Annotated in this window: 40 protein-coding genes, 1 tRNA gene and 3 pseudogenes (2 of these 44 only partly in view); 25 read left to right on the top strand and 19 right to left on the bottom strand. The window is 73.0% G+C overall.

The genetic code is table 11. The features are described from left to right. A protein-coding gene (gene pepN, locus ACFYY7_RS00955) for an aminopeptidase N (protein ID WP_388655522.1) crosses the window boundary here: on the top strand, nucleotides 1-1,233 show its final stretch. It extends 1,341 nt beyond the left edge of the window; 1,233 of the gene's 2,574 nt are visible here — the last part of the coding sequence; its start codon lies off the left edge, out of view; it ends in the stop codon at nucleotides 1,231-1,233. A 219-nt stretch (nucleotides 1,234-1,452) separates the two neighbouring features. On the opposite strand, the gene alc is transcribed toward pepN, so the two are convergent. The 5 genes from alc to ACFYY7_RS00930 form a co-directional block, all read right to left on the bottom strand. Further along, the gene (gene alc / locus ACFYY7_RS00950) at nucleotides 1,453-2,592 is read right to left on the bottom strand and encodes an allantoicase (protein WP_351251078.1); all 1,140 of its coding nucleotides are present in this window, start codon (nucleotides 2,590-2,592) and stop codon (nucleotides 1,453-1,455) included. 55 nt (nucleotides 2,593-2,647) lie between these two features. After that, nucleotides 2,648-3,571 (bottom strand): LysR family transcriptional regulator, encoded by a 924-nt coding sequence (locus ACFYY7_RS00945; protein ID WP_388655520.1) that lies wholly within the window; start codon nucleotides 3,569-3,571, stop codon nucleotides 2,648-2,650. A gap of 161 nt (nucleotides 3,572-3,732) precedes the next feature. After that, entirely contained in the window at nucleotides 3,733-3,963 is a 231-nt protein-coding gene (locus ACFYY7_RS00940) for a hypothetical protein (protein ID WP_124717671.1), read from the bottom strand. Nucleotides 3,964-4,077: 114 nt separating this feature from the next. After that, nucleotides 4,078-6,285: a 4-alpha-glucanotransferase gene (gene malQ, locus ACFYY7_RS00935; protein WP_388655518.1), complete on the bottom strand. Its 2,208-nt coding sequence runs from the start codon at nucleotides 6,283-6,285 to the stop codon at nucleotides 4,078-4,080. Beyond that, nucleotides 6,286-6,579, bottom strand: coding sequence for a hypothetical protein (locus ACFYY7_RS00930; protein ID WP_388655516.1), 294 nt, complete (start codon nucleotides 6,577-6,579; stop codon nucleotides 6,286-6,288). Nucleotides 6,580-6,938: 359 nt separating this feature from the next. On the opposite strand from ACFYY7_RS00930, the gene ACFYY7_RS00925 reads away from it, so the two are divergent. Next, nucleotides 6,939-9,953: a beta-N-acetylglucosaminidase domain-containing protein gene (locus ACFYY7_RS00925; RefSeq protein WP_388655514.1), complete on the top strand. Its 3,015-nt coding sequence runs from the start codon at nucleotides 6,939-6,941 to the stop codon at nucleotides 9,951-9,953. Nucleotides 9,954-10,009: 56 nt separating this feature from the next. On the opposite strand, the gene ACFYY7_RS00920 is transcribed toward ACFYY7_RS00925, so the two are convergent. Further along, a complete protein-coding gene (locus ACFYY7_RS00920) occupies nucleotides 10,010-10,546 on the bottom strand; it encodes an HNH endonuclease (protein ID WP_351251068.1) in 537 nt (178 codons plus the stop codon). 320 nt (nucleotides 10,547-10,866) lie between these two features. Here ACFYY7_RS00920 and ACFYY7_RS00915 point away from each other — a divergent pair, with 320 nt between their 5' ends. The 14 genes from ACFYY7_RS00915 to ACFYY7_RS00850 all read left to right on the top strand — a co-directional run bounded on the left by ACFYY7_RS00915 (nucleotide 10,867) and on the right by ACFYY7_RS00850 (nucleotide 30,426). After that, nucleotides 10,867-11,931 (top strand): mechanosensitive ion channel family protein, encoded by a 1,065-nt coding sequence (locus tag ACFYY7_RS00915; protein WP_388655512.1) that lies wholly within the window; start codon nucleotides 10,867-10,869, stop codon nucleotides 11,929-11,931. Between the two features lie 527 nt (nucleotides 11,932-12,458). Continuing rightward, nucleotides 12,459-13,682 carry an ROK family transcriptional regulator gene (locus tag ACFYY7_RS00910; protein ID WP_388655511.1) on the top strand — a complete coding sequence of 408 codons (1,224 nt, stop codon included), beginning with the start codon at nucleotides 12,459-12,461 and terminating at the stop codon, nucleotides 13,680-13,682. A gap of 74 nt (nucleotides 13,683-13,756) precedes the next feature. Next, nucleotides 13,757-15,097, top strand: coding sequence for an ABC transporter substrate-binding protein (locus ACFYY7_RS00905; RefSeq protein ID WP_388655510.1), 1,341 nt, complete (start codon nucleotides 13,757-13,759; stop codon nucleotides 15,095-15,097). Further along, on the top strand, nucleotides 15,094-16,035 hold the full coding sequence (locus ACFYY7_RS00900) for a carbohydrate ABC transporter permease (RefSeq protein ID WP_388655509.1): 942 nt from the start codon (nucleotides 15,094-15,096) through the stop codon (nucleotides 16,033-16,035). The genes ACFYY7_RS00905 and ACFYY7_RS00900 overlap by 4 nt, the downstream gene beginning before the upstream one ends. 1 nt (nucleotide 16,036) lies before the next feature. Then, nucleotides 16,037-16,939 (top strand): carbohydrate ABC transporter permease, encoded by a 903-nt coding sequence (locus ACFYY7_RS00895; RefSeq protein WP_388655508.1) that lies wholly within the window; start codon nucleotides 16,037-16,039, stop codon nucleotides 16,937-16,939. Between the two features lie 3 nt (nucleotides 16,940-16,942). Further along, nucleotides 16,943-18,232 (top strand): 6-phospho-beta-glucosidase, encoded by a 1,290-nt coding sequence (locus ACFYY7_RS00890; protein ID WP_388655506.1) that lies wholly within the window; start codon nucleotides 16,943-16,945, stop codon nucleotides 18,230-18,232. Next, nucleotides 18,223-19,206 (top strand): N-acetylglucosamine kinase, encoded by a 984-nt coding sequence (locus tag ACFYY7_RS00885; RefSeq protein WP_388655504.1) that lies wholly within the window; start codon nucleotides 18,223-18,225, stop codon nucleotides 19,204-19,206. The genes ACFYY7_RS00890 and ACFYY7_RS00885 overlap by 10 nt, the downstream gene beginning before the upstream one ends. A 342-nt stretch (nucleotides 19,207-19,548) precedes the next feature. Beyond that, nucleotides 19,549-20,940 carry a hypothetical protein gene (locus tag ACFYY7_RS00880; protein WP_388655502.1) on the top strand — a complete coding sequence of 464 codons (1,392 nt, stop codon included), beginning with the start codon at nucleotides 19,549-19,551 and terminating at the stop codon, nucleotides 20,938-20,940. Between the two features lie 26 nt (nucleotides 20,941-20,966). Then, nucleotides 20,967-22,010, top strand: a complete 1,044-nt coding sequence (locus tag ACFYY7_RS00875) for a glutamate ABC transporter substrate-binding protein (RefSeq protein ID WP_388655500.1) — start codon at nucleotides 20,967-20,969, stop codon at nucleotides 22,008-22,010. Nucleotides 22,011-22,115: 105 nt separating this feature from the next. Further along, complete coding sequence (locus ACFYY7_RS00870) at nucleotides 22,116-23,438, top strand: hypothetical protein (RefSeq protein ID WP_388655498.1); 1,323 nt, start codon at nucleotides 22,116-22,118, stop codon at nucleotides 23,436-23,438. Nucleotides 23,439-23,499: 61 nt separating this feature from the next. Next, nucleotides 23,500-26,220 carry a tetratricopeptide repeat protein gene (locus tag ACFYY7_RS00865; RefSeq protein ID WP_388655496.1) on the top strand — a complete coding sequence of 907 codons (2,721 nt, stop codon included), beginning with the start codon at nucleotides 23,500-23,502 and terminating at the stop codon, nucleotides 26,218-26,220. 2 nt (nucleotides 26,221-26,222) lie between these two features. Then, nucleotides 26,223-27,539 carry a protein phosphatase 2C domain-containing protein gene (locus ACFYY7_RS00860; protein WP_388655494.1) on the top strand — a complete coding sequence of 439 codons (1,317 nt, stop codon included), beginning with the start codon at nucleotides 26,223-26,225 and terminating at the stop codon, nucleotides 27,537-27,539. 121 nt (nucleotides 27,540-27,660) lie between these two features. Beyond that, nucleotides 27,661-29,019, top strand: a complete 1,359-nt coding sequence (locus tag ACFYY7_RS00855; RefSeq protein ID WP_388655492.1) for a VWA domain-containing protein — start codon at nucleotides 27,661-27,663, stop codon at nucleotides 29,017-29,019. 138 nt (nucleotides 29,020-29,157) lie between these two features. Then, nucleotides 29,158-30,426: an FHA domain-containing protein gene (locus ACFYY7_RS00850; RefSeq protein ID WP_388655490.1), complete on the top strand. Its 1,269-nt coding sequence runs from the start codon at nucleotides 29,158-29,160 to the stop codon at nucleotides 30,424-30,426. Nucleotides 30,427-30,521: 95 nt separating this feature from the next. Here ACFYY7_RS00850 and ACFYY7_RS00845 read toward each other — a convergent pair whose 3' ends face one another. Continuing rightward, nucleotides 30,522-31,502 carry a methyltransferase domain-containing protein gene (locus ACFYY7_RS00845; RefSeq protein WP_388655488.1) on the bottom strand — a complete coding sequence of 327 codons (981 nt, stop codon included), beginning with the start codon at nucleotides 31,500-31,502 and terminating at the stop codon, nucleotides 30,522-30,524. A 117-nt stretch (nucleotides 31,503-31,619) separates the two neighbouring features. Here ACFYY7_RS00845 and ACFYY7_RS00840 point away from each other — a divergent pair, with 117 nt between their 5' ends. From ACFYY7_RS00840 to ACFYY7_RS00815, 6 genes and pseudogenes are all read left to right on the top strand, one after another. Continuing rightward, nucleotides 31,620-32,024, top strand: a complete 405-nt coding sequence (locus ACFYY7_RS00840) for a globin (protein WP_358952618.1) — start codon at nucleotides 31,620-31,622, stop codon at nucleotides 32,022-32,024. A 177-nt stretch (nucleotides 32,025-32,201) separates the two neighbouring features. Next, nucleotides 32,202-35,501 carry an FtsX-like permease family protein gene (locus tag ACFYY7_RS00835; protein WP_388655486.1) on the top strand — a complete coding sequence of 1,100 codons (3,300 nt, stop codon included), beginning with the start codon at nucleotides 32,202-32,204 and terminating at the stop codon, nucleotides 35,499-35,501. 1 nt (nucleotide 35,502) lies between these two features. Then, complete coding sequence (locus ACFYY7_RS00830) at nucleotides 35,503-38,394, top strand: FtsX-like permease family protein (RefSeq protein WP_388655484.1); 2,892 nt, start codon at nucleotides 35,503-35,505, stop codon at nucleotides 38,392-38,394. Continuing rightward, a complete protein-coding gene (locus ACFYY7_RS00825) occupies nucleotides 38,391-39,359 on the top strand; it encodes an ABC transporter ATP-binding protein (protein ID WP_356078176.1) in 969 nt (322 codons plus the stop codon). The genes ACFYY7_RS00830 and ACFYY7_RS00825 overlap by 4 nt, the downstream gene beginning before the upstream one ends. Nucleotides 39,360-39,472: 113 nt before the next feature. Further along, nucleotides 39,473-41,014 (top strand): alpha/beta hydrolase, encoded by a 1,542-nt coding sequence (locus ACFYY7_RS00820; RefSeq protein WP_388655482.1) that lies wholly within the window; start codon nucleotides 39,473-39,475, stop codon nucleotides 41,012-41,014. Next, nucleotides 41,011-42,204 (top strand): annotated as a pseudogene (locus ACFYY7_RS00815) (serine hydrolase domain-containing protein). The gene ACFYY7_RS00820 and the pseudogene ACFYY7_RS00815 overlap by 4 nt, the downstream one beginning before the upstream one ends. Nucleotides 42,205-42,214: 10 nt before the next feature. Here ACFYY7_RS00815 and ACFYY7_RS00810 read toward each other — a convergent pair. The 7 genes from ACFYY7_RS00810 to ACFYY7_RS00780 all read right to left on the bottom strand — a co-directional run bounded on the left by ACFYY7_RS00810 (nucleotide 42,215) and on the right by ACFYY7_RS00780 (nucleotide 51,146). Beyond that, complete coding sequence (locus ACFYY7_RS00810) at nucleotides 42,215-42,898, bottom strand: hypothetical protein (protein WP_388655480.1); 684 nt, start codon at nucleotides 42,896-42,898, stop codon at nucleotides 42,215-42,217. Then, nucleotides 42,895-43,317 (bottom strand): acyl-CoA thioesterase, encoded by a 423-nt coding sequence (locus ACFYY7_RS00805; protein ID WP_388655479.1) that lies wholly within the window; start codon nucleotides 43,315-43,317, stop codon nucleotides 42,895-42,897. Before ACFYY7_RS00805 ends, ACFYY7_RS00810 begins: the two co-directional genes overlap by 4 nt. A gap of 5 nt (nucleotides 43,318-43,322) precedes the next feature. Further along, nucleotides 43,323-44,987, bottom strand: a complete 1,665-nt coding sequence (gene ettA / locus ACFYY7_RS00800; protein ID WP_388655477.1) for an energy-dependent translational throttle protein EttA — start codon at nucleotides 44,985-44,987, stop codon at nucleotides 43,323-43,325. Between the two features lie 245 nt (nucleotides 44,988-45,232). After that, nucleotides 45,233-46,684 carry an LAETG motif-containing sortase-dependent surface protein gene (locus tag ACFYY7_RS00795; RefSeq protein ID WP_388655475.1) on the bottom strand — a complete coding sequence of 484 codons (1,452 nt, stop codon included), beginning with the start codon at nucleotides 46,682-46,684 and terminating at the stop codon, nucleotides 45,233-45,235. Nucleotides 46,685-46,935: 251 nt separating this feature from the next. After that, entirely contained in the window at nucleotides 46,936-47,487 is a 552-nt protein-coding gene (locus ACFYY7_RS00790; RefSeq protein ID WP_388655473.1) for a single-stranded DNA-binding protein, read from the bottom strand. Between the two features lie 99 nt (nucleotides 47,488-47,586). Next, nucleotides 47,587-49,506, bottom strand: coding sequence for a YfjP family GTPase (locus ACFYY7_RS00785; protein WP_388655471.1), 1,920 nt, complete (start codon nucleotides 49,504-49,506; stop codon nucleotides 47,587-47,589). Further along, nucleotides 49,503-51,146, bottom strand: a complete 1,644-nt coding sequence (locus tag ACFYY7_RS00780; protein ID WP_388657054.1) for an ATP-binding protein — start codon at nucleotides 51,144-51,146, stop codon at nucleotides 49,503-49,505. Before ACFYY7_RS00780 ends, ACFYY7_RS00785 begins: the two co-directional genes overlap by 4 nt. A gap of 328 nt (nucleotides 51,147-51,474) precedes the next feature. Here ACFYY7_RS00780 and ACFYY7_RS00775 point away from each other — a divergent pair. Further along, nucleotides 51,475-51,547, top strand: a tRNA-Arg gene (locus tag ACFYY7_RS00775). Between the two features lie 67 nt (nucleotides 51,548-51,614). Here the strand turns inward: ACFYY7_RS00775 and ACFYY7_RS00770 are convergent. The 3 genes from ACFYY7_RS00770 to ACFYY7_RS00760 form a co-directional block, all read right to left on the bottom strand. After that, entirely contained in the window at nucleotides 51,615-52,274 is a 660-nt protein-coding gene (locus ACFYY7_RS00770) for a response regulator (protein WP_388655469.1), read from the bottom strand. After that, nucleotides 52,247-53,512: a sensor domain-containing protein gene (locus ACFYY7_RS00765; RefSeq protein WP_388657051.1), complete on the bottom strand. Its 1,266-nt coding sequence runs from the start codon at nucleotides 53,510-53,512 to the stop codon at nucleotides 52,247-52,249. Before ACFYY7_RS00765 ends, ACFYY7_RS00770 begins: the two co-directional genes overlap by 28 nt. Before the next feature lie 195 nt (nucleotides 53,513-53,707). Continuing rightward, on the bottom strand, nucleotides 53,708-55,219 hold the full coding sequence (locus tag ACFYY7_RS00760) for an FG-GAP and VCBS repeat-containing protein (RefSeq protein WP_388655467.1): 1,512 nt from the start codon (nucleotides 55,217-55,219) through the stop codon (nucleotides 53,708-53,710). Between the two features lie 377 nt (nucleotides 55,220-55,596). Between ACFYY7_RS00760 and ACFYY7_RS00755 the strand changes: the two are divergent. Further along, a pseudogene (locus ACFYY7_RS00755) lies at nucleotides 55,597-56,049 on the top strand (ATP-binding cassette domain-containing protein); the annotation flags it as partial. Nucleotides 56,050-56,051: 2 nt separating this feature from the next. Continuing rightward, nucleotides 56,052-56,219, top strand: a pseudogene (locus ACFYY7_RS00750) (rhamnose ABC transporter substrate-binding protein); the annotation flags it as partial. A 45-nt stretch (nucleotides 56,220-56,264) separates the two neighbouring features. Here ACFYY7_RS00750 and ACFYY7_RS00745 read toward each other — a convergent pair. Beyond that, on the bottom strand, nucleotides 56,265-56,732 hold the full coding sequence (locus ACFYY7_RS00745; protein WP_388655465.1) for a DUF1772 domain-containing protein: 468 nt from the start codon (nucleotides 56,730-56,732) through the stop codon (nucleotides 56,265-56,267). A 96-nt stretch (nucleotides 56,733-56,828) separates the two neighbouring features. Beyond that, on the bottom strand, nucleotides 56,829-57,671 hold the 3' portion of the coding sequence (locus ACFYY7_RS00740; RefSeq protein ID WP_388655463.1) for a VWA domain-containing protein. 756 nt of this gene lie beyond the right edge of the window; 843 of the gene's 1,599 nt are visible here — the last part of the coding sequence; the start codon falls outside the window, past its right edge; its stop codon occupies nucleotides 56,829-56,831.

Genomic DNA, 57,671 nt, shown 5'->3' with positions numbered 1-57,671 from the left:
ACGGCTGGCATCAACGTCCTGCGCCCCGAGCTCACCACGGACGAGAACGGCCACGTCACCTCGTTCACCGTGCTCCAGGAGGCCCCGGCCCTGCCCGCCGGCGCGAAGGGCGAGCCGACGCTGCGGCCGCACCGCATCGCCATCGGCTGCTACGAACTCGACGGCTCCGGCAAGCTGGTCCGCACGAACCGGATCGAGCTGGACGTCGACGGCGCGCGCACGACCGTGCCGTTCCCGGCCGGTACCGCCCGCCCCGCCGTGATCCTGCTCAACGACGACGACCTCTCGTACGCGAAGGTCCGGCTCGACGAGGAGTCGCTGCGCGTCGTCACCGAGCACCTCGGCGACTTCACCGAGTCGCTCCCCCGCGCCCTGTGCTGGGCCTCCGCCTGGGACATGACCCGCGACGGCGAGCTGGCGACCCGCGACTACCTGGCCCTGGTGCTCTCCGGCATCGGCAAGGAGTCGGACATCGGCGTCGTCCAGTCGCTGCACCGCCAGGTGAAGCTGGCGCTGGACCTGTACGCGGCGCCGGAGTGGCGCGAGGCCGGGCTGACGCAGTGGACCGAGGCCACCCTCGCGCACCTGCGCGCGGCGGAGCCGGGCAGCGACCACCAGCTGGCCTGGGCGCGCGCCTTCGCGGCGACGGCCCGCACCCCGCAGCAGACGGACCTGCTCCAGTCGCTGCTCGACGGCAGGGAGGTGATCGAGGGCCTGGCCGTCGACACCGAGCTGCGCTGGGCGTTCGTCGAGCGGCTCGCCGCGACCGGTCTCCTCGATGAGGACGAGATCGCCGCCGAGTACGAGCGGGACAAGACGGCGGCGGGCGAGCGCCACGCGGCGACCGCCCGCGCGGCGCGTCCCACCGAGGAGGCGAAGGCGGAGGCGTGGGCCTCGGTCGTCGAGTCCGACAAGCTGCCGAACTCCCTCCAGGAGGCGGTCATCGCCGGCTTCGTCCAGACCGACCAGCGCGAACTGCTGGCCCCGTACACGGAGAAGTTCTTCGCCTCGGTCAAGGACGTCTGGGACTCGCGCAGCCACGAGATGGCCCAGCAGGTCGCGGTCGGCCTCTACCCGGCCCTCCAGGTCTCGCAGGACACCCTGGACGCCACGGACGCCTGGCTCTCCTCGGCGGACCCGAGCGCGGCCCTGCGCCGGCTGATGTCGGAGTCCCGTTCGGGCGTCGAGCGCGCCCTGAAGGCCCGCGCCGCGGACGCGGCGGCGGCGGCGTAACGCGCCGGACGGCCGAGCAGTGAGGGGCGCCTCCCGCTGGTACCGCCACGGCGGGGGGCGCCCCTTCTTCGTGTTCGACGTGCTCCGGGCCGGGTGACGTGGAAACCGCCCGTCGGACGGGCGCGGTCGCGCAGCCGTCCGACGGGCGGGAGCAGGGAGGTACCGGGGGTCCGGGTGCCGGTCAGGACCTGGCCGAGGCCCTGACCCGCCGGACAGGCCTTACGCGCCGGACTCCTCGTAGCGGCGGGCCAGTTCGGCCGTGCCGGACTCCGTCAGGCTGCCGTGCAGGCGCATGCGGGCGACGCCGCCGTCCGGGAAGGCGTCGAGGCGGACGTGGGTGACGATCGCCTGGGCGCGGAGCGGGAAGCGGTGCAGGGCGTCGGGCTGGAGCCGGGTGCGGGGGATGATCTCGAACCACTCGCCGGTCTCGCCGTTGCGGCCCTGGAGGGCGATCCAGCCGGCCGAGTTGCCCTTGAGGTAGGCCGTGTCGATCTCGACCGCGCGGACCGCGCCCTGGGCGGGGAGGCGGAAGCGGACCCAGTCGTTCGTGTCGCGGACCCGGCGGCGGCGGTTCTCCCAGCCATCGTCCATCTTGCGGGAGGTGCCCGGCAGGATGATCTGGGTCGGCGAGGAGTAGAAGCGGTCGGAGGCGTCCTCGTAGCTGCCGCCGTTCAGGACCGAGATCAGGTCGAACGTGCCGAGCGTGGCGAGCCAGGACGGGTCGGGGAGGACCTCGCCGTGGACGCGGAGGCGGGCGATGCCCCCGTCGGGGTGCTGGCACAGGCGGATGTGGGTGTAGCGGCGGCCGCCGGTGATCTCGAAGCCGTTGGCTGCGTGGCCGAGCACGGGGGTCGGCGGGACGATCTCCTCCCACTTCACGTCGTCGGCGAGGAGGTCCTCGGGGCTGGGCGTGCCCTCGACCGCGGTGGCCTGGATCGATACGCGCTGCGGGTAGTTGCCGCGGAAGTGGGCCGTGTCGACGACGATGCCGCGGATGATGCCGGGCGCGCCGAGGCGGATCAGGGCCCAGTCGTGCTCGCCGGGGGCCGGGAAGGGGTTGTCGGCGTCCGCGCCACGTCGGCGGCGGGTCTCCCAGCCGTCCATGATCTTGCCCTTGTGGCCGAAGTGCTCGGGGTCGAAGACCGCGCGCTCCCGGAGCAGCAGGTTCTCGCGCTGGGCGAAGAACTCGTCGTTGGCGGCGATCACGCCCGCGCCGAGACGGCGGTCGGCGAGGTCGACGAGTTCGGTGAAGGGGAGGTCGGTGGTCCGGTAGTCGGCGTACGGGTCACCACCGCCGTACGGGGCCGCGTCGTTGGCGTGGGGGTCCTCGTGGTGGTTCTCATTCTGATCGAAGGTCATGCGTCCACTGTCGCGGCGGACGACCCATCAGGTCCAGCGAAAGTTTTTGCACTGTTCATTCAGTTGAAGTGAACGAATCGGCTGTCGCGGTGAGCGCGACGAGGACCCTGGCCACCGCGGGGCCCCGCTCGGCGCCCTGCCGGACCGCCGCCACCACATGGCGGCGCGGCTGGTCGGCGTCGAGTGCGCGCATCACCACGCCGCCCCGGCTGCGGCGTTCCGCCGACGCCATGCGCGGGACCAGCGCCACTCCCATGCCCGCCTCGACCATGGCCAGGATCGCCGTCCAGCCGGAGGCGCTGTGCGCCTGCTCGGGTACGAATCCGGCGGCCTCGCAGGCGGCCGTCGTGATCTGCGACCAGGGCCCCGAGCCGCCGAAGATCCACGGCTCGCCGGAGAGGTCCGCCAGCCGGAGGGCGGGCGCGGCGGCGAGCGGGTGGTCCGCGGGCAGCGCCACGTCCAGGGGGTCCGCGAGCAGCGGCAGCACTGCGAACCGGGGATCGCGGGCCGTCGGGGCGTGCGCGGCGAGGGACAGGGCGAGGTCGACGTCACCGGCGGCCAGGAGCTCGTACGCCTGCCCGGCCTCCGCCTCCCGCACCCGCACGTCGGGGCCCGGCCGGTCCTCGGCGCGCAGCCGTTGGACGGCCGGTACGACGAGGGCGGACACGGCGGTGGAGAACGCCGCGATCCGCACCTCGCCGGCCTCGCCGCGCAGATAGCCGGTCAGTTCGGCGTCGGCGCGCTCCAGTTGGGCGAAGACGGCCTCGGCGTGGCGCAGTACGAGGTGCGCGGCATCGGTGAGCCGGACCCGCCGGCCCTGCGCCTCCAGGAGCGGCACGCCGAGCTGCCTGGACAGGGCGGAGAGCTGCTGCGAGACGCCGGAGGGGGTCATCAGCAGGGCCTGCGCGGTGGCGGTGACCGTGCCCCGGTCGCGCAGGGTGCGCAGGATGCGGAGCTTCTTGACGTCCCACTCGATCATGGCCGCAACCTACCGGGCGCCGCGGACCGGGTGCCCGGCTCGGGACGGGGTGCCCGGCCGCGGGCAGGCGTGTGCGTCGCCCGGCACTCGCCGCGGACATGCGTGTGCGCCGCTCGGTACTCGTGGAGTACCTGCGGCGCACTCGGGACGGGCGTGGAGTGTCAGGCCTGCTTCTTGGACTTGTCCAGGACCATGACCAGGCCCGTGATGACCAGGAACAGGACGATGGGTGCCACGACGTAGAGGCCGATGGTCTCCATCGCGCTCAGGCCGGGCCCCGGGTCGTCACCGTCGTCGCGGGTGAGCGCGAGCGCGGGGGACGACATGAGCAGCATCATCAGCGTCGTTCCGGCCGCGACGGCGCCGGCGCGCATAGCGTTCTTCTTGTCCACGGTGCAAACGTAGCGAACGCCCGCGAGGGGCGCGCGCCCGGGGGTGCCGTACGGGGTCGGGGGCGGGGCTCGGGGCTGGGCTCCGGGCAGAGTCGGCGCAAGGTCCTGGCGGGGTCACCGGGTGGGATCCGGGCGGTTGGCGCACGGTTCGAAGACCTCCATCAGCCGGTGCAGACGGGGCGCGGCGGCCAGTTCCTCCAGGGTGACCGGGTGGCCCTCCGCGTCGGCGACGGGCAGGCGCCAGTTGGGGTACTGGTCCCAGGTGCCGGGGAGGTTCTGCGGGCGGCGGTCACCGAGCGCGTCGGGCAGCCAGACGCCGGTCATCCGGGCGGGGGTGCGCAGCAGGAAGCGGTGCACGGCGCGTACGCAGCCCTCCTCGTCGCCCTCGCCCTCGGGGAGCAGGCCGAGCCTGGAGAGGTACCCGAGCCACTCGGCGGTGTCCGCCGCGTCCGCCGTCAGCTCCTGGTCCAGGGGGCGGGTGAGCAGGCCGAGGCGGTGGCGCAGCGTCACATGGTCGCCGGTCAGCCGGGCCGCGGTGGACGGCAGGTCGTGGGTGGTGACCGTCGCCAGGCAGTCCTCGCGCCACTGCTCGGGGGCCAGCGGGCGGCCGGTGCCCGCCCAGTCCCGCTCGAACCAGAGGACGGAGGTGCCGAGGATCCCGCGCCGGACCAGCGCCTCGCGGACCCCCGGTTCCACGGTGCCGAGGTCCTCCCCCATGACGACCGCGCCGGCCCGGTGCGCCTCCAGGACGAGGACGGCGAGCATCGCCTCGGCGTCGTGGGTGACATAGGTGCCCTCGGTGGGCGGGCGCCCCTCGGGCACCCACCAGAGCCGGAACAGGCCCATGACGTGGTCGATGCGCAGGGCGCCCGCGTGGGCGAGGAGTCCGCGCAGCAGTCCGCGGTAAGGGGCGTAGCCGGACGCGGCGAGGACGTCCGGGCGCCAGGGCGGCAGGCCCCAGTCCTGGCCCCGGGCGTTGAAGGCGTCGGGCGGCGCGCCGACGGCCATGCCGTGCGCGAAGGCGTCCTGCTGGGCCCAGGCGTCGGCGCCGCCGGGGTGCACGCCGACGGCGAGGTCGTGGACGACGCCGACGGCCATGCCCGCGTCGAGGGCGGCGCGCTGGGCTTCGGCGAGCTGACCGTCGGTCAGCCAGGCGAGCCGGCAGTGGAAGTCGACCCGGTCCAGCAGCCCGGCGCGGGCGCGGGCGGTCTCCTCGGAGCGGGGGTCACGCAGCCCGGCGGGCCAGGCGTGCCAGTCGGAGCCGTGCACCTCGGCGAGCGCGCACCACAGGGCGTGGTCCTCCAGGGCCTGTCCCTGCCCGGCCAGGAAGTCGCAGTACGCGGCGCGGCGGCCGGGGGCGAGGGGCACCTTCCGTACGAGTTCGAGCGCCTGGCGCTTGAGCTCCCAGACGGCGTCACGGTCGATCAGGGCGCCCTTGTTCAGGACGGTGTCGCTGAGCGCCGCGGCGTCCTGGCGCAGGTCGTCGAGGGTGGCCCGGTCCGTCACGTGCCCGTACTCGGGGACGGACTCGACGCGCAGATGCACGGGGTCGGGGAAGCGCCGCGACGAGGGGCGGTAGGGGGACGGGTCGGTGGGGCTGCCGGGCACGGCGGCGTGCAGCGGGTTGATCTGGACGAATCCGGCGCCGAGGGTCCGGCCGGACCAGGCGGCGAGGTCGGCGAGATCCCCGAGGTCGCCCATGCCCCAGGAACGGGCGGAGAGCAGGGAGTAGAGCTGGACGAGGAAGCCGTGGGCGCGGGCGGACGGCCGGGGCGCCCGGGGCGGGGCGACGACGAGCGTGCCGGCTCCGCTCCGGCCGCCGGGCGCCCGTACGGCCAGCCGGTGCACCCCGAGCGGCGGCTCGGTCCACCAGGCGGGGACCGCGGGCGCCCCCGTACCGGCATCCCCGCCCCCCGCACCCCCTTCGTCCCCTTCGTCCACCGGGCCCGTACGCCCGTCGGCGGCGCCCCGTGCCGAAACGGCCGGATCCGGTCGGTCGGCCTGGACGCGCATCCGCGGCGGCGGGTCCGCACCGGGGTCTTCGAGGGCGATGTCCAGCGTGGTGCCGGGCGGCAGGGCGGTCAGGGCCGCGGGCAGCGGCTCACCGGCCCACACCACCAGGGTCGGCGGGAGCAGCCGGGAACGGGCCGCGGACTCGGCGGCGGCGAGCGACCGCCGTACCGCCTCGGGCGTGGCGGCGTCCACGCCGAGCGCGGCGAGCACGGCGACGACCGTGTCGTCGGGGACGGACACCGTCACATCGGGGGACGGGGAGTAGGAGGTGGCGACGCCGTGCAGTGCGGCGAGCCGGGACAAGCCCATTCAGACTCCTGGGAACTCCATGCCCCACGCGCCGCCGGACGCGGCCGGCTCGCTGGTCAGCGGGGCGTTTACGGCGAGCGGGGGTTCGCTGGTCAGAGGTGTGGCGTCGGCGAGCGGCGGCTCGCTGGTGAGAGGTATCGCATCGGCGAGCGGCGGCTCGCTCGTCAGCGGGCCGGTGCGGGGCACGGGGACCGGGAGCGGGCCGGGCACGGGGGCCGCACCGCCCGGCGGGGCGGTGGCGTCCGGCACCTGTCCGGAGAGGGCGGAGAGCAGAAGCTGTGCGGCGGCGGGCATGGTGGCCTCCTGGCCGTGGGGTGACAGGACACAGCAGACCTACCCGGCGGACTCGACCACAGACGTAGGCGTCATCACAACGAGTCCAACGTGCCCTGGGTCACATTCCGTTCCCAGCAGGCCGGTTCTCCGCAAGTTGTCCGCCTTTTTCGGCCATTCGGCGTCATCTTTGGCGTCCGCCGCCGCGCCCCGCCGCCACTCGCCCGGCCCACTAAATCGGGCATTTCCGGCACACCACCCACGCGCATTGACACCCTCGCGCGCGGGTGGTGGGCTCGGAGCCCACCAGCCGGAACGCCGGAGACCAGCGGCGGAACGGGAAGCGCCGGGGACCAGCGGCGGGAACGAGGGAGACGGGGATGCGGCTCAGGCGCGGCAAGCAGGCGGCGGCCATCGCGGTCGCGGTGCTCGGCGGACTGCTCTCCACGGGAACACCGGCCGCCGTCGCGGCCCCTTCGGCCCCCGGCTCCCCCGCCGTCACCACCCCCGACCGCGCGGACGACGGCGGGCTGCCCGCCGTATGGCCCCGGCCGCAGTCCATCGAGGCCGCCGGAACGTCCGTACCGCTCTCGGCCGAGGTCACCCTCGTCACCGACGCGCACGCCGATCCGTACGCGGTCGACGCGCTCCGGCGCATCCTGCGGGACGCGGGCGTGCGGACCGTCCACGGGGCCATGCCCGGCCGCGGCCCGGTCATCAGGCTCGGCGGCGACGGCGCCCGCGACGCGCTGCGCACGCTGCACGCCTCCGAGCGCGGCGACCTGCCCTCCGGGGGCTACCGGATCGCGGTCGGCCGGGTCGCGGGCCGGGACACCGTCGCGGTGGACGGTGTCGGCGAGGACGGCCTCTTCCACGGCGTGCAGACCCTGCGTCAGCTGATCCGGGACGGAAACGTCGCCGGGGTCACCGTCAGGGACTGGCCGGGCACCGCCGTGCGCGGGATGACCGAGGGGTTCTACGGGCAGCCGTGGACCCGCGAGGAGCGGCTGGCCCAGATCGGCTTCATGGGGCGCACGAAGCAGAACAGGTACCTGTACGCGGCGGGCGACGACCCTTACCGCCAGGCCCGTTGGCGCGACCCCTACCCGGCCGACCGGCGTGCCGACTTCCGGGCGCTGGCCGAGCGGGCCCGCGCCGAGCACGTGACGCTCGGCTGGGCCGTCGCCCCCGGCCAGGCCATGTGCATGTCGTCGGCCGGCGACGTGAAGGCGCTGACGAAGAAGCTGGACGCGATGTGGGCGCTGGGCGTGCGGGTCTTCCAGCTCCAGTTCCAGGACGTCAGCTACAGCGAATGGCACTGCGACAGCGACGCAGACACCTTCGGCAGCGGCCCGCAGGCGGCGGCCAGGGCGCAGGCGCGGGTGGCCGGCGAGGTGGCGCGGCACCTCGCGGAGCGGTATCCGGGTTCGCAGCCGCTGTCGGTGATGCCGACGGAGTTCTACCAGAACGGGTCCACCGACTACCGCGAGGCGCTCGCCGCGGAGCTGGACGACCGGGTCCAGATCGCCTGGACCGGTGTCGGGGTCGTGCCGAAGACCATCACCGGCGGGGAACTGGCCGGCGCCCGCGCCGCGTTCGGGCACCCGCTGGTCACGATGGACAACTACCCGGTCAACGACTACGCCCAGGACCGGATATTCCTCGGCCCGTACACCGGCCGGGACCCGGCGGTGGCCACGGGTTCCGCGGCACTGCTCGCCAACGCGATGGAGCAGCCGTCCGCGTCCCGCATTCCGCTGTTCACCGCCGCCGACTTCGCCTGGAACCCGAAGGGTTACCAACCGCAGGAGTCCTGGCAGGCGGCGATCGACGACCTGGCGGGCGGTGACGCGCGTACCAGGGAGGCGCTGCGCGCGCTGGCCGGGAACAGCGCGGCGTCGGTGCTGGGCGGTGACGAGTCCGCGTATCTGCGGCCGCTGCTGGCCACGTTCTGGAAGACCCGTGCGGCACACGACACCACCGCGCGGGACGACGCGGCGCGCGGGCTGCGGGAGGCGTTCACCGTGATGCGGGAGGCGCCGCAGCGGCTGAAGGGCCTGGCGGACGGGCGCCTGGACGGCGAAGTGCGGCCGTGGACGGAGCAGTTGTCCCGGTACGGCCGGGCGGGTGAGCTGGCGGTGGATCTGCTCCAGGCCCAGTCGCGTGGCGACGGAGCCGCCGCCTGGAAGGCCTCGCTGGCCCTGGAGCCGCTGCGCAAGGCCGCGAAGGCGGACGGCGCGACGGTCGGCAAGGGGGTGCTGGGCCCGTTCCTGGACCGGGTGCGCCGGGAGGCTGACGCCTGGACGGGCGCGGACCGCGACGCCGGTACGGTCACGAAGGCTCCGGGCAGCTACACGGTCCGGCTGGACCGGGCTCGCCCGGTGGAGGCCGTGACGGCGATGACCCTGCCCGGCGGCGGCACGTTGGCCGGCGCGGCGCTGGAGGCCCATGTGCCCGGCGAGGGCTGGCGCCGCCTGGGCGCGTTGTCGGAGAGCGGCTGGACCCAGACGGCGGGCAAGGGGCTGCGGGCCGACGCGATACGGATCAGCTGGCCCACGGGCGGCCCGGCGATGCCCCCGATCATCTCCCGCACGGTGGCGCCGATGGCCCCGGGAGCCGGCGCCCCGGGAAGCGCCCCGCTGCCTGCTCCCCGGGTGCGCGCGCTCGTGCCCTGGTTCGGCGACGAGCCCGCGGCCCGGCTCGATCTGGCGCGCGGTGAGACGGACGCCGAGATCGGCGGCGGGCCGCAGCGGGTCGAGGCGCGCCTGGCCGCCCGGCGCCCTGCCGAGGTGCGGGGCGCGCTCACCGCGAAGGCGCCCAGGGGCATCAAGGTGGACATCCCGAAGCAGACGAGGGTGGCGCGCGGTTCCCGTACCGAAGTCCCCGTCGAGATCACGGTCCCGGCGGGCACTCCGGCCGGGGAGTACGAGGTGCCCTTCAGCTTCGGCGACGAGCGCAGCACGCTCACCGTAAGGGCGTTCCCGCGCACCGCGGGCCCCGATCTGCTGCGTACCGCCACCGCGTCCTCGTCCGGCGACGAGACCCCGGACTTCCCGGCGTCGGCCGCCGCCGACGGCGATCCGGAGACCCGCTGGTCCTCCCCGGTCGAGGACAACGCCTGGTGGCAGGCGGAACTGCCCCGGACCGCCCGGATCGGCCGGGTGGTGCTGCACTGGCAGGACGCGTACGCCACCCGCTACCGGCTCCAGGTCTCCTCGGACGGCCGCAGCTGGCGCACGGCGGCGACCGTCCGGGACGGCAGGGGCGGGCGCGAGTCGGTCCGGATGGACGCGAAGGACGCCCGCTACCTCAGGGTCCAGGGCGATGCCCGGGGCAGCGAGTTCGGCTACTCGCTCTGGTCGGTGGAGGCGTACGCCGTCGCCGCAACGGAGTAGCGGCGGGGCGGCGATCCGGGCCTTCCCCGTCCCGGGGACGACGAAGGCCCGGATCCCTAGGCAGAAATGCCGTCGATCCGGGCCATGGCGTCGTCCGCGCCGAACGGTTGCAAGTACGGCAACCAGCGCGGGTCACGGTGTCCCGTGCCGATGATCCGCCAGGCGAGGCCGGTCGGCGGGGCGGGTTGCTGGTGCAGCCGCCAGCCGAGCTCCGGCAGGTGCCGGTCCGCCTTGAAGTGGTTGCAGCGGCGGCAGGCCGCCACCACGTTGTCCCAGGCGTGCTGTCCGCCGCGGCTGCGCGGAATCACATGGTCGACGCTGGTCGCGGCGGCGCCGCAGTACATGCAGCGCCCCCCGTCCCGGGCGAACAGCGCCCTGCGGGTCAGCGGTACGGGCCCCCGGTAGGGAACCCGTACGAACCGCTTCAGGCGGACGACGCTGGGGGCCGGGACGGCCCGGGTGGCACTGTGCATGAGGGCGCCGGTCTCCTCCAGGCAGATGGCCTTGTTTTCGAGGACGAGGACGAGCGCGCGGCGGAGCGGTACGACGCCGAGCGGCTCGTACGACGCGTTGAGAACCAGGACATGCGGCACGGTGGATGCCTCCTTGTACGCCGGCGGCGCGTGGCTCGCGCCGGGACGATCCGATCTCAGTCTCTACTCCTGCCTGGTCGGAGCGCCACCACGTGCGGGTAACGGGCCGGGAGGATTTTTCTCCCGTCCACCTGCCGCGGACGGGCCCGCCGGGTGTGCGATCGGCCACAGAAGGCCGCCGCAGGTACCGTCCCGCCGCCGCTCATCGACCCCGGTATCCCCCGGTTGAGGCGTTTCTCGCCGCTCTGACGGGGCAACGGAGGATTCACGATGCCCCGTTAGTGTGGTCGGACGGCCGTCGCCCATCTGGAGGTCCCACCGTGTCCCTGTCCGCCCTGTTGGCCGCAGCCCCGTCACCCGAGCCCGGCAGCTCGTTCGACGAAGCCGCCAAGCAGGCCGGCGACGCCGCGGGCTGGGTGGAGGAGAACTGGTCCACCTGGCTGAACACCGGTCTGCGCATCATCCTCATCGCGGCGATCGCGATCGCGTTGCGGATCGCGATCCGGCGTGCTCTCACCAAGCTCATAGAACGGATGAACCGCAGCGCCCAGGCGGTGGAGGGCACCGCGCTCGGCGGGCTGCTGGTCAATGCCGAACGCCGCCGTCAGCGCTCGGAGGCGATCGGTTCGGTACTCCGCTCGGTCGCGTCGTTCCTGATCCTCGGCACGGCCGCCCTGATGATCCTGGGCGCCTTCCAGATCAACCTGGCCCCGCTGCTGGCCTCCGCCGGTGTGGCCGGTGTGGCGCTCGGTTTCGGTGCGCGCAACCTGGTCACCGACTTCCTCTCCGGTGTCTTCATGATCCTGGAGGACCAGTACGGAGTGGGCGACACCGTCGACGCGGGCGTCGCCTCCGGCGAGGTCATAGAGGTCGGCCTGCGGGTCACGAAGCTGCGCGGCGACAACGGTGAGATCTGGTACGTCCGCAACGGCGAGGTGAAGCGGATCGGCAACCTCAGCCAGGGCTGGTCGACGGCCGGCGTCGACGTGATGGTGCGCCCCACCGAGGACCTCGACAAGGTCCGTACGGTGATCACCGAGGCCGCAGCGGCCATGGCCAAGGAAGACCCCTGGAACGAGCGCCTTTGGGGCCCCGTGGAGATCCTGGGCCTGGACGCCGTGCTCCTGGACTCGATGACGGTCCGGCTGAGCGCGAAGACGATGCCGGGCAAGGCGCTGGGCGTGGAGCGCGAACTGCGCTGGCGGATCAAGCGGGCCTTCGACGAGGCGGGCATCCGCATCGTCGGCGGCGTCCCGGCCCAGTCGGACGAGCCCACCAAGGCCGACCCGTCGGCCTCCATGGCCGCCCCGTCGGCCTACGCCTCGACCACCTCGCCCCAGTCGCTGGCCACGGCCCCGATCACTCCGCCGAGCATCTCGAAGTAGGCGACCGGAAAGCAGTTGAGGGGCACCCACGCATCTTGTGGGTGCCCCTTCCGCTGCTCCGGACTCCGGGTCAGCCCTTCTTCCGGTTGCAGGCGCGCCGGGCGTCGGTCTCGGCGCGGGTCATGGGCTCGCCCTCGTACGTCCAGTACGCGTCCTCGGCCGGCTTCGCCGAGCGCAACGCCGGCCGTTCGCCAGCACACAGAACGAGAGCGAGCCGACCGCCATCGACGGCAGCACCGCGGCAGGCACCAGCTTTCTGGTCAAGGCCCGCAGTGGTAGTCGCCGTCGGCGTAATCCGCCGCCTCCTCACGCCTGTTGTGGCATGGGTCCCCCTCCCGAAGCCCGGCTGAAGCAGGTCGCCCTCCCTGCCGCCGCTCGTACAGAATGCCCGCCACGGACCCGGAGCGCGCCCCCTCAAGTAACACTTTGGCCACCACGGCGATGCGGACCATTGACGCACCGGCTACCGCGCCATACGGTCCTCACCGAATAGGAAACTTTCCTAACAGAGGGCAGGTGCAGTGCTCATGGCCGGAACCACACCGGGTACCCCCCGCGTTCTGCGGGCCATGAACGACCGGGCCGCCCTCGATCTGCTGCTGGAGCACGGCCCCCTCTCGCGGACCAGGATCGGGAAGCTGACCGGGCTCTCCAAGCCGACCGCCTCGCAGTTGCTGGCGCGGCTGGAGGCGGCCGGGCTGGTCGTCGCGACCGGGACGGTGGCGGGGCGGCCGGGGCCCAACGCGCAGTTGTACGGGGTGAACGCGCGGGCCGCCCATGTCGCGGGGCTGGATGTGAACGCGCGCCGGATCGTCGCCGCCGTCGCCGATGTGACCGGGGAGACGGTCGGGGAGTTCGAGCTGCGCACCCCGGGGCGGCGGGCCGACAGTGTGGTGCGGCAGGTGGCGGAGGCGCTGGACGGGGCGGTGAAGGACGCCGGTCTCACCCGTTCCGATGTGCACCGGGTCGTCATCGGCACCCCGGGCGCCTTCGACCCCGGTACCGGGCGGCTGCGGTACGCCTCGCATCTGCCGGGCTGGCACTCCCCCACGCTGCTGGAAGAGCTGGCCGCCTTCCTGCCGATGCCGGTGGAGTACGAGAACGACGTGAACCTGGTCGCGGTGGCCGAGCAGCGGCTGGGCGCGGCGCGGGGGCACGACGACTTCGTCCTGCTGTGGAACGAGGAGGGGCTCGGTGCCGCCCTCGTCATAAACGGACGGCTGCACCGCGGTTTCACCGGGGGCGCCGGCGAGGTCGGTTTCCTGCCGGTGCCGGGCGCCCCGTTGGTCCGTCAGGTCACCAAGGTGAACGCGGGCGGCTTCCAGGAGCTGGCCGGCGCCCAGGTGCTGTCCCGGCTGGGCCGGGAGCTCGGCATCGACGACGAGCTGATCCGCAGCTCCGGCACCCACCACGAGGTCGCGGCCCGGCTGCTCACCCGGGCCGCCGAGGCCGCGGAGGCCGGCGAGGACGGTCCGTACGTCCAGCTCCTCGACCGGTTCGCCACCGGGCTCGCGACCGGGCTCGCCTCCATGGTCGCCGTGCTCGACCCGGAGATCGTCGTGCTGTCCGGCGAGGTCATCGCGGCCGGCGGGGAGCAGCTGCGCTGCCGGGTGGAGTCCGAGCTCACCCAGCTGGCGGCCTCCCGGCCCCGGCTGATCGCCGGGGACGTGACGCACCGCCCCGTACTGCGCGGCGCGTTGGAGAGCGCCCTCGCCACCACCCGCGACGAGGTCTTCGACACATCCCGCTGACGCCGATTCCTCTCGGCCCGTTCCCGTTCCCTTCCTCCGTATCCCCCGCCCCATTCCTTCACCGGGAGACCGCCATGTCCGGAAACCGTCGGAAGACGGCCGCCGCGCTCGCCGCGACCGCCGCCATATCCCTGCTCGCCTCGGCCTGTACGGGGCAGAGCAACTCCGGTGCCAGTGATGACCCGTCCAAGGAGACGACCATCAACTTCTGGCACGGCTGGATCTCCCCGAACGAGGTCGCGGCGATCCAGGCGTCGGTCGACGCCTTCGAGAAGGCGCACCCCAACATCCATGTGAAGGTCGTCGGCAACATGACCGACGACAAGATCAACCAGGCGCTGCGGGCGGGCGGTTCGAAGGCGCCGGACGTCGTCTCGTCGTTCACCACGAACAATGTCGGCAAGTTCTGCTCGTCGAAGGCGTTCGTCGATCTCAACCCCTTCCTGAAGAAGGACGGGATCGACCCGGACAAGACCTTCCCCAAGGCGATGAACGAGTACACCCAGTTCGACGGGGTGCGCTGCACGGTGCCGCTGCTCGGTGACGCGTACGGCCTCTACTACAACAAGGACGCGTTCGACGCGGCCGGTATCAAGCGGCCCCCGCAGACCTGGTCGGAGCTGGCCGCCGACGCCAAGCGGCTGACGAAGACCAAGGGCGATTCGTACGAGCGGCTCGGCTTCATGCCGAACTACCACGGTTACGAGTCGAAGACCGAGCACTACCTCGGTGGCTGGGACCCGAAGTACTTCGACGCGGACGGCAAGTCGAACATCGCCGAGGACCCGGCGTTCGCCTCCATGCTGACCACCCAGAAGAAGCTGGTCGACGACCTGGGCGGCTACGAGAAGCTGGAGAAGTACCGGACGTCGTTCGGTGACGAGTGGGGCGCCAAGCACCCCTTCCACACCGGCCAGGTGGCGATGCAGCTGGACGGCGAGTGGCGGCTCGGGATGGCCGAGGAGGCCAAGCCCGACTTCGAGATCGGGGTCGCCCCGATGCCCGTCGCCGACGACGAGGCCGACACCTACGGCAAGGGATATCTGACCGGCACCATCGCCGGGATCGCCGCCACCTCGGAGAAGCAGAACGCTTCCTGGGAGCTGGTGAAGTTCATGACGACCGACACCGACGCCGTCGTGAACTTCGCCAACGCCATTCACAACGTGCCCTCCACCCTGGCGGCGCTGAAGTCGCCGAAGCTGAAGTACGACCCGCGGTTCAAGACCTTCCTGGACATCGCCGCGGACCCGAACAGCACCACCACTCCGCCCTCGGTGAACGGCGGCGCGTACCTGGTGTCCCTGCAGAACCTCGGGTACGAGATCGAGAAGGGTGAGCAGAAGGACATCGCGGCGGGTCTGAAGAAGACCGCCGAGGAGATCGACGCGGACATCGCACAGGCGAAGCGATGACCACGTACACACTCCGTGCGAAGCGCCGCCGGTCGGCGCTTCGGACAGCGGCCTTCATGTCGCCGTGGCTGATCGGGTTCTGCGTCTTCTTCGCCTACCCGCTGCTCTCCACCGTCTATTTCTCCTTCACCTCCTACGACGGTTTCACCGCCCCCGAGTTCAGCGGGCTGAAGAACTGGTCGTTCGTCCTCAACGACTACCCGCTGTTCTGGCCGGCGCTGCGCAACACGCTCTGGCTGGTCGTGGTCCTGGTCAGCTGCCGGGTGGTGTTCGGCCTCGGTGTCGGGCTGCTGATCACGAAGATCAAGACGGGCGCCGGGGTCTTCCGCACCCTGTTCTACCTGCCGTACCTGGCCCCGCCGGTCGCGGCGACCCTCGGCTTCGTCTTCCTGCTCAACCCGGGTACCGGGCCGGTCAATTCGTTCCTCGGCGAGATCGGGCTGCCCACGCCCGGCTGGTTCACCGACGCCACCTGGTCCAAGCCGGCCCTGACCGCGCTCGCGGTCTGGGGGGTGGGCGACCTGATGGTGATCTTCATGGCCGCGCTGCTCGACGTACCGAAGGAGCAGTACGAGGCGGCGGAGCTGGACGGGGCGACCGCGTTCCAGCGGTTCCGCTTCGTCACCCTGCCGAACATCTCGCCGATCATCCTGTTCGCGGTGGTCACCGGGATCATCCAGACGATGCAGTACTACACCCAGCCGTTCGTGGCCGGGAAGGTCGCCTCGGGCGTGATGGGCGGCTCCGGGCAGCAGTTCGAACCGGGCTATCCCGACAAGTCGACACTGACGCTGCCGCAGCTCGTCTACAACCTCGGTTTCCAGCGCTTCGACTACGGCTCCGCCTGCGTGGTCGCGCTCGTTCTGTTCGTACTCGCCATGGCGTTCACCGCACTACTGATGCGGCGCCGCAGCGGACTGATCCAGGCAGGTGAGTGACGTGGCGCAGACTCTCGACGCCGTGAAGACGGCCGGCCCCGCGACCGGCCCGGCCACCCCGGCCGAACGCGTCGCGCGGCGCAAGTCGCTGCTGAACTGGATCGCCGTGCACGCGCTCGGCGTCGCCGCCGCGCTCTTCTTCGTACTGCCGTTCGTCTTCCTGCTGCTCACCTCGCTGATGAGCGACCAGCAGGCGCTGACCCGCGATCTGTGGCCGCACCCCTTCGAGTGGAGCAACTACCGGCGGGTCTTCGAGACCGACGGCTTTTTGACCTGGTGGCGCAACACCCTGCTGTACGCGGGGCTCGGCACCGTCCTGACCGTCGTCTCGTCGCTGCCCGTGGCGTACGCGCTAGCCAAGTTCCGCTTCCGCGGCCGGCATCTGTCGCTGATGCTGGTCATCTCGATGATGATGCTGCCGCCGCAGGTCGTCGTCATCCCGATGTATCTGTTCTGGGCCAAGCAGCTGGACATGTCCGGCACGCTCTGGCCGCTGATCATCCCGATGGCGTTCGGCGACGCGTTCTCCATCTTCCTGCTGCGGCAGTTCCTGCTGACCATCCCGGACGAGTACCTCGACGCGGCGAAGGTCGACGGCTGCGGCGAGCTGCGCACCCTGCTCAGGGTCGTCGTGCCGATGGCGAAGCCGGGCATCGCCGCCGTCGCCCTCTTCCAGTTCTTCTACGCCTGGAACGACTACTTCGGCCCGCAGATCTACGCCTCGGAGAACCCGGGCGCCTGGACGCTCAGTTACGGGCTGGAGTCCTTCAAGGGCGCGCACCACACCGACTGGAACCTGACCATGGCCGCGACCGTACTGGTCATGGCCCCCGTGATCCTCGTCTTCTTCTTCGCCCAGAAGGCTTTCGTCGAGGGCGTCACACTGACCGGAGTAAAGGGCTGACCTATGAAGCTCGCAGTAGTTGGTGGCGGGTCCACCTACACACCTGAACTGATCGACGGTTTTGCCCGGTTGCGGGACACGCTGCCCATAGAGGAGCTGGTGCTCGTCGACCCGGCGGCCGACCGCCTGGAGCTCGTCGGCGGCCTCGCCCGGCGGATCTTCGCCAAGCAGGGCCACCCGGGGCGGATCGTCACCACCTCCGACCTCGACGCGGGCGTCGCCGACGCCGACGCGGTCCTGCTCCAGCTGCGCGTAGGCGGCCAGGCCGCCCGCAACCAGGACGAGACCTGGCCGCTGGAGTGCGGCTGCGTCGGCCAGGAGACCACCGGCGCCGGCGGCCTCGCCAAGGCGATGCGCACCGTGCCGGTCGTCCTGGACATCGCCGAGCGGGTCCGCCGCACCAACCCCGATGCCTGGATCATCGACTTCACCAACCCGGTCGGCATCGTCACCCGGGCGCTGCTCCAGGCCGGCCACAAGGCCGTCGGCCTGTGCAACGTGGCGATCGGCTTCCAGCGGAAGTTCGCCCGGCTGCTCGACGTCACCCCCGGCGAGGTGCACCTCGACCATGTCGGGCTCAACCACCTGACCTGGGAGCTCGGGGTGCGCCTCGGCGGCCCGGACGGCGAGAACGTGCTGCCGAAGCTGCTCGCCGAGCACGGCGACGCGATCGCGGACGATCTGCGCATGCCCCGGGCGATCACCGACCGGCTCGGCGTCGTCCCCTCGTACTACCTGCGGTACTTCTACGCGCACGACGCGGTCGTGCGGGAGCTCGGCACCAAGCCGTCCCGGGCCGCCGAGGTCGCCGCGATGGAGAAGGAACTGCTCGCCATGTACGGCGACCCGGCGCTTGACGAGAAGCCCGCGCTGCTCGCCAAGCGCGGTGGCGCCTTCTACTCGGAGGCGGCCGTGGACCTGGCGTCCTCGCTGCTCGGCTCGGGCGGTTCGGCGGTGCAGGTGGTCAACACGTACAACCGGGGCACCCTGCCGTTCCTGCCGGACGACGCGGTGATCGAGGTGCAGGCCCGGGTCGACGGCACGGGCGCGACGCCGCTCGCCGTCCCCGAGCTGGACCCGCTGTACGCCGGTCTGATCGCCAACGTGACGGCGTACGAGGACCTCGCCCTGGAAGCAGCCTTGCGCGGCGGCCGGGCCACCGGGCGGGCGGGCGGGAGAGACGCAGTGTTCAAGGCGCTGCTCGCGCACCCGTTGATCGGGCAGTTCGAGTACGCCGAGGCGCTCACCGACAAGCTGATCGCGCACAACCGGGAGCACCTGGCGTGGGCGTGAACGCTTCGGTCCTCGCGATCGACGCGGGGAACAGCAAGACCGACGTGGCGCTGATCGGCGCGGACGGAACGGTGCTGTCGACGGCCCGGGGCGGCGGCTTCCAGCCGCCGGCGGTGGGCGTCGAGGCGGCCGTCGACGTCCTCGGCGCGGCCGTCGGCCGGGCGCTGGAGCTGTCCGGCGCATCCGGCCGACCGTTCGGCCCCGTCGCGCACGTGTCCGCCTGTCTCGCCAACGCCGACCTTCCGGTGGAGGAGGAGCAGCTGGCCGCGGCGCTGCGCGCGCGGGGCTGGGGCGCCACCGTCGAGGTGCGCAACGACACCTTCGCGATTCTGCGCGCGGGGGTGGACGAGCCGCGCGGTGTGGCCGTGGTCTGCGGCGCGGGGATCAACTGCGTGGGCATGGTGCCGGACGGGCGGACCGCGCGGTTCCCCGCCATAGGCCGGATCTCCGGTGACTGGGGCGGCGGCGCGGGGCTGGCCGAGGAGGCCATGTGGTTCGCCGCGCGGGCCGAGGACGGGCGCGGTGAGCCGACCGAGCTGGTTCGTACGCTGCCGGGGCACTTCGGGCTCGGCTCGATGTACGCGCTGATCGAGGCGCTGCATCTGGGCCGGGTCGATTTCGAGCGCCGGCACGAGCTGGCTCCGGTGCTCTTCGCGACCGCGGCGGCCGGGGACCCGGTGGCGGGGGCGCTGGTGGACCGGCTGGCCGAGGAGGTCGTCGCGATGGCCTCGGTCGCGCTGGGCCGGCTCGATCTGCTGTACGAGGAGGCGCCGGTGGTGCTGGGCGGCAGCGTACTGGCGGCCCGTCACCCGCAGTTGGACGCGAGGATGTCCGAACTCCTCGCGGTGCGGGCCCCGAAGGCGGAGCTCCGGGTGGTGACCCAGCCGCCGGTGCTGGGGGCCGCGCTGCTCGGCCTGGACCACACGGGCGCGGCGGCCGCGGTGCACGAGAGGCTGCGTGCGCAGTACGGCTGACATGTTGTTCGTGACTCAAGGGGCGTTCTGCGGTGCCTTCGCGCTGCGGGCGCCCCTTGTCGCGTACGGGAACCGATCAGTTGTCCCGGACGTGTTCATGAGTGGGGAGATCGGCCCGCATCGGGTACTGGTCCGCCGATCGTCTTGATCGGCGGCGCAGGCCTTGATCGAATGCAGGTGACCGCAATCGGATGTGTGTGATCGCATCGCATCCGTGGGCCGATGCAGGATCCGGACGTTCCAGGTGTGGATGTCGGTCCCTGCGGCCATACTTCATGGCCGGGCACCAGCCCCCGATCGGCCGGGGGCCGGGCCACCGTCAGTGACCGAGGGGGAGGTCGAGTGACATACCCGCCGAATGTACGCACGGCGCCGGAACACGAGCAGGCGCAGCCGCCCGCGCCCGCGACCGTACCCGCTCCGCAGCAGCGCGGTGTGCTGTCCATGACCGCCGACCGCGTGCGGGCCGCGGCCACCACCGAGCCCGGCAGGCTCCAGATCATCGGGGCCGTGCTGGCCCTGCTCGTCGTCGCGTTCGGGGCCGTGACGGCGTTCGAGGTCGCCGACCGCGAGTCCGCCGCCGGTGACGTGGTGGGCCGCAGCCAGCCGCTGAGCGCCGACGCGGCGGCCGTCTACCGCTCGCTGGCCGATGCCGACACCGCGGCTGCGAGCGGCTTCCTGGCGGGGGCGCAGGAGCCGCGCGATGTCCACGACCAGTACGAGCGGGACATCAAGGAGGCGTCCCGGCTGCTGGTGAAGGCCGCCGCCAACACGGACGCGGCGACGAAGTCCGGGCAGGAGATCACCACGCTCAACGTGGAACTCCCCCGCTACACGGGCCTGATCGAGCGGGCCCGCGCCAACAACCGGCAGGGTCTGCCGCTGGGCGGCGCCTATCTCCGGTACGCCAACCAGAAGATGAGCAACGTGCTGCTGCCGGCCGCCGAGCGGCTGTACGCGGCGGAGACCGGCCGGCTCGGCGAGGACAACGACTCGGCGCGGACCTTGCCCTTCCTCTCGCTGGGGCTCGGCGTGGTGGCGCTGGCCGGGCTGGTCTGGGCGCAGCGGCGCAACTACCGCAGGACGAACCGGGTCTTCAACCACGGGCTGCTCGTGGCGACCGCCGCGTCCACCGTGATCCTGCTGTGGCTGGCCGTGGGGCACACGGTGGCCCGGTCCCAGCTGAATGCCGCGGATGTGAACGGGCAGCAGTCCCTCGATGTGCTCAACCACGCGCGGATCGACTCGCTGAAGGCCCGCGCCAATGAGAACCTCACGCTGGTCGCCCGTGGTGCGGTGCTCACCCCGGACGGCAAGAACGACAAGTACGAGACGGACTACAACACGGGCATGAAGGCACTCGGCGAGGAGCTGGGGAAGGCCGGGGGGCTCGCGGACGACGCCCGGGGAAGCGATCCGGTGAAGGCCGCCTCCGCCGCCGTCACGGAGTGGCAGGAACGTCACCGGGCCGCCCGCACCACCGACGACAACGGTGACTACGAGGGTGCCCTGAAGCAGATCGTCGGGCCCGAGAAGTCGACGGGGCAGTCGTTCCAGCAGGTGGACGACGCGCTGGCGAAGGCGCTCGCCCACGAGCAGGACCAGTTCACCCGGGCCGCCGAGGACGGGCGCGGGGCGCTGTGGGGCCTGTCGGCCGGGGCGGCGGTGCTGGCCGTGCTGGGCGCCGCCGCGGCGATCATCGGGATCAACCGCAGGCTCTCGGAGTACCGATGAGCGGGGGAGCGACGAAAGGAGGAGCGATGACCAGGAAGCGCATGGGCGCATGGTCGGCCCGGGTCAGGCTGCGCGGCTGGGGCGGAGTGACGGCCATGGCCGCGGCCTGCGCCGTGACGGCCTCGCTCACCCTGCTGCCGCTCTCCCACGGCGGCGCCGACGCCTTCGGCGGGGGCCTCGCGGGCCGGGGCACCGCACAGGCCGTCCAGGTCAAGGCCGACGACTGCACGGACCCGGAGGCGAGCCTCCCGCCCTCGTCCGCCGACGGTCCGAGCATCGAGAAGATCAAGAAGCGCGGGAAGCTGATCGCGGGGGTCGACCAGAACAGCTTCCGCTGGGGATACCGCAACCCGGAGAACCGCCAGATCGAGGGCTTCGACATCGATCTGGTGCGGGCCATCGCCGAGAACATCCTGAACGACCGCGACGCGGTGATCTTCCGGGCCATTCCCACCAACAAGCGGGCCGAGCTCCTGGCGAACGGCAAGGTCGACATCGTCGTCCGCACGATGACGATCAACTGCAAGCAGGCCCGGAAGGTCTCGTTCTCCACCGCCTACTTCCAGGCCGGACAGCAGGTCCTCGCGCCGAAGGAATCGTCGATCACCGGGTACGACAAGTCCCTGGCCGGCAAGCGGGTCTGCACCGCCAACGGCTCCACCGCCTACGACGCGCTGAAGAAGCAGTCGTTCGGCGCGGTCTTCGAGGACCCGCACGACGGCACCGCCGCGGACGAGAACCAGCTCACCGTCCCCAACCAGCTGGACTGCCTGGTGCGGTTGCAGATGGGTGAGGTCGACGCGGTGGTCACGGACAACGCCCTGGCGGCCGGACAGGCGGCCCAGGACCCGGCGGTCGAGCTGAAGGGCGACAAGCCGTTCACCACCGAGTACTACGGTGTGGCGGCGAAGCTCGGGGCGGACGATCTGGTGGCCCGGGTCAACCAGGTGCTGGTCGACTACCGCAGTGGCGGTGCGAAGAGTGCCTGGATGCTGTCGTACCAGGATTGGTTGGAGGCCGGGCTGCCGGGGATAAAGGGACCGCCGGCCCCGAAGTACCGGAGCAACTGACGGCCGGTCCGTCCGGGTGCGCGCGACGGCGCGGACCCCGGCCGGTGAGGCAGTGGCACTGATCCTGCCGGGTACGTCCCGGCAGCAAGAGCGGAGAGGTGATCGATGGGCGCGGGCCCCTTCCCCGGCTATGCGGCCAGGCCCCCCGGCCCGGTCATGGACCGGGACGAGGCGGACCGCGCGCTGGCCCGGCTCGGCGCGGAGCACGAGGCGATCGAGACCTCGCTGCTCGCCCTGCAGGACCACGCGGGCCGCCGGCTCCTGGAGGGCGCCGAGCTGACCGGCGTCACCAGGGAACGCTGGGCCTCCACGGAGCAGTCGATCACGCTGCTGTGGGGGTATTTCGACGCCTACGCGGGGGCGCTCGACCGGGCCCGTTCGGTGCGGGCCCGCCGCCGCTATCCCAACCGGGACGATCTGCTGGCCCTCACCGAGCTGCTGCGCGGCCAGGGTGTCACCGTGGCGCACGCGGCGGCCCGCCCGGATCCCGCGGTCAACGGTCCGGCCAGGCTCTCCGAGCGGTTCACGCTGGAGGAGCTGGTCGCCCGGATGAACGAGCTGTACGCCCGCTCGCTGGACATGGTCGTCGCCTCCGACTCCGTGTGGTCCGCGCTGCCCGCCCGGATAGATCTGCTCGCCGCCGAGCTGCACCGCACCCGCTCGCTGGCGCACTCCGTGGGGGTGCGGCCCGGTGAGCACCCGGCGGGCGACGACCTGGCGGCGATCACCCAGGAGCTGACCACGCTGCGGGCGCAGGTGATCTCCGATCCCCTCGCGTTCTGGCTGCCGGGGCCCGGCAGTTCGGCGCCCGGCGGCGGCCGCCCCGACACGACGCGCTACGACCGGGCGGCCCGCGCCCTGGACGACGTACGCCGTGAGATCGAGGCGGTGCTCGCGGTCCGGCAGGACGCCGAGCAGCGCCTGGTCCAGCTGCGCGACGTGCTCTCCCGCGCGGACCGCACCCTGACCGAGGCCCGGTCGGCGCGCGGCGAGGTGCTGGCGAAGATCGCAGCCTCCGAGGTGCCCGCGGTCAGCGGCGCGGCGACGGTGCTCCAGGAACGGCTGGCCGCCGCCTCGGAGTACCGCAGGCACGCCCAGTGGCACCGGCTGTCCCCGCTCCTGGAGACGCTGGAGCGGGAGGCGGAGGAGGAACTGCTGCGGGCCCGTGAGTCGTTGACCGCGGTCACCGCCCCGCTGGCGGTACGGGCGGAGCTGCGCGGCAGGCTCGACGCGTACAAGGCGAAGGTCGCCCGGCACGGGCTGGCCGAGGACCCGCTGCTGATCGAGCGGTACGACGCGGCGCGCCGGATGCTGTGGAGCGCGCCGTGCGATCTGCGGGTCGCCGGACAGGCGGTGCTGCGCTACCAGGAGGCGGCGGCCGAACTGCTGTCCCAGCGGCGGGCACCGGGGCCGGAGGACCGGCGATGACCACGGATGTGTGCAAGGTGGCAGGGCCGTTGCGGCGGCGGGGCGATCAGGGGGACCGACCATGAGTACGCAGTGCCAGCGCCCCGCGTGCGAGGGCAGTTACGAGGACATGGGCGGTGGTGAGCTGTACTGCGACACCTGCGGCCTGGCTCCGGTCGTGTCGCCCAGTGGCCTGGTGAGCTCGCCGCCCACCGGGATCGCGGTCGGCGGCGCGAACAGCCGGGGCAGCAGCAGTGGTTCAAGGTCCTCGTCCCGGGCATCCTCGCGCTCGTCCCGCTCCTCCCGCTCGTCGACCTCACGGCGCTCGGTGTCGGGCCGGCTCTCGCGTTCGCTGTCCGGCAGCGCCACGTCCCCCTCGGTCTCGGTCCGTTCCTCCGGTTCGGCCTCGGGCGCGTCCGCCCGGGGCAGGCTGGGCGTGGGCCTGGTCGAGGTGCCGGACGTGCCGCGTCCCGACCCGCGCTCGGCGGTGATGGAGAACCCGGAGGTACCGGAGCGGAAGCGTTTCTGTTCGCGTTCCGACTGCGGGGCCCCGGTCGGCCGGTCGCGCGGCGAACGGATCGGCCGCACGGAGGGGTTCTGCACCAAGTGCGGTCACCCCTACTCCTTCGTGCCCAAGCTCCACGCGGGCGACATCGTGCACGGCCAGTACGAGGTCGCCGGCTGTCTGGCGCACGGCGGGCTCGGCTGGGTCTACCTCGCGGTCGACCGTGCGGTCTCGGACCGCTGGGTGGTCCTCAAGGGCCTGCTCGACACCGGCGACCAGGACGCCATGGCGGCCGCGATCTCCGAGCGCCGCTTCCTCGCCGAGATCGAGCACTCCAACATCGTCCGGATCTACAACTTCGTCGAGCACCTCGACCAGCGCACCGGCTCGCTCGACGGCTACATCGTGATGGAGTACGTCGGCGGCAAGGCGCTCAAGGACATCGCCAACGAGCGCCGTACCCCCGCCGGGAAGCGCGATCCGCTGCCGGTCGAGCAGGCGTGCGCGTACGGCATCGAGGCGCTGGAGGCGCTCGGCCATCTGCACAGCCGCAACCTGCTGTACTGCGACTTCAAGGTCGACAACGCGATCCAGACCGAGGACCAGCTGAAGCTGATCGACATGGGCGCGGTGCGCAGGATGGACGACGACGAGTCGGCCATCTACGGCACGGTGGGGTACCAGGCTCCGGAGGTCGCGGAGATCGGCCCGTCGGTCGCCTCCGATCTGTACACGGTCGCGCGGACGCTCGCGGTGCTCACCTTCGACTTCCAGGGCTACACCAACGTCTTCGTGGACTCGCTGCCGGATCCGGACAACATCGAGGTGTTCCGGACCTACGAGTCGTTCTACCGGCTGCTGGTGCGGGCCACCGACCCGGATCCGGCGCGGCGGTTCGCCTCGGCCGCGGAAATGGCGGAGCAGCTGACGGGTGTGCTGCGCGAGGTGGTGTCGCTGCAGACGGGGCGGCCGCGCCCGGCGCTCTCGACGCTGTTCGGCACCGAAGTGCGGGTCACCGACACGCAGTTGTTCCCGGAGCCGATGGGCGATGTGTCGCGACTGGGGATCCGGGCGACCGCCCCGGCCCGGTCCGGCCGCCGCGGGCGGCGCGGCGGGGCGGGCAACGTGCCCCGGGCCGCGGCTCCGCTCGCGCCCGCCGCACCGGCGCCCGGCGCGCTGCCCGGGTACGCCCCGCCCGGGGCCGCTCCACTGACCGCGCCGCCCACCCACGTACGGGCGGGCAACGCGCCGGGCGGGAACGGCGAGGCCGCCGCGTACGCGCAGCCGCAGGCCGCGATTCCGGCCCCCCGGGTCCCGGCCGCCGCTCCGGCGGCGCACTTCCCCGCGCCTGACGGCCCGCGCCTCGCCGAGCTCGACGTACGGTCCACCTCGCTCGCGCTGCCGGTGCCCCGGGTCGACGCGAGAGACCCCAACGCGGGTTTCCTCGCCGGGCTGATGACCACCGCCCCGTCCGAGCTGATCTCCGCGCTGGGCACGGTGCCGGTGGCCTCGCTGGAGACCCGGCTGCGCGAGCTGCGCGCCCGCCTTGAGCTGAACGACCTCGGTGCCGCGGGGCAGACCCTGACCGCGCTGGAGGGCCAGTACCCCGACGACTGGCGGGTGGTCTGGTACCGCGGCATCACCTCGCTGGTGACCGGTGACAACGAGAACGCGGCGCTGTCCTTCGACGCGGTGTACGACGCGTTCCCCGGCGAGCCGGCGCCCAAGCTGGCGCTGGGGATCTGCGCGGAGGTCCTGGGCCAGCTGGACAACGCCGCCGAGTACTACCGGCTGGTGTGGACGACCGACCCGAGCTTCGTCAGCGCCGCCTTCGGGCTGGCCCGGGTGCAGATCGCCGCCGGGAACCGGGCCGGGGCCGTCAGCGCCCTGGAATCGGTGCCCGAGGCGTCGATCCACTACACGGCGGCACGGGTCGCCGCGGTACGTGCCCGGCTGCGCGGGAGGTCCCCGGACGAGCCGCTGATCACCGATCTGATGGCCGCCTCGGCCCAGGTATCGGGACTGGCCGGTTTCGGTCTGGACGCGGTGCGCCGGGAGCAGCTTTCGACCGAGGTGCTGGGGACGGCGCTCGACTGGGTACTCTCCGGTAGCCCCTCGGCGCAGCCTCCTTCGCCTGCCGGGCCGGGAACGCTGCTCGGCAGTGAGCTGGACGAGCGGGGCCTGCGCTTCGGGCTCGAACGTTCGTACCGGATGCTCGCCAGGCTTGCGGAGCCCGGCGATGAGAGGATCGAACTGGTGGAGCGGGCCAACCGTTTCCGCCCCCGGACGTGGGTGTGAAAATGTCGCAGAAGCCCCAGGAGACGGCCCTGTCGAAGTGCCCCGGCTGCGAGGAGCCGCTGGAGCCGGGGGACCTGTTCTGCGGTGCGTGCGGGTACGACCTGTCGGCCGTGCCCGCCGTCGCCCAGGACCACCCGACGGTCGCCATGACCGTGCCCGCGGAGGGTTCGGCGGGGGTCCGCTTCGACCGGCGACGTGAACCGGACGGACCGGCCGGACCGGGCACATCGAATGTGTCGAGTGTGTCGAGCGGGCCGAGTACGTCGAGTACGTCGAGTACGTCGAGCGGATCGGACGACTTCGAGCTGCCCGCGCCCGCGCCGGCGGCCGCACCCGACCCCCGTACCCCCGCCGTGGATCCGGTGGCGGCCACGCCGCCGGCCGGTGCCAAGCGCTGTGTGGCCTGCCGGGCGGGCAGCGTCGACACCGACGGCTACTGCGAGAACTGCGGTCACGCACAGCCGCGCGAGCGTGACCACATGGAGCAGGAGCTCGGTTCGGTGGCCGCCGTCAGCGACCGGGGCCTGCGCCATCACCGCAACGAGGACTCGTTCGCGGTGTCGACCACCGCCCTGCCCGACGGTTCACCGGCCGTCGTCGCGATCGTCTGCGACGGCGTCTCGTCGGCCAGCCGCCCGGACGAGGCGTCGGCGGCCGCCGCGAGCGCGGCCAACGAGGCGCTCCTGGAGTCGCTGCCGCGCGGCACCCACCCGCAGCAGGCGATGCACGAGGCGATCCTCGCGGCCGGCGAGGCGGTCAACTCCCTGGCCCAGGAGCCCGGCCGGGCCATGGAGCACGACCAGCACCGCCACCAGAACGCCCCGGCGTGCACCCTGGTCGGCTCGATCATGGCGGGCGGTCTGCTGATCGTCGGCTGGGTCGGCGACAGCCGCGTCTACTGGGTGCCCGACGACCGCACCAACCCGCCCGCCCGGCTGACCGAGGACGACTCGTGGGCCGCGCAGATGGTGGCGGCGGGCCTGATGAACGAGGCGGAGGCGTACGCGGACGAGCGGGCCCACGCGATCACGGGGTGGCTCGGCGCCGACGCGTACGAACTGGAACCGCACACCGCGTCCTTCAAACCGGACCGGTCCGGTCTGGTGGTCGTGTGCACGGACGGCCTGTGGAACTACGCGGAGTCGGCGGCCGAGATGGCCGCGGCGGTACCGGCCGACGCACACCAACGGCCGCTGCACGGCGCCCAGGTGCTGGTTGGTCACGCGCTCGACGGCGGGGGCCACGACAACGTAACAGTGGCTCTGCTGCCGTTCGCCGTGGAGCCGCAGGGGGCAGGATCGGCCTGCGGTACCCCGTGAGTCCCGTTCCGTAACGCTTGGTTCCAGTTCCGACCGTCCGCCCCGCACCGCCGCCTTCGCCCGTTTTTCTTCGCTCGCAGCTGTCTTCATCCGACATCTGGAGTCCCAAGGAGCCGACCAGATGGCCAACTTCTCCAAGTCGAACGTGCCGCAGTTCTCCGTCGAGGTGTACCAGAACGAATATCTGCCGGAAGGCGGCCGCGAGGTCAACGCGATCGTCACCGTCACCTCGACCGGGGGCGGCACCACCGGCGGCGTCCCGCTGTCCGGTGCGGCCGCGTCGCCCGCGCACGTTCCCGGGCGGGGACCGAACGCCGCCGTGGTGATCATGGTCGACTGCTCCGGCTCGATGGACTATCCGCCGACGAAGATGCGCAACGCCCGCGACGCGACCGCCGCGGCCATCGACACCCTGCGCGACGGCACCTCGTTCGCCGTCGTCGGCGGTACGCACGTCGCCAAGGAGGTCTACCCGGGCAACGGCAGGCTCGCCGTGGCCGACGCACGGACCAAGGCCCAGGCCAAGGGGGCCCTGCGCGCGCTCAGCGCCGGTGGCGGTACGGCGATCGGCACCTGGCTGCGGCTGACCGACCGGCTGCTCGGCGCGGCCGATGTGGACATCCGGCACGGCATCCTGCTCACCGACGGCCGCAACGAGCACGAGGCCCCGGAGGACCTGCGGGCCGCGCTCGACTCCTGCGCGGGCCGTTTCACCTGTGACGCCCGCGGTGTCGGCACCGACTGGGAGGTGAAAGAGGTCACAGCGATCGCCTCCGCGCTGCTCGGCACGGCCGACATAGTCGCCGACCCCACGGGGCTGGCCGCGGACTTCACGCGGATGATGGAGAACGCGATGGGCAAGGAGGTCGCGGATGTCGCGCTGCGGCTCTGGACGCCCGTCGGGGTCGAGATCAAGTTTGTGAAACAGGTCGCACCGACGGTCGTCGATCTGACCGACCGGCGCACCGAGGCGGGTCCCCGCGCCGGGGACTACCCCACAGGTTCCTGGGGCGACGAGTCCCGCGACTACCACGTGTGCGTGACCGTGCCGCAGGCCGGAATCGGGCAGGAGATGCTGGCGTCCCGGGTCTCGCTGATCCTCCCCGACCCGTCGGGCGGGGCCCCGCAGACGCTTTCGCAGGGCCTGGTCAGGGCCGTGTGGACCGAGGACATGGTGGCCTCCACCTCGATCAATCCGCAGGTAGCGCACTACACCGGCCAGGCGGAACTGGCCCAGGTCATCCAGCAGGGACTCGATGCCCGCAAGTCGGGCGACTTCGACGGCGCGACCGCGAAACTGGGCCGCGCGGTGCAGCTGGCATCGGCCTCCGGGAACGAGGACACTGCGAAACTGCTTTCGAAGGTGGTGGACGTCGTGGACGCGGCGACCGGTACTGTGCGACTGAAGGCGAAGGTCGCGGACGCCGACGAGATGACACTCGAAACACGCTCGACCAAGACCGTTCGCGTCAAGAAGTAGAAACGATCAATAAACAGCAAACAGTAGGCACAGAGCCACACAGTCGAGCCTCCCGGCCGGAATGATCCGCCGGGAGGCGAAGAGCAGAAAAATACGCCGGCCCCGCGGGGCCGGCCCAGGAGAGGGGGAAGCGCCGACATGCCGACCTGCCCGAACGGACACCAGTCGGGTTCCGACGACTGGTGCGAGGTCTGCGGCCATCGCATGGCCGGCGCGGGCGCGCCTGCGGGTGCGGTCCCCCCGCCTCCGCCGCCCGCCGCCGGTTACGGCTACCCGCCGAACCCGGGTTCCGATGCGACCCAGGCCGCCGAGCTCTGCCCGCAGTGCCGCACGCCGCGTGAGGCGATGGCGCCGTTCTGCGAGGAGTGCCGCTGGAACTTCCTCACGAACACCGCGACGTCGTACACGCCGCTGGCCCCGGCCCAGGGCGTGCCCGGCCCGCCGCCCGGCCTCAACCTGCCGCCCGGTTTCCAGGCGCAGCAGCCGCCGCCCCCGCAGCAGCAGCGCGACCCGTTCGAGTACCAGGGTTCGCGGCCCTCTCAGATGAACCGCCCGGCCGAGCCGCTCTCCGCCGAGCGGGGCAACCAGCCCGGTCCCCCGGCCCCCGGCCCGGGCCCGCAGTCGCCCCCGGCCCCCGGACCCGGTCCGCAGTCGCCCCCGCCGCCGTTCCAGCAGCAGGGTCCGCCGCCTCCGCCGTCCTTCCAGCAGCAGTCGGCACCGCCCGCGCCGTTCCAGCAGCAGTCCGCGCCGCCGCCGTTCCAGCAGCAGTCGGCACCGCCGGCACCGTTCCAGCAGCAGTCCGCGCCGCCCGCGTTCCCGCAGCCCGGTCCGCCGGCTCCGCAGCCGCCCGCGCCGCCCCAGCAACAGCAGGGGCCGCAGAGCAGCGGCAGCGGCGACGACGACTGGATGCTGTCGCCGCCGTCCCACACCCAGGGCCCGCAGCAGTCGGCCCCGGCGCAGCAGCAGCCGCCGTTCCCGGGGCAGAACCAGAACCAGCCGCCCGCGAGCTGGACCGCGGTCATCGCCCCGGACCGGGAGTACTTCCTGGCGATGATGCAGCGCAGCGGCCCCGAGGCGACCGGGCTGAACCTGCCCGCGTACTCCCCGGAGCAGCAGCTTCCGCTGGCCGGCAACCAGATCACCATCGGCCGCCGCAGGCACAGCACCGGCGAGTCGCCCGACATCGATCTGTCCGTGCCGCCGGAGGACCCGGGCGTCTCGCACCAGCACGCGGTGCTGGTGCAGCAGCCCGACGGCGGCTGGGCCGTGGTCGACCAGAACTCCACCAACGGCACCACGCTCAACGGCGCCGAGGACCCGATCCAGCCTTATGTGCCCGTCCCGCTCCAGGACGGCGACAGGGTGCACGTCGGGGCGTGGACGACGATCACGATCCGCCGCGGCTGATCCACGTCGCAGGCGTGGGTCGCGCCACACGCGCCACACGCGCCACAGCGCCGGGCGCGCCCGGCGCGTCGCACGCGTAACAGAGGTAACAGAGGTCACACGGTCGGCAGTGGCCAGGCGTACGGTCCCTCGGGGTCGTCCAGCCAGGCCCACTGCCGCCCGTCCCTGACCGTGATGCCGAACCTCTCCCGCTCGGGGCGCTTCTCGCGCTGCCAGAGGGAGAGGGCCTCGCGCGGGTCGAGCGAGCCCTCGGTCAGCGCCAGCAGGAACCGGAAGAGGTCGTTCTCGCTGAAGCGCCTCGGCAGCGCGCGGGTGTGCGGGCGCCTGACGGGCGGCACCGGGCTGCCGCGCAGCGGCACGAAGTAGGCGGCCGTGTGCAGGAACCGGCCCTCGGCGTACTTCCCGTGCGCCGCCTCCCGCACCCGCAGCATGATCAGTCCGGTGGCGAACGGGGCCAGTATCCGGGCGCCCGGCACGCACTGCTCCAGCCAGGACTGCGGTACGCACGGCAGGGTGCAGGTGACGATGATCCGGTCGTACGGGCCCCGACGGGGCCAGCCCCGGGTCCCGTCCCCGGTGATCACCGCCGGGTGGTATCCGGCCGCGTCCAGGTGCCGGCGGGCCGACTCGGTGATCTCCGGGTCGAGGTCGACGGTGGTCACGGCGTCGTCGCCGAGCCGGTGGGCGAGCAGCGCCGCGTTGTAGCCGCTGCCCGCGCCGATCTCCAGGACCCGGTGCCCGTCCCGTACGTCCAGCTCTTCGAGCATCCGGGCCATCAGCGAGGGCTGGCTGCTCGACGAGATCAGTTGGCCGTCCTTGATGCGGGTGGCCAGTGCCCCGTCCTCGTACGCCCCGCGCAGCCACCGGGCCCGCCGGACCGGGTCGGGGTCCTCGCACCACAGGCGGTCGTAGCCGCCGGCCACGAAGTAGTACGGCACGAACAGATGCCGCGGCACCTCCTCGAAGGCGGCCCGCCAGCCGGGGTCGACCAGCGCCCCGCCTGCCACGATGGAGCGCACCATCGCCCACCGCTCCTCGGCGGCGGCCTCGGCGAACCGGTCGGTGTGCGCGTCCATACCTCCACCTTCCTGCGCCGGGGGCCCGGTGGCCAGGAACCCGGGGCCCGGACGGGTGTTCGGTGAGGGGGGACTAGGTCCCCGGTCCTCGGCCGGTGCGTCTGCGACGATGGACGGGTGACAGAGAATCCGCACGACACGCTTCAGGAGCAGACCTTCTACGAGCAGGTCGGCGGCGAGGAAACCTTCCGGCGCCTGGTGCACCGCTTCTACCAGGGAGTCGCAGAGGACCCGCTGCTCCGGCCGATGTACCCGGAGGAGGATCTGGGCCCGGCCGAGGACCGGTTCGCGCTGTTCCTGATGCAGTACTGGGGCGGGCCCCGTACCTACGGCGAGCTGCGCGGACACCCCCGGCTACGGATGCGGCACGTCCCGTTCCGGGTGGACCGGGCGGCGCACGACGCCTGGCTGGGCCATATGCGGGTGGCCCTGGACGAGCTCGGGCTGGCGCCGGAGCACGAGCGGCAGTTGTGGGACTACCTGACCTACGCGGCCGCCTCGATGGTGAACACCCAGGGCTGAGCCCCGCACCGCCCCCTGCGCACCTCTCCAAGAGCGGAATTCGGTCTTCCGACACCGATAAACGGTCACAATCGGATCAAGTACTCACGCAAGCGGTTTCCAAGCGCGCATGCCCTTGAAAGCATCCGTGGAACGCCGGGGGGCGTGTGTGGCGTTGAGGGCCCAGGGGGGGCGTGAGTGACGGGGTTCGTCTTTCTCCGGGTACGGGCCCATCGGCTCCTGCTCTCCGCGGCGGTTCTCGCCGTTCTGCTGACCGCCTCGGTGCTGGCCGCGCTCACCGCCTTCTCCGGTTCCGTCGGTGACGCGGCGCTCCGCCACGCCCTCACCCACCGTTCGGCGGCCGACGCCTCCCTGGTGATGTCCGCGCAGGTGGCACCCGCACAGCGGGACGCGGCAGACGCGACCGCCCGGAAGGCCGCCCGCGAGGCCTTCGACGGCCTTCCGGTGACCGTCCGGACGCTGGAGACCTCGGGGGCGTACGCGCTGCCGCGCGAGCTGCGGGCCCCGTCGGCCCGGGGCGACGAGCCCGACCTCGCCCACTTCGCCTCGCTCGACCGCAGCCGGGTCAGGATCACCGCGGGCCGCGTCCCGGCGGCGGGCGGCGGGAAGTCCGGTGCGCCCGTCCAGGTCGCCCTGCCCCGCCCGGCCGCAAAGGCGCTGAAGCTGGAGCCCGGTTCGCGGTTCACCGTCACCGACCGGCTGACCGACAAGCCGCTGCCGGTCCTGGTCACGGGCGTGTACGAGGTGTCCGACCCGGCCGATCCGTACTGGCAGCTGGACGAGCTCGGCGGGCGCGGCATCCGCAAGGTCGCCTTCACCACCTACGGTCCGCTGCTCACCGACCCTGCCGCGGCGCGCTCCGGACGGCTCAGTTCCGGGACGATGTCCTGGCTGGCGGCCGCCGACTTCCGCACCGTCACCACGGGGCGCATCGACGCACTGCACGGCGCCGCCACCGCCGCTCCGAAGGCGCTGCTGGCCGCCCCCGAGTTCAAGAGCGGTGCCACCGCACGGACTTCGCTGCCCCGGGTGCTGGAGCAGATCGACCGGGCGCTGCTGGTCTCCCGCTCGACGCTGATGATCGTGGCCGTCCAGTTGGTGCTGCTCGCGGGGTACGCGCTGCTGCTGGTGGCCCGGCTGCTGAGCAGCGAGCGCGACGGCGAGACCCGGCTGCTGCGTGCCCGGGGCGGATCGCGCGGCCGCATCACGGCACTCGCCGCGATCGAGGCGCTGCTGCTCGCGCTGCCCGCCGCGCTGGTGGCCCCGCTGCTCGCCGGTCCGCTGACCCGGCTGCTCGCGGGGCGCGGCGCGCTGTCCCGGATCGGGCTGCGGATCGACGGCGGCGCCACCGCCACGGTGTGGCTGGTCGCCGTCGTCACCGCGCTCGCCTGCGCGCTGGCCGTGGTGGCGCCCGCGCTGGCGGCAGGTGCCGGGGAGCGCCGGGCGGGCCGGACCGCGGCGCTGCCCGCGCCGCTGCGGGCGGGTGCCGACATCGGCCTGCTGGTGATCGCGGCGGTGGCGTACTGGCAGCTCGACCGGCGGGCCACGGGAGTCGGCGGCGGTGTGCTGAGCGGGGACCGGCAGGGGCGGCTCGGCGTCGATCCGCTGCTGGTCGCGGCTCCGGCCCTGCTGCTGCTCGCGGGCACCGTACTGACGCTGCGGCTGCTGCCGCCCGCGGCCCGGCTCGCGGAGCGCGGCGCGGCGGGCGGCCGGGGGCTGATCGCGGCCCTGTCCGGCTGGCAGTTCAGCCGGCGCCCGCTGCGCAACGCCGGGCCCGTGCTGCTGCTGGTACTCGCGGTGGCGATGGGCATGCTGGCCGTCGGACAGCGCGCCTCCTGGGACCGTTCGCAGAGCGACCAGGCGGACTTCAGGGCCGGTGCGTCGCTGCGCGTGATCACCGGCACCGAGGACGATCCGGTGAAGTCGGGCGCGTACACGCGGCTGCCGGGTGTCCGGGACGCGGCGCCCGCGTTCCGCACCACCACCGAACTCTCGGGCAACCGCACCGCCTCGGTCCTCGCCCTGGACACCGCCCACGCCACCGAGCGGATGCTGATCCGCGACGATCTCGGCGACCGGCCGCGGGAGCGGCTGTTCGACCCGCTCGACCCGCCGAGTACCGCACGGGCCGGCCTGATGCTGCCGAAGAACAGCGAGCGGATCGGCTTCGACGTGCGGATCAAGGCGGCCGGGGCGCACGGACGGCCGGGCGACGAGCCCGTCCTCGCCGTGCTGCTGGAGGACCGCTACGGCCTGCCCTACCGGGTGCCGGCCGGCACCGTGCCCGCCGACGGCAGCGCGCATCCGGTCGCCCTCGCCGTGTCGGCCGCGGGCGATCTGGCCGTGACCGGATTCGAGCTGAACGGCAACCGGCCGTCCGGCCGGAGCAAGACGTACCGCCTCGACATCAGCGCCCTGCGGACCGTGACGGCCGACGGCACCGAGCGGCCGGTCCCGGTCCCCGAGGGCTTCCGCTGGGATGCCGAACTGACGGGCTCCGGCTCAGGCTCCGAGACGCAGGCCGGCGAACCGGTGGACGCGACGGCCTCCCCGAAGAGCCCGCTGGCCTTCACGTACGACACCGGCTCCGCCCCCAACGTCTGGGAATGGACGCCCGCCTTCTCGGTACGGGTCACCGTGCCCCGCCCGAAGGCTCCGGCGCCGAAGGCGATCGTCACCGACGCGTATCTGAAGGCCGCCGGGGCGAAGAAGGGGCAGCGCGTCGATGTCACGCTGGCCGGCGAGACGGTCCGGGTGGAGATCGTGGACTCGGTGCGCCGGCTGCCGACCACCGGCCAGGGCTCGGACGGTGGCGGGTCCGCGGACCGGAGCCGCGACGGCGGGGCCGTGCTGCTCGATCTCGGGGCCGTCGGCCAGGTCTTGGCGCAGCGTCCGGGCGCCGTGCTCGACGCCAATGAGTGGTGGCTGAGCACCGCCCCCGGCCGGGCCGCGGAGACGGCCGCCACGCTGCGGGAGCAGCCGGACACCGATCCGTCCCAGGTCCTGGTGCGGGACGAGATCGCGCGGGAGCTGGTCGGCGATCCGCTGGGCGCCGGACCTCAGTCCGCGCTGCCCGCGGTGGCGGTGGTCGCCGCGGCCCTGGCGGCGGTCGGCTTCGCGGTGAGCGCCGTCGGCGCGCAGCGGGAACGGGCCGGCGAGTTCGCCGTCCTGCGGGCGCTGGGCACCCCGCGCCGCCGGCTGACCAGGATGATCGCCGCCGAGCAGGGCGTGCTGATCGCGATCGCGCTGCTGGTCGGGACCGTGCTCGGGGCGGTGCTGAACCGCGCCGTCGTACCGCTCGTCGTACTGACCGGGCAGGCCACCGCGCCGGTGCCCGGGGTGCTGGTGCAATTGCCGGCCGGGCAGATCGCGGCGCTGCTGGCGGGCGTCGCCGCGCTGCCGCTGGTGACCGTCGTGTCCCTCGCCCTGCGCGGTGCCGACCCCGCGGCCTCACTGCGTGTCCAGGGGGACAACTGACATGACTCCGCGTTCCGTTCGAGACGACAATTCCAGCGGCTCCGCGCAGGACGGCGGCACCGTTCGAGACCGCGGTTCCGTTCGAGACCGCAGCACCCCCGCCAATGCGCCCTGGGTCCGCACCCGGCTGCGCACCGCACCCGGCACGGCCTGGGCGCTGGGGCTGCTGGTGCTGCTGACCTCGTTCCTCGCGGCCGCCTTCCCACGCGCCGTCGAGCGCCACGAGAACGACGGGCTGCGCCACGACATCACCGCCGCCGACCCCCGGCGCAGCGTTCTGGAGCTGAGCGCACCGGAGCCCGAGCTCCAGTTGCCGACGGCGGAGCGCGAGGCGGCCGTCCGCGACGCGGCGCTGGCCTCCGTCCACCGCAAGGCACGGTCCCTGCTGCCCGGCCCGGTGGTGTCGGGCACCGTCGATTCCTCGTACGGCTTCCGCACCGGGAAGCCGATCGTCGCGCAGGACCGCTGGCTGCCGCGGCCGGACCTCGTCGACCCCCAGCTGACCTACTCCACGCTGTCCGCCCTCCCGGACCACGCCACCCTGCGCGCCGGGAAGTGGCCCGCCGTGCACGGCCAGGTCTCCGAGGACACGACCGAGGTGGAGGCCGCGGTCACCGAGGAGACGGCCAAGACCCTGAAGGCGACGACCGGTTCGGTCATCTCCGTACCGGCCCACAGCGGGAAGCGACTGACCGTACGGATCACCGGTATCGTCGCCCCGACCGACCCCCGGTCCGCCTACTGGTCGGCCCAGCCGCTGCTGCGGACCCCGGCCCTGGTCCCCGAACCGGTTCCGTCCCCCCCGACTCTGTCCCCTCCGCGCCACTACTGGACCGCGGCCGTGCTGCTGCCGCCGGACGCCGCGCCCGCGCTGCTCGCCACGACGGGCCGGCCGGAGGCGTTCTGGCGGTTCCCGCCGGACCCCTCCCACCTCACCGCCCCCGACGTGGCGGGGCTGCGCTCGTCGATCGCCTCCCTGGAGGGCGGCCCCGGACTGGTACGGCTGCGCGGGGTGGCCGGTGTCAACGCCACGTTCACGACCGGCCTGGACGACATCCTCACCGGGTACGGATCCCTGCGCGCGGCGATCGGCCCGGTCGTCACGGTCGCCGCTGTGGGCGCCGGGGCCGTCGCCGCCGTCGTGCTGCTGATGACCGTCGGGCTGATCGGCGGGCGGCGCCGCGCCGAACTCGCGCTCCTGCGGGCGCGCGGCGGATCGCTGCGCGGGATCGGCGGCCGGCTGTTCGCCGAGACGGCGGTGATCGCGCTGCCCGCGGCGGTGCTGGGTCTGCTGATCGCCGTGCCGCTCCTCGACCGGGCCCGGCTGTGGCCCTCCGTCGTCGGGCCGGCCGCCGTCGCCGCTCTGGTCTGCCTCGCCCTGCCGCTGGGCGCGGTGCTGCCGCACCGCAGGCCACAGTTGCCCGGGGCCCGCGACGACCTGATGGACGCCCGCCCGTCGCGGCGGCGCACGGTCGCCGAACTCACCGTGCTGGTGCTGGCCGTCGGCGCGGTCGCGGGCCTGCGCCGACGCGGTACGGGAGGCGAGGGCGGGAGCGACCTGCTGGTCAGCGCCGCCCCCGTGCTGGTCGGGCTGATCGCCGCCCTGGTCCTGGTGCGGCTCCTGCCGCTGCCGCTGCGGCTCGCCTCGCGCGCCGTCGCCCGGCGGCGCGGTGCGATCGGCTTCCTGTCGCTGGCGCGGGCCGGGCGGAGCTCGGCGGGCGGCACCCTGCCGCTGCTGGCGCTGCTGCTCGCGCTGACCACGGCGGCGTTCGGCGGCTCGGTGCTCGCAGGTGTCGCGGACGCGCGGGACCGGGCGGCTGTGCACACGGTCGGCGCCGACGCCCGGATCAGCGGCCTGTACGACGCCGTACCGCTGCCGGACCGCCTGATCCGGCAGGTGCGGGAGGCGGACGGGGTGCGGGAGGCGGCGGCGGTGCAGGTCGTGTACGGCGTGCCGCTGCCCGCCGACCCGGCCGGGAACAACCGGATGAAGAGCGCCGTCCTGCTGGGTGTCGACCCAGCAGCGTACGCCCGGCTGGCCCGTACGACGGGCCTCGGCGCGTTCCCCGCCGACCGGCTGCGCGCCCCGGGGCGTACGGCTGCGAAGGGGGCCGCCCCGTCGAAGGACGCGGTGGTGCCCGTGATCGTGTCGCCGTCGGTCGCCACGGAGCTCGGCGACCGGCCGCGCGAGCTGTCCACGGCGGCCGGGGACCTCACGGTGCGGGTGGCGGGCATCGTCCCGCGCACCGCCGCCGTCCCCGACAGCGACTTCCTGGTCATCGACGCCGCGGCGCTCACCCGCCAACAGACCACCACCCTGCTGGTCACCGGCGACTCCCCGGACGCGAAGGCGCTGCGGGCGGCGGCGCGGGACGCGGGCCAGGGCTTCTCCGTACGGCTGCGCTCCGAGGAACGCGCGGCGTTCGTCGACACCCCCATGCAGCTGGGCGCCCGGGGGATCTACGCGGCGGCGATCGCGGCCGGTGCGGGCTACGCCCTGCTCGCCGTCCTGCTGTCGCTGCTGCGGACCTCGCCGGAGCGCACGGCCCTGCTGGCCCGGCTGCGGACCATGGGCCTCACCTCCCGGCAGGGCAGGCGGCTGCTCGGCCTCGAAGCGCTGCCGCAGGCACTGCTGGCGGCCGTCGGCGGGGTGCTCGTCGGCTGGACGGCGATCGCGCTGCTGGCACCGGGCATCGACCTGGTGGGCCTGTCACTCTCCGCCGGACCCACCGCCACCGAACTCGACACCGCCGTGCTGCGGGCCGACCCGTGGTCGCTGACGCTCCCGGCGCTCGGCGTGGTCGTCCTCACCGCCGCGGTGACCGCCGTCCAGGCCCGGTGGGCCGGCCGTCGCGGACCGAACACCGAACTCAGGGCAGGAGACCCCCGATGACGTCGACGTCGGCCGACACCACACTCGCCGAGCTCGAACAGCGCGCCAACGCGCGCCGCGACCGGCCCTCGTACGGGCACGACGCGCTGATCGCCTGCGACCGGCTCGTCCGCATCTTCTCTGCGGACGGGGTGGAGGTGCAGGCCCTGCAGGGACTGGATCTCCTGGTCACCGAGGGCGAGTTGATGGCCCTGGTCGGCGCGTCGGGCAGCGGCAAGTCGACCCTGATGAACATCCTGGCGGGCCTCGACGTGCCGACGGCCGGGTCGGCGAAGGTCGCGGGCTGCGATCTGCTGTCGATGGGGCCGAAGGAACGGCTCCGCTACCGGCGGGACGTCGTCGGGTTCGTCTGGCAGCAGACCGCCCGCAATCTGCTCCCGTACCTCACCGCCGTCCAGAACGTCACGCTGCCGATGCAGCTGCGCGGCCGGGGCCGGATGAGGGGCGCCGAACGGGCCGCCCGCGCCGAGTCGTTGCTCCGCATCCTGGAGGTCGAGGACTGCCGCGACCGGCGCCCGCAACAGCTCTCCGGCGGCCAGCAGCAACGGGTGGCGATCGCGGTCGCGCTCGCCAACAACCCGTCGGTGCTGCTCGCCGACGAACCGACCGGCGAGCTCGACTCGGCCACCGGCGAGCAGGTCTTCGCGGCGTTCCGCCGCGCCAACGAGGAGCTCGGCACCACGATCGTGATCGTCACGCACGACCAGGCGGTGGCCGACGAGGTCCGCCGCACGGTCGCCATCCGGGACGGCCGTACGTCCTCCGAGGTGCTGCGCCGCACCGAGGTCGACGCCACCACGGGACTGGAGTCCCAGGTGGCCCGGGAGTACGCGATGCTCGACCGCGCGGGCCGGCTGCAACTGCCCGCCGACTACACGGAGGCGCTCGGGATGGAGCACCGGGTGATGCTGGAGCTGGAGCGCGACCACATCGGGGTCTGGCCGGACGACCAGCCGCGCCCGTGACGGGTGTTGGTGGTGCCGGCCCCAGGCCGCTTCCGCCGGGTAGCCCGATGTTCCCGCGCCGCGTACGCCCATAGCGTCGTGCGGGAGTCATCCACCTGATCCCGAGGAGCACCATGCGCGCCACCACCCCGGCCGCCGTCGGCCTGGGCCTGACCTGTCTACTCGCGGGCGGCATGCCCGCATCGGCCACCCCCGCCGCACCCACCCATCAGCGGCTCGTCTGGGGCCCCTGCTCACCGCAGCAGCGGGAGCTGAACGAGGCGGGTGCGCAGTGCACGGAGGTGACCGTCCCGCTCGACTACTCCGACCCCGGCGGCCGGACGATCCGGATCGCCGTCTCCCGTATCAAGGCCACCGCGAAGCACGGGCAGCGGCGGGGCGTCCTGCTGTCGAACCCGGGCGGTCCGGGCGGCACCGGACTCGCCAACACCCTGTATCTGCGCCCCGCGTTGAAGGACGTCGCCGACCGCTACGACCTGATCGGCTTCGATCCCCGCTTCCTCGGCGAGTCCACCCCCGTCGCCTGCGCTCCGGCCGCCCCGGCGCCCGTGCCCGGCCCGGTCACGACCCGTCGCGAGGACTTCGAGCGGTCGGTACGGTCCGCCCGTGACACCGCACGCCGCTGCCAGGAGCACGGGGACAACGCCCGGCTCCTCCCCCACGCCACGTCCCGGAACGTCGCCCGCGACATGGACGCGATCCGCGCGGCGCTGGGTGAGCGCAGACTGTCGTACTACGGCGTCTCGTACGGCGCCGATCTGGGCGCCGTCTACACCCAGATGTTCCCGCGCCGCGCCGACCGCGTCGTCATCGACTCCTCGACCGACCCGTCGGCCACCCAGTACGAACTCTTCCAGCGGGCGGGCAGACCGCTCGAAGAGGCGCTGGACGCCTGGGCCGGCTGGACCGCCCGGCACGACGGCACCTACCGGCTCGGCGCCACGCCCGCCCGTGTGCGGTCGAGCGTCCAACGGCTGCTCGACGGGGCCGAGCGGCGCCCGGTGACCGTCTCCGGCGTCCGGCTCGACGCGCCGCTGCTGCGGCTGGTGCTGCGGCAGCTCATCCAGCACGAGGAGCACGACCCGGCGCTCGCCGGTACGGTGCGGGACCTGGCCGACGCCGCGGCGGGCAGGCCGGTCGAGCCCGGCCCGGAGCTCGCCGCCATGCTGGAGCTGCTCGCCTCGCCCGAACTGGCGGACAGCATGCTGGGCGGCGCCCTCTTCATGTGCGGCGACAGCGGCTGGCCGGCCGGCGGCTGGCCACGGGACCCGGAGACGTACTGGCGGAACATGGAGGCCAGTCGCGCCACCCAGCCCGTCTTCGGCCCGCTCGTCAACAGCATGATGGCCCCGTGCGCGTTCTGGACGAGCACGTCCCGCGAGCCCGCCACGGTGATCGGCAACGACGTACCCGTCCTGATGCTCCAGGCCCGGCGCGACAACAACGTCCCGTACGAAGGGGCGTTGGCCCTGCACCGCCGCCTGACCGGCTCCCGGCTGGTGACGGCGGACATCCGCTCGCACGGGGTGTACGGGCGCGGACTCGACGGCCTCACCCCCGTCCCCTGCGCCGACCGAGCCGTCAACGACTACCTGCGCGACGGCACGCTCCCCGCCGCCGACCTGACCTGCCCGCGCACCGGGGAGGACCGGTGATCAGCAGACGTACGGGCCTGGCGGCCACGGCGGCGGCCCTGCTCACCGGGGCATCCGGCCCCTCTGCGACGGCCGCGCCCCGCCACCGTCCCGGGCTCGGCGACCACCTCCAGGAAGACGTGGACGCGATCGTGGCCACCGGCGCCACCGGCGTACTGGCCGAGGTCCAGAGCGCCCGCGGCCGCACCACGGCCCGCGCCGGCTCCGCCGACCCAGGGGCCCGGCACCACCCCGTCCCCTGGGACGCCTACTACCGGATCGGCAGCGACACCAAGACCTTCACGGCCACGCTCGCCCTCCAACTGGTGGGCGAGGGACGGCTCGCGCTCACGGACACCGTCGAGCGGTGGCTGCCCGGCGCGGTGCGGGGCAACGGCAACGACGGCCGCAGGATCACGGTCGCCGACCTGCTGCGCCAGACCAGCGGCCTGAACGACTACCTGGCCGTCTCGCCCGACGCGGCCGACGTATTCACCCCGGCCGGGTACCTCCGTTCCCGGTTTCGAACCACCACCCCCGAGGACCAGCTGAAGGCGGCCCTGAGCCGGCCGCCCCTGTGGGTACCGGACGCCGGAGCGCCCGCCCCTGGGCGGCGCTAGGGCTACTCCAACACCAACTACGTGGTGGCGGGCCTGATCATCGAGCGGGTGACCGGCAACTCCTGGGCCCGGGAGATCCACGACCGGATCGTCGAACCCCTGGGCCTGCGCCACACCTTCACCCCGGGCACCTCCCCGTACCTGCCCCGGCCCACGGCCACCGCGCACACCTGGTTCCCCGGCCGCACCCGGCCGACCGACACGACGCTGGCCTCCGGCGGCGGGGCGGACGGCTCCGTCATCAGCACCACCCACGACCACGGGGTCTTCCTGCGCGCCCTGATGAGCGGCCGGCTGCTGCGCCCGGCGGAGCTGGCCGCGATGAAGGAGACGGTCGCGGCCGAGGACTGGATCGATGCGCCGGGAGTCCGTTACGGGCTGGGCATCGCCTGGCGCCCGGTGGCCGGGAGCGACGGCGGGATGTGGTTCCACGGCGGAACCCATCTGGGGATCGTCTCCGAGAGCGGGGTGACACCGAACGGCTCACGGGCCGCGACCAGCGCCACGTTCACCCTGCGGATGGGCGACCCGGCCCAGGACGCCCAGGACGCGGCCGCGCGGCGCCTGGTGGACAGGGCCCTGACCGGCTAGGGCCTCTCGCTCAGCCCGTGCCCACCGACAGGTTGAGCGAGCCGAGCCCGCTGCCCGGACCGCGCAGGGCGACGGAGCCGTAGGGGGTACGGAGCCGGAGCCAGGACCCGGCCGTGAGCAGGGCGACGGGAAAGTCCGGCGCGGGGCGGAGGAATCCCAGCGACTGGGCGGCGTGGACCGCCCGCAGAGGAAGCCCGGTGCCGGCGACCGTGCGCGACCAGATCTCGCGGCCGATCAGGTCCCGCTCCGCCCGGGTACGGCGCTCCTCGGGCAGCGCCTCGTCGCGGGAGCGGAACTCCGCCACCGCGGCGGTGACCGCCGCGCGCAGGGAGACCGGGTCGGGCAGGCCCGGCAGTTCGCGCCAGCCGCCACGGGGCGGGAGGACCCCCGTCCACGGCGGCCCGGTGACGGGTGCCGGGACGGCGCCGGTGCCGGTGGACTCCCCGAGGGATTCGAGGAGTTCACCGGCGGACACCGTGACGTCGAAGTCGTCGTCCGGCCCGGACAGCCGCGCCGTCCGGATCGCCAGGACCTCGAACGACGGCGGCCTGCCGAACACGGCCAGCGCACCGCCGCCCGCCTGCATCCGCACCGCGGCGGCCCGGTCGTAGTGGAGCAGCCGGCCGAGGAAGGCCGCGAGATCCGCGGCCTCCCTCGGGTCGGCGAACTCCAGCGACCGTACGGGCACCGTCATACTGCGACGGGCTCCTCGGCCAGGTACTGCTGGAGGAAGAGCTTCTCCTCGGCGGAGATCCGCCGGGGCCGCTCCTCGGCCAGGTCGTACGGCACGACGACGGTCGAGGCCCGGACGTACACCTGGTCCGGGTCCTTGACCTCGTACGCGATCGTCAGCGACGCGGCGCCGATCTTCGTGACCCACGACTCGACGGTCACCGGCTCGTGCCGGTGGACCAGCGGCCGTACGTAGTCGATCTCGTGCCGGGCCACGACGGAGCCGCCCGAGAAGGACGGCGAACCGTCCCCCGGCGCCAGCCGGAACATGAAGTCGATGCGCGCCTCCTCCAGGTAGCGGAGGAAGACCACGTTGTTCACATGGCCGAAGGCGTCCATGTCCGACCAGCGCAGCGGGCAGTTGTAGATGTGACGAGCCAAGACGATCAGCCTCGCGTGAGCTTCTTGTACGTGGCACGGTGCGGGCGGGCCGCGTCCGCGCCGAGGCGCTCGACCTTGTTCTTCTCGTACGACTCGAAGTTGCCCTCGAACCAGTACCACTTGGAGTCGCCCTCGTACGCCAGGATGTGCGTGGCGACGCGGTCCAGGAACCAGCGGTCGTGGGAGATGACCACTGCGGCGCCCGGGAACTCCAGGAGGGCGTTCTCCAGCGAGGACAGGGTCTCGACGTCGAGGTCGTTGGTGGGCTCGTCGAGGAGCAGCAGGTTGCCGCCCTCCTTGAGCGTCAGCGCCAGGTTGAGGCGGTTGCGCTCTCCACCGGAGAGGACCCCGGCCGGCTTCTGCTGGTCCGGGCCCTTGAAGCCGAACGCGGAGACGTACGCCCGCGAGGGCATCTCGACCTGGCCGACGTTGATGTAGTCCAGCTCGTCCGAGACGACGGCCCAGAGGGTCTTCTTCGGGTCGATGTTGGCGCGGGACTGGTCGACGTAGGAGATCTTGACCGTGTCGCCGATCTTGACGGAGCCGGTGTCCGGGGTCTCCAGGCCCTGGATCATCTTGAACAGCGTGGTCTTGCCCGCGCCGTTCGGACCGATGACGCCGACGATGCCGTTGCGCGGCAGCGTGAACGACAGGTCGTCGATGAGGACCTTGTCGCCGAAGGCCTTCGAGAGGTTCTCGACCTCGACGACGATGGAACCGAGCCGCGGGCCCGGCGGGATCTGGATCTCCTCGAAGTCCAGCTTCCGCATCTTGTCCGCCTCGGCCGCCATCTCCTCGTAACGGGCGAGTCGGGCCTTGGACTTGGTCTGCCGGCCCTTGGCGTTGGAGCGGACCCACTCCAGCTCTTCCTTGAGCCGCTTGGCGCGCTTCTCGTCCTTGCGGCCCTCGACCTTGAGGCGGGTGGCCTTCTTGTCGAGGTACGTGGAGTAGTTGCCCTCGTACGGCAGGGCACGGCCGCGGTCGAGCTCGAGGATCCACTCGGCGACGTTGTTCAGGAAATAACGGTCGTGGGTGACCGCGACCACGGCGCCCGAGTACTTCGAGAGGTGCTGCTCCAGCCAGTTCACCGACTCGGCGTCGAGGTGGTTGGTGGGCTCGTCGAGGAGCAGCAGGTCGGGGGCCTCGATCAGCAGCTTGCAGAGCGCGACGCGGCGCTTCTCGCCACCGGAGAGGTTGACGACCGGCCAGTCGCCGGGCGGGCAGCCCAGGGCGTCCATGGCCTGCTCCAGCTGGGCGTCCAGGTCCCACGCGTTGGCGTGGTCCAGGTCCTCCTGGAGCTTGCCCATCTCCTCCATCAGCGCGTCGGAGTAGTCGGTCGCCATGAGCTCGGCGACCTCGTTGAAGCGCTTGAGCTTGCCCATGATCTCGGCGGCGCCGTCCTGGACGTTCTCCAGGACCGTCTTCGCCTCGTCGAGCTTCGGCTCCTGCATGAGGATGCCGACGCTGAAACCGGGCGAGAGGAACGCGTCACCGTTGGACGGCTGCTCCAGGCCCGCCATGATCTTCAGCACCGTGGACTTACCGGCGCCGTTGGGGCCCACGACACCGATCTTCGCGCCGGGCAGGAAGTTCAGGGTGACGTCATCGAGGATCACCTTGTCGCCGTGCGCTTTGCGCGTCTTGCGCATGGTGTAGATGTACTCAGCCAAGAGAAACCGTCCGGCTATCGATGTGTGGGCAGATACACCCCATCTTGCCTGACGTCCATCCCGGGATGGAAACCCGCCCGGTCCGCGAGACATCCCGTTCCGGCCCCCGGAGCGTGCGGGGATCCGTCGCCGGGCATGCGAGGGCCCCGGTACGCGTCGGCGTACCGGGGCCCTCATCAGCGAACGTGACAGTCCGCCCCCTGTTCGTCACTCCGCAATCAAAGGTGCGGCACGACGGTGCGGAATCACTGTGCGGAGGTCTGCGTCTTCCGCTTGCGGAGGAGGAAGACCGCGCCGCCGCCGACGACGACGAGGGCGATCGCGACGCCCGCGATGACCGGGGTGGCGCTGGAGCCACCGGTCTCGGCGAGGTCACCCGAGCCGCCGGTGGTGGAGCTGCCGCCGGACGTGGCCGGAGCGGGCTTGTCGCCGCCGGTCTGGGTGTCGGTGCCGCCGGTGGTGCTGCCGCTGGTCTTGCAGTCCAGGACGCCCTTGAACGTCTTGGAGAAGCCGCCGGGGCCGGTGATCGTGAAGTCGTAGGCCTGGTCCTCGGCGACCGGGACGGTGACCGTCTCGGACTTGCCCGCCTCGATGGTGTGCTTCACACCGGCCAGCTCGAAGGTGAAGGCCTCGTCGCCCGTGTTGGCGGCGGTGACGTCCACGCCGCCCTTGGCGCAGTTCTTCTTCGCCGTGACGGCCGGGATGGCGCCCTTCTTGGCCCAGGTGCCGGTGGCGGTCGCGGAGACCGTGGACTCGCTGGAGCCGGCCAGGATCATGGTCTGGCTCTTGGTGACACCGGCGAACGCGCGGCCGACCGGCACCGAGGTGGTGGCCTGGACCGTCAGCGAGGCGGAGCCGTCGGCGGTGCCCTCGGGCACGTCGAAGTAGAGCTCGGCACCGTTGGCCGCGGCGGTGACGGGCTTGCCGGCCTTGTCGGTGACCTTGACGCCGGTGGCGGCGTCGGCGGGCGGGGTCACGGAGACCTGGCCGGCGTTGGTGTGGACGGTGACCGGGCCGAGCCGCTCACCGGACTTGCCGGAGACCGCGGCCGGGTCCAGGGCGAGGGACGCCTTGGGCTCGGCCTGGTCGACGGCGTTCTTCTCCAGCCAGTCGGCCAGCTTCTCGGCCTGGCCGTCGGTCGCGTCGACCTTCACGTTGTCCGAGTAGCGCCAGATGGCGACCTGGGTGCCCGCCGCCGCGGTCTTCTCGGTGAGCGGGCCGGTGCCGGCCTCCTTGGCGAGCGCCGCGAGATCGTCGACCTGCGGGTAGGAGTGCTCCAGGATCCAGCGGATCTTGCCGGCGTTCTTGTTGCTGCCGAGCGAGGTCTGGTTCCAGGGGGTCTCCAGGTACTTCGCCTGGTCCTGGGTGGGGTTGTGGATGTCGATGCAGTACGTCTTGAGCTTGCCGCCGCCGTCGACGGTCATCTCGAAGAGGCCGGCGGGCAGCTGCTGGTCCTTGCCGCCCGTGTGCAGCACGGCGCGGTCGAAGGTCTTCAACCCGTCCAGCACCGCGGCCGCGCCGCCCTGATGCTGCGGTGCCTCGTCGGCGACCGCGCCGCCCGCGCCGACGAGGGCGCCTGCCATGACCAGACCGGATGCCACCACCGATGCGGCCAGCCGGGCTATGCCGCGCCGCCTCGGAGTATTGGCCGTCGTCCCCGAGGACGACGAAGCGGTCGCTGAAGAAGCAGAAAACACAGAATTCCCCTCCGGGCGGGACCCTCCGCGCCTTATGCGCGTGTGGGGATTGCCCCGCCAGTCGACTCAAGTGCCCCGTGAGTACTGGGGAATCCTAAGGAGGAAGCGATGAACAGTCCCCCGTCATACCGTCGCACAACCATTCCGAATCGGAATCGTTATCGCCGGTATCACCCGCGTTCGCCTCCACGGCCCCTTCCCGGCCCGCCCCGGCCCGTATTTCGCCCTGCTCCTGGACCGCTCCAGGCCCGTCACGGCACCGACGCGAGTTCCTTCGCGGCCTTCTGACGGTCCGTCGCCCGCCCGCGCCGGGAGCCGCCCGGTCCCCCGGACCCGTCGAGGCCGCCCGGCCCGGCGACGTCCTCCGGCTCCGCCGACGCCCCCGGCCCCGGCCCCGCCCCCGACCCGTCCACACTCCCCACCCGTGCCGTCAGCGCGGGTTCACCCCTCATCACCCGCCGGAACGCCGCCGTCCCCCGCGTCAGATCGTGACCCACCGCGACCGCCTCGATGTCCACGAACGTCCTGCGCTGCCCCTCCCGTTCCTCCTCGCGCACCTTCAGCCAGCCATGCACGACGAGGGGTTCCCCGACGGAAACGGAACCGGACAGATTCAAGGCCAGAGTCCGCCAGGCCCACACCGTGTAAAAGCTGGTGTGCCCGTCCGTCCAGAGCTGTTTCTCGCGGTCCCAGCGGCGCGGCGTCACCGCGAACCGGAATCGCGCCATTCCGCCGGTCGCGGTCTCCCGGAACTCCACGCCCGTAGCCGCGTTGCCCACCAATGTCACCAAGGTGTCGTTCATGACTCCGCCTCCCCTTCGGCCTTCGGAACAGCGATCGCGTCCACGCGGTCACTGATCCCAGGTTGAAGGGGAGGCGGAAATCCTGCTCGCGCCTGTGGACTACCCGCCGGTTGTGGAAATCTCCGTCACCGCCGCGTACCTCTCGCGCACCTCGCGGTACCGCACGAGCTCCGCGGCCACCGGGTCGAGCACCCGGGCCCGCCCGCAGGCCGCCGCCGCCTCGCGCAACTGCCGCTCGGCCTCCTGCCCGTACCGCCGCGCCGGCCCACGCGCCGCGGCCGCGCACGACCACTCCACGAGCGGCCCGCCGACGATCCCGGCCAGCATCACCAGGGCGGGCGTGAAGTAGCCCGGTTCGAACACGCCGACGATCTGCCCGACCAGCCAGAGCCCGCCGAAGACCTGCAGCAACGTCATCGCGGCCTGCGCCAGCACCGCCGCCGGCCACCACTTCGGCCGCGGCGGCTTCCCGCCCACCCGGCCGCTGTGCGCCACTCCGGAGGCCCCGGCCACGCCCGTGGCCACCACCGCCCCACCGCCCGGGGCGTGCTCCGCGCCGGACCTTTCCGCCAGCACGTCGAGCGCCTCCGGCAACCCGTCCGCGCCGTTCACCGCCGCCTCGCGGACCGCCTGCGCCCAGGGGCCCGGCAGCCCGTCGGCGGCCTCGTCCGCCACCGTCCGTACCGCCTGCTCGACGCGCTGCCGGGAGGAGGGCCGCTCCTCGGGGGGCTCGGGCCGCACCGGGCGCTCCAGGCTTCCGGGCCGCCGGGTGGTCTCGTACCAGCGCCAGAGCCTCAGCCACGGCGTGCCGCACGCCCGTCCGGCGTTCCTGCGCCACTCGCGCTCGGCCGCCTGGCCCGCCGCGGCCGCCCCGACGGCTTCCGCCAGCCGGTCGGTGAACTCCTCACGGCTCCGCTCTCCGAGGCCGGGCCGCCCCTCGGCCACGTACACCGGGCGGAGCCTGGCCGCGGCGGCGTCCACGTCCGCGGACAGCCGGCGCGCCGCCGCGGTGCGTCCCTGGACGAACCGGCCGAGCACCTCGCGCAGTTCATCGACGCCCTCGCCGGTGAGCGCGGACAGGGGCATGACGGTGGCGCCCGGTTCGCCGTGTTCGCCGAGCGCCATGCCGTCCTCGTCGAGCAGCCGGCGCAGATCGTCGAGGACCAGGTCGGCGGCGTCGCCGGGCAGCCGGTCGATCTGGTTGAGGACGACGAAGGTGATCTCGGCGTGTCCGGCGAGCGGCCGCAGGTAGCGCTCGTGCAGGGCCGCGTCCGCGTACTTCTCCGGGTCGACGACCCAGATCACCGCGTCGACCAGTGCGAGGACCCGGTCGACCTGTTCCCGGTGTTCGGTCGCCGCCGAGTCGTGGTCGGGCAGGTCGACCAGCACGAGGCCCTGGAGTGCCTCGTCGGTGTCCGCGCCGCCCGGCTGCGGCCTGCGCCTGAGCCGTCCCGGGACGGCGAGCCGGTCGAGCAGTCCGGCGGCCCCGTCGGTCCAGGAGCAGGCGATGGGGGCGGCGGTGGTCGGCCTGCGCAGCCCGGTCTCGGAGATCTGGGCGCCCGCGAGGGTGTTGAAGAGCATCGACTTGCCGCTGCCGGTGGCCCCGGCGATGGCGACGACGGTGTGCCGGGAGGAGAGCCGCTGCCGGGCCGCCGCCTCGTCGAGCACCCGTCCCGCTTCGGCGAGGGTGTCCCCGTCGAGCCGGGCCCGGGACAGTCCGACCAGTTCCCGCAGCGCGTCGAGCCGGGGCCGGAGCGGGCCGCCGGAGGGCACGTACGCCTCGACCTGGGGCGGTCGCACGTCGTCGTCCCGGTCGGGCTCGGGTTCGGGGTCCGCCGCCTTGGCCGCCGCCCGCCGGGCGATGAGCCCGTCGTTCCATTCCCGGCCCGGCTCCGGCGCCCTGCCCGGCTCCGGCACCCGGCCGGCCTCCGGGACCGGGACCGGCCCGTCGGTCGCCCGGTCCTCGGGGGGAGCTGGGCTCCCGGCCGGTGCGGTCCCCTCGTCAGTGACGGCAGTCATCGCTGCCACCTCTCCTTCTGCAGTACGGACAGCGCGGCGATCAGTTCGGCCTGCGGCTCCGGGGCCACGTCGAGCGCGTCGAGCGGTGCGAGCCGCCGGTCGCGCTCGCCGTCCAGCACCCGGTCCAGGCATTCGGTGAGCAGCGCCCCGCCCTTGTCGCGCAGCCGCAGCGCGGTCTGGGCGCCGATCCGTTCGGCGAGCTGTTCCCCGGCGCCGCGGGTGCGGCGGCCGCCGAGCAGCGCGGCGGCCAGCAGCGCGGCCACGGTCTCGGGGTCGGGGGCGGCATTGCGTTCCAGGCTGCGCACCTCTTCCTCGGCCAGCTCCTCCAGGACCCGCCACCACCGCCGTACGGCCATGGCGATCCGGCCCCGGATGTCCTCGGCGGGCCCCCATCCCCCGGCCTCCCGGCCGACGTCCTCGAAGCCGAACTCGCCGGCCGCGGGTTCGCGCTGCCAGGTCGTACGGATCTGCTCGTCGGCGGCGGCCACGGCGCACTGCAGGAGCGCGGCGAGGCTTTCGACCAGCGCTTCGAGGAGCTCCCCCGGGGTGCTGTACTGCGGGTAGCCGCGCCACCTGGTCCGGGCGTCCCCGGCGAGCACGCCGCCGCTGTGCAGCCTGCGCCGGACCCGGGCGCCCTCCGCCCGGTACGCGTCCTCGACCACGCCGGTCAGCCGCACGGCCGCCGCGTACTGCGCCGCGACGGCCCCGGCCAGCTCGGGCATCCGTACGTCCAGCGAGTCGATGACCCCGGCCGCCGTACGCCCGACCGCCTGCTGGCGGGCCGCCGGGTCCTGGGCGCGGTGGCTGAGCCAGGCGCGCAGCGGGGCGACGGCGGTCGTGGGCAGCAGCCCGCTGCCGCCACCGGCCGATTCGGGCAGCTCGGGGATGGTGAAGCGCGGCACCTCGCCGAGCCCCGCACGGGTGAGCAGCGCCCCGTACTGCTGCGACACCTCGGCGATCACCTGGTGCGGCACCCGGTCGAGGACGGTGACGAGCGAGGCGTCGTACTGCTTGGCGGTACGCAGCAGGTGCCAGGGCACCGCGTCCGCGTAGCGGGAGGCCGTCGTGACCATCACCCATACGTCCGCGGCGCAGATCAGCTCGGCGGCCAGCATCCGGTTGCGCACCACGAGCGAGTCGATGTCGGGCGCGTCCAGCAGCGCGAGCCCGCGCGGCAGCCCCGGCGAGGTCTCGACCCGCAACGAGGTCCCGTTCTCCTCCTCGCATCCGTCGAGGTCGTCGCACCGGCCGGGCCCCCCGGACTCCTCCGGCGGCAGCCAGACGCGGGTCAGCCGCGGCAGTACGCGTGCCCCCGCGAACCAGTGGTGATCGTCCGGATGGCAGACGAGCACGGGTGTCCGGGTGGTCGGCCGCAGCACCCCGGCCTCGCTGACCGGCCGCCCCACCAGCGAATTGACCAGCGTCGACTTCCCCGCACCGGTCGACCCGCCGATGACCGCGAGCAGCGGTGCTTCGGGATCCCTGAGCCGGGGAAGCAGATAGTCGTCGAGCTGGGCGAGCAGCTCGCTCCGGGTCTGCCGGGCGCGCGCGGCTCCCGGCAGCGGGAGTGGGAGACGCACGGCGGCGACACGGTCGCGCAGGGCGGAGAGTGCGTCGATGAGCTGAGGCCGTACGTCCAAGGTCACCACATGCGAAGAATGCCCAATTTTGGAGCCTTTTTGAAGCGTATAGCCACCTCTGCGCGCCGGTTCTCTCCCAGGAATGAAGTCGGGACAGAGGGGATGAGTGGGGCGCAGGCATAACGAGTGCACAACACCCGGGGCGCGAGGCGCCAAAAGCGGTGCAGGAATCCCACCCACCTGCGATTATCGGTTCGCTTCACCGAACCTCCACATCGTGCCACGCAGGTGAAGCAACCAGGACGAGGCGATCGGAGCCCTATCCTTGTCCCGGCAGGTCACCGACCGGCCCGGCCCCAGGGCTCCAGGCCGCCGAGGCCACCACCCGGCCCCCGTAGCTCAGTGGATAGAGCAGGTGCCTTCTAAGCACTTGGCCGCAGGTTCGAGTCCTGCCGGGGGCGCACGAATCAAGACCCTCCTCCGGGAGGGTCTTTTTGCCGTTCTCGGACCGGTTCGGGTCCGGGGCCGTCAGGCGCGCAGAAAGGCCAGGACCGCCAGGACTCTGCGGTGCGTCTCGTCGGCCGGCGGGAGGTCCAGCTTGGCGAGGATGTTGCCGATGTGTTTGCCCACCGCCGCCTCGGAGACGACCAGTTCGCGGGCGATCGCGCCGTTCGACCGGCCCTGGGCCACCAGGGCGAGCACCTCGCGCTCCCTGGCGGTGAGGCGTTCCAGCGGGTCGCGGCGGCGGCGCAGGAGCTGGCGTACGACTTCGGGGTCGACGACCGTGCCGCCGTCGGCGACCTCGCGCAGCGCGTCGATGAACTCCTCGATCTGGCCGACCCGGTCCTTGAGCAGATAGCCGACGCCCGAGCCGTCGCCGGAGTCCAGGAGGTCGGCGGCGTAGGCGCGTTGCACGTACTGGCTCAGGACCAGCACCGGGAGGGCGGGCTGCCGCTCGCGGAGCCGGACCGCGGCGTGCAGGCCCTCGTCCTGGAAGCCGGGCGGCATCCGGACGTCGGTGACGACGATGTCCGGGGCGTGTTCGGCCACGGCCGTGGCGAGGGCTTCCGCGTCGCCGACCGCCGCGACCACTTCGTGGCCGAAGCGGCCGAGCAGGCCCGTCAGTCCCTCGCGCAGCAGCACGCTGTCCTCGGCCAGGACTACACGGAGCGATCGGTCCACTCGCAAGGAATCTCCACACGCAATCGGGTCGGGCCCCCGGCCGGGCTGGACAGCGCAAGTCTGCCATCGAGCACGGAGACTCGGTCGGCGAGGCCGGTCAGTCCGCTGCCGCCCCCGGACGTGCTCGCGCCGCCTCGTCCGTCGTCGTGGATCTCCAGGAAGAGGCGGCCCGCACGGTGGCCCCCGCTGACCTCCGCGCGGCTCGCGCCGCTGTGCTTGGCGACGTTGGCCAGGGCCTCGCAGACCACGAAGTAGGCGGCCGCCTCGACGGCTTCGGGGAGCCGGCCGGGCAGTTCGACGTTCAGTCCGACGGGGATCGCGGAGCGTTCGGCGGCGTCGGCGACCGCGGCCTGGAGGCCGTAGTCGGCCAACACCTGGGGGTGAATTCCGTGGATCAGTTCGCGCAGTTCCGCGAGGGCCCTGCCCGCCTCCTCGTGGGCCCGGGTGAGCTGGTCGGCGAGGGGGCCGGGCGGGGCGTCCAGGCGGGCCAGGCCCAGCATCATGGTGAGGGCGACGATGCGCTGCTGGGCGCCGTCGTGCAGATCGCGTTCGATGCGGCGGCGTTCGGCCTCGAAGGCGTCGACCAGCCGGACCCGGGAGCGGGTCAGTTCCATGACCCGCGCGTCCGGCTCCGAGGGTCCGGGGGTGAGCAGGAGGCGGGTCAGTTCCGCCCTGGCTCCGGCCAGGGCGCCCAGGGCGTAGCCGCCGAGCAGCAGGAGTACGAGCCCGAGCGCCGCCGTCGCGAAGGCCCCGGGCCAGGTCGTGACCGTCCACAGCTTCACCACGCGGAGCTCCTCGCCGTCCCCGTAGACCTCCATCAGTACGGGGGTGCCCGCCATCGCCAGCGGTGCGGCCGCACAGAGGGCCACCGCGAGGGCGTCGAGCGGCCACAGGACCAGGGCGAACAGCGCCGCGTACCCGAGCTCCCACCAGGTCGCCCGTTCCCGGAACCGGCATGCCGCCCAGCTCCGCAGCCCCGGTTCGGCCGGGCGGCGGTGCGGGTCCGGGGCCGGGGCGGGGCCCATCAGGCCGAGCCTGCGCCGCTCCAGGGCCGCCACCGGGATGCCGGTCAGGGTGAGGAGGGCGAGCAGCGGCAGGCCGATCAGTACGACGGAGAGCGCGCCGCCCACGACCGCGGCGGTCACGGTCACCACCAGGACGACCGCACCGGACAGTGCGCCGCTGATCAGGTATCCCGCCGACCGCCAGGGCCAGGAGGACAGCGGGTAGCGGGGGGACGGCAGGGCCTGCCAGACGGTGCGGGGGCGTGTCCGGGGACCGTCCGGCTCCGCATCCGCCGGGAGTACGGCGGGACTTGGCTGACACTGCGTCGGGCTCATGGCCCCACCGTAGAAGGCGGTCCCGGGCGGGTACATCCGCGCTGCCCGACTCCCGGGGTAGGGCCGGCCCTACCCCGGGGCGGGATCGCGGGATCAGGATCAGCGGTTGAAGGACGATCCCAGCGCCGCGTCCGTTCCCACGGTGCCGAGCGCTCCGTGGCCGAAGGTGAACGAGCCCTTGGCCACCGGGCCGGACGCCGCGGTCGGGAAGATCCACAGGGAGCCGGCGTCCGTGTTCTCGCCGGGGGCGCCGACGGCCAGTTCGCTGCGGCCGTCGCGGTTGGCGTCGACCAGCTTGGCGGCGCCGCCGAACCGGTCGTTCGCCTCGGCCGCTCCGGGAACGTCCGCCGTGTCCTGGTTGAAGCCCACGGTGCCGGTTCCGGTCGGGCCGGACGCGGTGCCGGGGAGGACCAGGGCCGAGCCCGCGTCCTTCGTCGTGCCGAGGTCCTCGTAGGGGACGCCGACGGCGATGTCGCCGTAGCCGTCGCCGTTCATGTCGCCGATCGACACCGAGGCGCCGAAGCCGTCGCCCCGCTCGGCGGCGCCCGGGACACCGGCGCTGTCCTGGTTGAAGACCTTGGCGCGGTCGCCCTGCGGGCCGTTCGCGCCGCCCGGTACGTAGGTGATCATGCCGCCCTTGGCGAGCGGGAGGTCCAGGTCGCTGTCGTAGCCGTCGACCGGGCGGCCCACGACGAGGTCGGCGTACTTGTCGCCGTCGATCCGGCCGGCCGTGATGGTCTCGCCGCCCTGGAGGCGGTAGCCGTTGGCCGCGTTCACGGTGGTGTAGTCCTCGGCGAGGCCGGTGGCGCCGCCGTCGCGGACGAGGATGCGGCGGGCGTCGTACTCGTCGCCGTCGTGGACGACGCCGGCCAGGTCGTCGTGACCGTCGCCGTCGAAGTCGCCCGCGGTGATGTCCATGTAGCGCAGGTCGTCCATGTCGCGGATCTCCCTGGCGGGGGCCGCGGTGCTGCCGTCGCGCTTGAACGGGCCCGACAGGACATACGTGTTGTGCATGCCGACCGTGACGATGTCCATGGCGCCGTCGCCGTCGAAGTCGCCTGCCGCGGTCCTGGCGCCGACCTCGTCGTACAGCTCGTCGCCGGTCAGCAGGGTCGCTCCGCCGGAGAGTCCCTGCGCGCCGCCCCAGATCACGGTGAGCGAACCGGCGGACCCGGCCGAGCCGATCTTCTCGTTGCCCGCGCCGACCACGAGGTCGCTGTATCCGTCCTTGTCGAGGTCGGCGGAGACCATCGAGCCACCGAACGCGTCACCGGCCTCGGCGGAGTCCGGTATGCCGGGCGAGTTCTGGGTGAAGACCTGCTTGGTGGAGGTCTGCGGCCCGTTCCCGGAGCCGTACACCACGGCCACGTAACCGGCCTTGGCCTTGCCGTCGACGGTGGCGCCGGGCGCGGTGAACGCCAGGTCCGGACAGCCGTCCCCGTTGAAGTCGTCGCGGCGCGGGACCGGTGCGGGCACCGCCCCGGTCGCGGACGCCGACGCCGAGGTCGTGGCGCGGTCGGGCGTCGCTGCCTGGGCGGTGGGGAAGGTGATCACGGCGGTCGCCACGGTGATGGCGAGTACCACGGTGGTTCCTAGGGCGCGGGATGCCACGTGGACTCCTTCGTTCGGGTGCGGGAGGTTGGTGTGAGCCTGTGAGCCTGCGTACGCGGATGGTCCGGTGCGGCGGTACGGCACCGGCGCTTCGCAGAGTCAGACCTGCGGTGGTGCACGGCGGTTGCGTTCGCTCGGCAACCGTCACAGCTCCTCCACCCGGGCCCCTGCCGGGCGGGTACGGAACAGGGGCGCCACCGCACCATTGACGGTGCCCGCGATCCCCGTCCAGCTTCCGAGTACCTCATTGAATCCTTTCACGGCGTGGGGGAACCGCGTCCCACAGGTGCGTGCCTCCGCTGAGGAGCCCTCATGAACCAGCCCGCCAAGGACCCGGCCCCGGGCCCCGCCGCCCCGGTCCTGGCACTGAAAGCCTGATCTCCTGCGAGCCGCTGGCCGGGCTGACCCAGGACGGCCTGGTGCGCCGGATGGTCGGCCGCGATCTGGACGAGCTCTGTCCGAAGCAGGACGCGAAGGCCGGCGAGGTCGCCCTGTCGGTGCGCCGGCTGACCCGCGAAGGGGCCTTCCGCGATGTGTCGTTCGAGGTCCGGCGCGGGGAGATCGTCGCGCTCGCCGGGCTCGTCGGCGCCGGCCGGACCGAGGTCGCCCAGGCGGTCTTCGGCGTCGACCGCGCGGATGCCGGGGAGGTACGGGTGAACGGCGCCGTGCTGCGCCCCGGGTCGCCGACCGCCGCGATGGCCGCCGGGCTGGCACTCGTACCGGAGGACCGCCGCCAGCGCGGGCTCGTGATGGCGATGTCCGTCGAGCGCAACATCTCGCTCACCGGCCTCGGCGACGTCCGCAGGCGCGGGCTGGTCCGCCGGGCCCTGGCGGTTCGTACGCCGCCGCCGCGCTGGCGTCGGGGCGGATCACCGGCGCGCAGGGGGAGAAGTTCAAGGCGGGCCGGCTCGGCGAGTACACGGTCGGCAAGGACGGCGAGGTCATCCTCGGCAAGCCGACCGTGTTCCACCGTGGCAACATCGACAAGTTCGACTTCTGAGCGGCAGAACCGGCCCGGCTCTTCGTACCGCTCGTCCCGCGCGGCCTAGAACTCCGCCCCGACCACGGCCAGCAGGGCGAACGCGGCGAGGGACAGCAGCGTCCTTACCCGGTGGAGCCGGTTCCAGCGGGACTCGAACGCGGCGCGGGCCGTGCTGTCGTCGCCGCCCTCGGACTCCGCGAGCGCCTTGTTGAGCGGGATGTTGCCGGCGATCGTGATCAGGTGGCCGGCGACCGCGCAGACCAGCGCCGCGACGGCGAGCACCCGGCCCGTGCCGCCGTCGCCGCCGATGGCCACGACGGCCGGGAACGCGATCACGCCGAGGAAGAGGACCATGAAGGCCGGTCCCGGCACCTTTTCGTTGAAGCGGCGCATGGCGTCCGTGAACCGCTCGTCGGGCAGCGCGGCGATGCCCGGCATGACCGCGATCAGGAAGGTCAGCATGAATCCGGCGTAGAGGCCCGTCGTGATCACGGCGAGCGCCAGGAACAGGGAGGACAGGGAGGAGGACATGAGGCACATCATGTCCTCGGCGGGCGGGCCGCCGCCCCCCGTTCGGGCCGGCCGGTCCGGTCGGTCCGGTCCATCCAACCGGTCCAGCCGGACCGGTCAGCCCAGTTCGCCCTCCGGTGTTTCGTCCGAACCACTGTCCACCGGGCCGTTCTTGAGCCGGTCGGCCTGTCCGATCATGGTCGCCAGTTTCTGTACCGAGTCGTCCTCGGTCTCGGCGGCCAGCTTCCTCGCGTGCGAGGACAGTACGCCGAGGCCGGGCGCGCCCGGCAGCTCCTCGCCGCGCAGCTCCTCGGCGAAGTAGGCGGCGACCGCGGTCACTTGGAGGCGCTTGCTGTCCCCGTTCCACAGCGGTCCGTCGATCGCGCCCGTCCCGACGGTGCCCTGCTGCTCGTGCGGCGCCCGGGTCCTCGGGTCCAGCCAGCGCACGGTCGCCGTGGCCACATGGCCCGAGGCGCCCGCCCTCAGCCGTACGGCATAGAGCGCGGTCACCGTGTGGCCGGGGCCGACCTCGCCGCCGTCGACGCGGTCGTTGCGGAAGTCCTCGTCGGCGACCTTGCGGTCCTCGTACCCGATGAGCTTGAACTGCTTGACGGTCTTGGGGTCGAAGGCGACCTGGGCCTTGGCGTCGCGCGCCGTCAGTTCGAGGTGGGCGGGCAGCTGGTCGACGAAGACCTTGCGGGCCTGGTCCTTGTCGGCGATGTAAGTGGTGTGGCCGTCGCCCTTGTTGGTGAGCTGCTCCATGAACGCGTCGCCGTATTCGCTGCCGACGCCGACGCCGAAGAGGGTGATGCCGTGGTCGCGGCGGGCGGAGCCGATGCGTTCCAGGATGGCTTCGGCATCCGTCTCACCGGTGTTGGCGAGGGCGTCGGAGAGCAGCACGACCCGGTTGTTGGCGCCCTCGACGCGGCCGTCGACCGCCTCGTCGTACCCGCGGCGGAT

Origin of the sequence: Streptomyces sp. NPDC001933 (assembly GCF_042890955.1) — a bacterium.
Taxonomy (GTDB): Bacteria; Actinomycetota; Actinomycetes; order Streptomycetales; family Streptomycetaceae; genus Streptomyces.
The sequence above is the reverse complement of the archived record's forward strand: the minus strand, read 5'-3'. Positions and strand labels throughout refer to the sequence as shown.

Excerpts from the sequence above, each read along its gene's own strand:
- alc (WP_351251078.1), bottom strand. The coding sequence starts at position 2,592 with ATGACCTTCGATCAGAATGAGAACCACCACGAGGACCCCCACGCCAAC.
- ACFYY7_RS00945 (WP_388655520.1), bottom strand. The coding sequence starts at position 3,571 with ATGATCGAGTGGGACGTCAAGAAGCTCCGCATCCTGCGCACCCTGCGC.
- malQ (WP_388655518.1), bottom strand. The coding sequence starts at position 6,285 with ATGGGCTTGTCCCGGCTCGCCGCACTGCACGGCGTCGCCACCTCCTAC.
- ACFYY7_RS00930 (WP_388655516.1), bottom strand. The coding sequence starts at position 6,579 with ATGCCCGCCGCCGCACAGCTTCTGCTCTCCGCCCTCTCCGGACAGGTG.
- ACFYY7_RS00925 (WP_388655514.1), top strand. The coding sequence starts at position 6,939 with ATGCGGCTCAGGCGCGGCAAGCAGGCGGCGGCCATCGCGGTCGCGGTG.
- ACFYY7_RS00910 (WP_388655511.1), top strand. The coding sequence starts at position 12,459 with ATGGCCGGAACCACACCGGGTACCCCCCGCGTTCTGCGGGCCATGAAC.
- ACFYY7_RS00905 (WP_388655510.1), top strand. The coding sequence starts at position 13,757 with ATGTCCGGAAACCGTCGGAAGACGGCCGCCGCGCTCGCCGCGACCGCC.
- ACFYY7_RS00900 (WP_388655509.1), top strand. The coding sequence starts at position 15,094 with ATGACCACGTACACACTCCGTGCGAAGCGCCGCCGGTCGGCGCTTCGG.
- ACFYY7_RS00890 (WP_388655506.1), top strand. The coding sequence starts at position 16,943 with ATGAAGCTCGCAGTAGTTGGTGGCGGGTCCACCTACACACCTGAACTG.
- ACFYY7_RS00875 (WP_388655500.1), top strand. The coding sequence starts at position 20,967 with ATGACCAGGAAGCGCATGGGCGCATGGTCGGCCCGGGTCAGGCTGCGC.
- ACFYY7_RS00870 (WP_388655498.1), top strand. The coding sequence starts at position 22,116 with ATGGGCGCGGGCCCCTTCCCCGGCTATGCGGCCAGGCCCCCCGGCCCG.
- ACFYY7_RS00865 (WP_388655496.1), top strand. The coding sequence starts at position 23,500 with ATGAGTACGCAGTGCCAGCGCCCCGCGTGCGAGGGCAGTTACGAGGAC.
- ACFYY7_RS00860 (WP_388655494.1), top strand. The coding sequence starts at position 26,223 with ATGTCGCAGAAGCCCCAGGAGACGGCCCTGTCGAAGTGCCCCGGCTGC.
- ACFYY7_RS00855 (WP_388655492.1), top strand. The coding sequence starts at position 27,661 with ATGGCCAACTTCTCCAAGTCGAACGTGCCGCAGTTCTCCGTCGAGGTG.
- ACFYY7_RS00850 (WP_388655490.1), top strand. The coding sequence starts at position 29,158 with ATGCCGACCTGCCCGAACGGACACCAGTCGGGTTCCGACGACTGGTGC.
- ACFYY7_RS00845 (WP_388655488.1), bottom strand. The coding sequence starts at position 31,502 with ATGGACGCGCACACCGACCGGTTCGCCGAGGCCGCCGCCGAGGAGCGG.
- ACFYY7_RS00830 (WP_388655484.1), top strand. The coding sequence starts at position 35,503 with ATGACTCCGCGTTCCGTTCGAGACGACAATTCCAGCGGCTCCGCGCAG.
- ACFYY7_RS00825 (WP_356078176.1), top strand. The coding sequence starts at position 38,391 with ATGACGTCGACGTCGGCCGACACCACACTCGCCGAGCTCGAACAGCGC.
- ACFYY7_RS00820 (WP_388655482.1), top strand. The coding sequence starts at position 39,473 with ATGCGCGCCACCACCCCGGCCGCCGTCGGCCTGGGCCTGACCTGTCTA.
- ACFYY7_RS00810 (WP_388655480.1), bottom strand. The coding sequence starts at position 42,898 with ATGACGGTGCCCGTACGGTCGCTGGAGTTCGCCGACCCGAGGGAGGCC.
- ACFYY7_RS00790 (WP_388655473.1), bottom strand. The coding sequence starts at position 47,487 with ATGAACGACACCTTGGTGACATTGGTGGGCAACGCGGCTACGGGCGTG.
- ACFYY7_RS00785 (WP_388655471.1), bottom strand. The coding sequence starts at position 49,506 with ATGACTGCCGTCACTGACGAGGGGACCGCACCGGCCGGGAGCCCAGCT.
- ACFYY7_RS00745 (WP_388655465.1), bottom strand. The coding sequence starts at position 56,732 with ATGTCCTCCTCCCTGTCCTCCCTGTTCCTGGCGCTCGCCGTGATCACG.